Source organism: Bradyrhizobium sp. MI1.10 (assembly GCF_055811035.1).
In genome coordinates this window covers 1-56,430 of record NZ_JBVVPN010000002.1, presented here as the reverse complement: position 1 = coordinate 56,430, position 56,430 = coordinate 1, and the positions used below count along the sequence as shown (strand labels likewise).

Below are 56,430 nucleotides of genomic sequence, written 5' to 3'. Positions count from 1 at the left end.
TGGCTGATCTCCTTCTACGCCGGCTCGCTGAAGCCGAAGAAGGCGCCGGACGCGAGTCCGCCCGCCGTGACCGCACCGCGCAGCTAGGCCGGCTTGGTTTCACTGGTCGCGATCCAGATGCCGGCGAACACGGCGACCAGCCCGATCAGGAGATTTGGCGTGATCGGCTCGCCGATCAGCAGCGCGGCGAGCAAGGTGGCGGCGATCGGGTTGACCGTCATCGTATTGGCGACCCGGGTCGGTGTCGCGCGCGCCAGCGCCATGACCCAGAGGATGAAGGCGAGCGCGCCGCCGCCGATGCCGAGATAGATGCCGGCAATCCACTGCCCCGTCGTGAACTGCCCGAGCGCTGCGAAACTCCCCTTCACCAGACCCGCCAGCACCAGCACGGCGGCGCCCGCGCCCATGCCGACCGTGAGAAAGCCGAGCGGACTGGAGCGCTGCATCAGCGGCCGCGACAGCACGTTGTAGAACGCCATGCAGAACACGGCACCGGTCATGATCAGCTCGCCACGCCAGGCCTCGGGCGGGCTTTGCGCCAGGCCCGCGGCCAGCGCCGCCGCCACGCCGAGCACCGCGATGCCGACACCGATGATCTTGCGCGCCGTCAGCCGCTCGACGCCGAGGATGGCGCCGACCACCATGGTGTGGAGCGGCAGCGTCGCCAGCGCGAGACTGGCGCGCGCGGCGGTCGTGTAGGACACCGCGATGTTGTAGAGGATGAAGAACACGCCGAAAAAGCAGATGCCGAGCAGCGCCACGGCCGGCCAGTCGGACCGCTGCGGCCAGCGCACGCCGAGCAGAAGCGCGCACGGCAGGAGGCAGAGAAAGCCGATCCCCCAACGCAGGATCGCGAGCAGGATCGGATCGGCGCCGCCGACCAGATAGCGGGTGATCGCCGCGGCCGTGCCGCCAAGGCTGCTCGACGCCAGCGCGATCGCAACCCCGGCCCACTCACCCACAATCGTCTCCCGTTGCGGAGCTTGTCGAGGGCGCTAGCACGCCCCTGCTGCCACCGTAGTGGCAACAGGGGCGTCTCGGGAAGCTAGTCGTAAAACTCCGGCGACATCTTCTGGCTGTCGCGCTGGATCTTGTCGTGGTTGATCCAGAGCTGCGCCTTCTCCTTGCCGAGCGTGTCGGCAATCTTCTGCATTGAGGCCGCGCTCTGGTCCTTGTTGGCGTTCATGCTGGGCACACGGCGGTTGTCCCAGTTGTCTTTGAAGTGCACCGCATCGCCCGACAGCACCACGGCGCCGGTCTTCGGCAGCTTCACCAGCAGCGACTGGTGTCCCGGCGTATGGCCGGGCGTCGACAGGATGGTCACGCTGCCGTCGCCGAATACGTCCTTGTCGCCCGCAAGCAGCTCGACCGGATGCGACGGCTTGAATCGCGGCTCGTTGTTGGCACCGGGCCAGTCATACTCGGCCTTCTGCACGTAGAGCGTGGCTTGAGGGAATAGCTCGACATTGCCGGTGTGGTCGGGATGGGTGTGCGAGACGGCCATCATCTTGACGTCACCGGGCTTGAGGCCGAGCTGTTCGAGCTGGGCGGCAAGCGTCTTCGGCCGCCGCCAGGTCACCGCCTTGGGATCCGCGGGCGCAAGACCATTCGGCATCGCGGCGACTGCGTCGGCGATGCCGGTGTCCCACAGGAACCAGCCCTTGGCGTGCTTGACGAGATAGCAGCTGTCGACGAAGTCCATCGTCTTGCCTTCGTTGAGGCCGGGCGTCCACCGCGAGATGTCGCCGGCGGTGCCCTCCCCGCAATTGAGCACGTAGAGCTTTTCGACACCGGTCTTTTCCGATTGCGCCAGCGCCGCATGGCCGGACAGAGCGAACGCGGCGACGGCGAGAGCGAGCGTGATCCTTGACGTCATTGGTTCCTCCCTTGCAGCCATTGTCGGCTGTGACCGAGGATCAACCCCGGCCGGTTCGGCAGAATTCCCGCAGACCGCTTCAATGCGGGCAGGTCTCGACCTCGACGGTGACATGGCTGAGGCCCTTCAGCCCGGCGAGCCGCTTCTTGTAGACCGCCGGCTGCTTCGGCTTGTCCGAGACCACCGACACCAGCACGGCGCAATGGCCGGGACCGACCTGCCACAGATGCAGATCGGTGACGCGGTCGTCCCCGATCTCCATGCGCGCCCGGATCACACGCTCGAGCTTCTCGTCGGCGCGCACATCGAGCAGCACCGCGCCCGATGTCTTGATCAGGCCGAACGCCCAGCTTGCGATCACGGCACTGCCGATCAGGCCGACCGCCGGATCGGCCCAGGCCCAACCCGAATACATGGCGACCACGAGCGCGGCGATCGCCAGCACCGAGGTCGCTGCGTCCGCCATTACGTGGACATAGGCGGCGCGGAGATTGTTGTCGTGGTGGTGATGATGATGATCGTGGTCATGATCATCGTGATCATCATGCGCATGGCCATGATGGTGGTGATCGTGGCTGTCGCGGAGCAGCCAGGCACTGGCGAGGTTGACGCACAGGCCGAGGGCAGCGACCGCGATGGCCTCGCCATAGACGATCGACACCGGCGTGAACAGCCGCAGCACGCTCTCATAGGCGATCTCGACCGCGATCAGGCCGAGGATGACCGCGCTGGCGAAGGCGGCGAGATCGCCGAATTTGCCGGTGCCAAAGCTGAAATGCGAGCTCCCCAGGTGCCGCCGCGCAAAGCGATACGCGAATGCGGCAATCCCCAGCGCCGCTGCATGCGTGCCCATGTGCCAGCCGTCGGCGAGCAGCGCCATCGAGCCGAACAGCGAGCCGGCGACGATCTCGCCGACCATCATGACCAGCGTCAGCACGACCACGAGCCAGGTGCGCCGCTCGTTCTCGTCGTGCTTGTCGCCCAGAAAGGCGTGGTCATGGGTCCATTGTTCGATGGAATGGGAATGCATCGCAAAGTCTCCGAAAGGTCCGGGCCGTTGACCCCTAATATAGACCTGCGAGTCTTCTGGGCAAAATCGCCGGAATGAGCCGATTGACAGGTAGGTGCCGTTTCGGTGTAATGAAGGCCATGGGGATTTGAGCGATCTCCCCACGAGGCGACATGCCCAAGTATCGCGTCCCGTTTCTTCTTACGAGGGCGCATCATGTCTTCCTACACGACGATATCATCTGAAAAAATGGCACGGCTGATCGGCACGGCGAATGCGCCTGTCCTGATCGATGTGCGCACCGACGAGGATTTTGCCGCCGACCGGCGGCTGATCCCGGGTTCGATCAAGCTCAGCCACGAAAATGTTCCCGACTGGGGCGCCAACTTCGCCGGCCGTTCCGTGATCGTCTCGTGCCTGCGCGGCGAAAAGCTCGCGCAGGGCACGGCGGCCTGGCTCAGGCAGCTCGGCGTGCAAGCCGAGACGCTGGAGGGCGGCTTCGAAGGCTGGAAGGCGGCAAAACTGCCGCTGGTCGACACCCGCAAGCTGCCGCCGCGCGACGCCAAGGGGCGAACCGTCTGGGTCACGCGGGCGCGGCCCAAGGTCGACCGCATTGCCTGCCCCTGGCTGATCCGCCGCTTCGTCGACCCTACGGCCGTGTTCCTGTTCGTGGCGCCTTCGGAAGTAGCGGCCGTCGGGCAACGCTTCAACGCAGCCCCCTTTGACATCGAGAACGTGTTTTGGAGCCACCGTGGCGAGCTCTGCACCTTCGACGTGATGATCGAGGAGTTCGGGATTGCCGCGCCGGCGCTGCTCCGGCTGGCAACGCTGGTGCGCGGCGCCGACACCGGGCGGCCCGACCTTGCGCCGGAGGCGCCCGGCCTGCTCGCAGCTTCGCTCGGGCTGTCGCGGATGTATGATGACGACCTCGAACAGCTCGAAGCCGGCATGCTGCTCTACGACGCCTTCTATCGCTGGTGCCGTGACGCTACGTCTGAGACCCACAACTGGCCGACCAACAAGGCGAAGGCTTGATGGATACGCGTACGATCGAAGCAGGAGCTGATGCCGGTCACGGCGTCAGCTTCAGTGAAGCGTTTCGCGTCTGGCTCCGTGTCGCCTGCCTGAGTTTTGGCGGGCCCGCGGGCCAGATCGCGGTCATGCACCGCATCCTGGTCGAGGAGAAGAACTGGATCTCGGAAGCCCGTTTCCTCCACGCGCTCAATTACTGCATGCTGCTGCCGGGCCCGGAGGCGCAGCAGCTCGCGACCTATGTCGGCTGGCTGATGCATCGCACCGCCGGCGGGCTGATGGCTGGCGGTCTGTTCATTCTGCCCGGCATCATCGCCATCATGGGCCTGAGCTACGTCTACGCCGCCTACGGCAATGTCAGCTTCGTGGAGGCGCTGTTCTTCGGCTTGAAAGCCGCCGTGCTCGCCATCGTCGTCGAGGCCGTGGTGCGGGTCGGCAAGCGCGCATTGAAGAACCGCATCATGATCGCGCTCGCCGCGATCGCCTTCGTCGCGATTTTCTTCTTCGCGATCCCCTTCCCGGTCATCATCATCGCCGCCGGCATCATCGGATATATCGGCGCCAAACAGGGCCGTCCGGAATTCGCGCCGGCCGGTCACGGCTCTGCCGGCAGCAGCGCCGTGATCGACAGCATGCTCGGCGACGCTGTGCCCGAACATGTACGCCCCAACACCGCGCGCGCGATTCGCGTCGGCGCGCTCTGGCTTGCGCTCTGGCTGGTGCCGGTGATCGCGCTGTTGCTCGCTGTAGGACAAGACAATGTCTTCAGTCACATCGCGCTGTTCTTCTCGAAGATGGCGCTGGTCACCTTCGGCGGCGCCTACGCAGTGCTGGCCTATGTCGCCCAGCAGGCGGTCGAGCATTATCACTGGCTCAAGCCGCACGAGATGCTCGACGGTCTCGGCATGGCCGAGACCACGCCGGGCCCGCTGATCATGGTGCTTCAGTTCGTGGGCTTCATGGCCGCCTACCGCGACGCCAGCGGCCTGTCGCCGATGCTCGCGGCCACGCTCGGCGGATTGCTCGCGACCTGGGTCACCTTCACGCCCTGCTTCCTCTGGATTTTCGTAGGCGCCCCTTACGTCGAACGGCTGCGCGGCAACAAGGGCCTCGGCGGTGCGCTCAGTGCCATCACCGCTGCCGTCGTCGGCGTGATCCTCAACCTCTCGATCTGGTTCGCGCTGCACACGCTGTTCCGCGACACCGTGCCGGTGCACACCCTCCCGTTTGCCTTCGACATGCCGGTCCTGACCAGCGTCGATATCCCTGCGCTCGTGCTGTCGATCGCGGCCGCAACCGCGATCTTCCGATTCAAGCTGGGGATGTTGACGGTGCTGGCCGGCAGCTGCGCGGCTGGTGTGGCGCTGCGGCTGGCGGGGGTGATTTAGGACGCGGAGTCATTGGTTCGTCGCGTCCGGTTTGCCAATGGAAGGCGTCACTAAGCCGTCAGAGTTGCATGGCGGCTGCTATCGACCACAAGCCGGCATCGCTGCCGCTAACTCCGTGGCCCCGGCTGCGGTGGCGACGGTTTCGTTTCCGGCTGCTGCGATGACGTAGCGGGGGGTTGCTGCTGCTGAGCATTGACCGGCTGCTGATCGCCGCCACCATGCGGGACACACGTCCCAACGTTGCTCAGCAGTCGTTTGGCTTCGACATCGCGAGCTTTCTTGTAGTCCCTGCGCCGGTCGATCCTTGCCGCAGCCATGCGATCCCACGCCTCGAAGGCATCAGCGTAGTGCTGTCGCATTTGCTCTTCTGCGGCGAGACAATCACTGAACTTGTCGAACACAAGATCGGTGTTGACGGGCGAGACGCCGCTTACCAAAACCACCAGCATCCATTTCATAGCTTCTGCCTGCGTTCGCCCCGCTCACGGGAACGACGAGGCCTTGGCAAAGTTCCCAGCGGCTTTGCAAGCCCGCCGGCTGATCCATCGAGGTGGGCAGATGGATCTAGCTACAAACTTCAACACTTTCGTTGACCGAGCCGAACGACTTCCGCTCTGCCCTCAAAAGCTAGCGTCTCTCGGCACGCGCCTCGGGCGAAAGCCGTCACCCTCGCCTCCGCATGCCCGTCGGGCAAAACAGCCGACCACTTCCGCCACACTTCCTGTCAAGCCCACCTCGCAAAATATTCCGCTTACCGAAATTCGGATTTGACGTACAAGCGACACACCCTGGCCCGAGACGAGGGGCGGATCGCGATCGTCACGAACCGCGGGTTGGGTAGCGATGGACGCGACGGCGTCGAGTACGATCGGCATTGCAGGGCGGCTTCGGCTGTGAGCAATGGCTTTCGTGCCTACGACACGACGCCGAAAGCGTTTTCGCATGGCCTCGGGTGTGAGCACACGCCAGCACTCGAAGTTCCAGCGAAGACGTGCGCGGACGAACAAGTCGTGTGGTCCTGACGCCCGGGGTCTGTGCGTCAAGTCCTGCGGTGATGTGGCGGCCCGACCGGGCGCGCGCATCAGTCATCTGCATGGCGACGGGGGCAATAGTGCATCGCTCCCCGGGGAGAGCACGAAGGACACGTTAAAACCATCGCGCAGGGAAGGCCGGGCGATCCGGCGAACCTGTGATCCACCCCGTGTGCATTTCTATCGCCCACGGATCTGCGGGTGCCAGCCGGCGCCCGGCCTTCCCTGCGCCCTTGTCTCCACGAGGGGCAATGCGCCGACGCAAGACTCGGGCGGAACGCGCCGCGAGATCGCGAACTCTCGTCCGTTGTTTGAAACGTGTATCGGCGCGACGACTAGTCTAGCCCACTCTCCGTGTCATCGTCCGCGAAGGCGGGCGATCCAGTATTCAACGGCGGCATTGTGCGAACCCAGCGGCGCCTCGGAGTACTGGATGCCCGCCTTCGCGGAGCATGACACTGTCGTTTTCGCTCTACCGCATCATCATCCGCGCAATCGCTTCCCCGATCACCACCGTCGTGAAGTGGGTGTTGGCCCGGCAATCCGACGGCATGATCGAGGCGTCGGCGACGCGCAGGCCCGTAATACCCTTCACCGTACCATCAGGATTGACCACACCGTCGGCGTCGTTGACACCAGTCATCCGGCAACTGCCGGCAGCGTGCTGGATATCGCCGGTCTCACGGCGCAGCAGCGTGTCGAGTTCGTGATCGGGCAAGGCCGCAGCCTGGGGCAAGCTCAAATCCGTGTCGGCGAGCCGGATCCAGTCCGCGATGCCTGATAGCGCCGGGTGGGTGGTGATCACGGCCAGCCGCTTCACCGCATCCTTCATGCGCAGCATGTCGCGGGGATCGGCCAGCATGTTTTCCTCGACGACAGGATCGATCGCAGGATCGGTCGAGGCCAGCTTGAGCGTTCCACGCGAATACGCGTTGAACAGCCCGGCGCCGATGGCCCCCGGCACGCCGATGCCGCGATGATTGAAAGCGATCATGATCATGTCGCGCTTGCCGCCGTCGGCGAGGCCCGACGAATAAGTCACGCAGCAATTGGTATGGCGGGTGTCCGGATCGGTCGGCCGCAGGTTTTCGTGGAGCTGGATCGTGGCGCGAAACAGCGGGTGGTCGAAGAAGTGCCGGCCGACCGGCAGGTCGCGCTCGACCGCGATCCCCATCGCCTTCAGCTCATGCGCGGGTCCAATGCCCGAGCGCAGCAGGATCGCCGGACTGTGGATGGCGCCGGCGCACAGCACGATCTGGCGCGCGCTGATCTCGCTGGTGCCCTGCCCCTCGATGTGAACGCGGAGGCCGGTCGCCCTTCCGTCGCTGATCAGGACCCGGTCGACCAGTGCATGCCCGCGAATCTCGAGATTGGCGCGGCCGCGCGCGGGCTCCAGATAACCCTCATTAGTCGTGATGCGGCGGCTGTCGCGGCTATTTATGGGATAGCAGGCGACGCCCTCGCCGTCCGGGCCGTTGACGTCGGCGCACCAGGGATGGCCGCTCGCCAGCGCCGCATCGCGCAAGCCGCGATCGATCGGTCCCCATTTGTCCGGCAGCGCGCGATAGACCGGCAGCGGTCCGCCGCGTCCGTGGCCGGCGGCGTCGCCGAATTCCAGGTCATCCTCGATCACCGAGAACAACGGCATCACGTCCTTCGCCGACCAGCCGGTGCAGCCATTGGCGGCCCATTCGTCGAACGCAGCGGCGACGCCGCGGATGGCGATCTGGCCGTTCATCATCGACGAGCCGCCGAGCCCCTTGCCGCGCCAGTAGAAGCGCGGCTCCTGGCCGGCCACACGGCGCGTCAGAAGATCCGGCCATTGCCATTTCTCCTGGTACTCGCGCTTGTGGATGATCGGGATGGGATTTGGCGTCATCACTTCCCAGGGCGCCTCGTCGGCGCGCCAGTCCAGACCCGCCTCGAGCAGCAGGACGCGCCGCGCGGGATCTTCCGAGAGCCGCGCCGCAACGGCGGCGCCGGCGGAGCCGCCGCCGACAACAATGACATCGTACATCGGGCTACTTCTCAACGTTCCAGAACACCGGGATGGCTGACGGTATCAGACCGCGCAAACTGGCGCGAGAGGCGGCAGGCTGGGCGAATTGGCCCCACGGTATTGCGGGTGCCTGATCGTACATGACGGCCTGGATCTCGCCTGCGATCTTCTTGCGATCCTCCTCGGCGGGCGCCTTGGCAAAGGCCTCCATCAGCGGCGTGATGCGCGCGTCACACTGCCAGCCGGTGAAGTCGGCGCAGTTGAAGGCGACCATGACGTTGGTCAAGGGCGAGCCGAGATCGAAACCGCCGGCGTGGACGCCATAGACGCTCCAGCCCTCCTTCTTGGCGCGGCGTGCCAGCACGCTCGCCCAGTCCATCACTTGGAGATCGACGGTGAAACCGGCCTGCTTCAGCCGCTCGGCCAGCACCTGCGCCGAGACGCGCGGGGCTTCGAGATCGTTCGCCTCCATCACGATAACAGGCTCGCCGGCATATTTCGTCGCCTTCAGTGCCGCCCTCGCCGCCTCGATCGACGGGCTCACCGCGGCCTCGGTGCCGGCCTTGCTGTCATAGGTGGTGCCGCAGGTGAAGTATGTCGCGCAAGGGGCCGCGTATTTGGCGTCCAGGCCGAGTGCGTCCAGCACCTCGCGCTGATCGACCAGCTTCCACAGCACGCGCCTGATGGCGGGATCGTCGAACGGCTTCGATGCGGCGTTGAGGCGATAGGCGCCCGCGAACATGTTGCCGCCGGTGAAATTGACGAGTTTCACGCGAGAGTTCTTCTCAAGCGTCGGCAGCAGATCGAACGGCGCATACTGCATGAAATCGACTTCGCCGGCCTGCAGCGCGGAGGCTGCGGTCGCACCATCTGGAATGACGCGGATCTCGAGCGTGTCGATGTTGACGCGCTTGCCGCCGGCGAGGAAGTCGGCAGGCTCGGGACGCGGCACATAGTCGGCGAATTTCTTCAGGACCATGCGGTCGCCGGTGCGGTGATCGGCCTTGCTGTAGACGAACGGGCCAGAGCCGACGATCTCGGTGATGCGCTGGTCGCCGGGCGTTTTGGCAATGCGCTCGGGCATCATGAAGGCGACCGGACTGACGGGATTGCCGAGCGCGTCGATGACGAGACCAGATGGCTCCTTCAGCGTCAGCACGAAGGTTTTTGCGTCGGTGGGCTCGAGCGAGGTCGTGATCGCGAAGATGCGGCGGCCGAGCGCACTGCGGGTGCCCCAGCGGCGTAGCGAAGCGACGCAATCGGCGGCCGTGACCGGCTGGCCGTCATGCCATTTCAGGCCGTCGCGCAGCGTGAAACTGTAGGTCAGGCCATCGGCCGAGACATTCCAGTCCTGCACCATCTGCGGCTTGATCTCGCCTTTGGAATCCTTCGCAAACAGCGTGTCGAACACCATGTAGCCGAAAGTGCGCGTAATGTAGGCCGTGGAGAAATGCGGATCGAGCGTGACGATCTCCGCCTCGAGCACCGCGACGAGATTACCCGCCGCATGCGCCGGCGGCGCGGTCAGCGCCAACGCGAACAGCGCTGGAATGAAAGCCTTCAGTTTGGACATTGGTGCCTTTTGCCTTTTGACCAGCTGTTTGCTGTCGCCAGGAAAAGGCAATGTTCGTGCCCGTTCGAGGAAGGCACTCATGCGCTCACGGCTATCTGCCGCGCGTTTGCGCGCTACACCCTGGCTGTCATCGCCCGGCTTGACCGGGCGATCCAGTATTCCAGAGAAAGCTATGATTGAGCCGAGAGGTCGCGGCGTACTGGATGCCCCGCCTGCGCGGGGCATGACACTGTCGATATGGCGACGGCGAGCCCTACCCGATCACCCTGCCGAACTTGTTCGACTTCGGGAATCCCTTCGGCGCGAGGCGGCCAGCGTCACCGCGGTTGCCTTTCCACTCGGCGAGCTCCTTCATGGTCGCGGAGAATTCGCGGCCTGCGGAGTCTTTCCAGGTCAGGCCCGCCTTGGCGTCGAACACGGCGACGTCGGAAAGACCGCCGTCCTTGTATTTCTGCAGGCGCGCACCGCGGCCACGCGGCATCTCCTGCACCTGGTCGAGCGGGAAAAGCAGCATCTTGCGGTTCTCGCCGATGACGGCGACGGTATCGCCGAGCACCTCGGTAACCGTGCGCGCCTCGTTCGGCATGTCGACGTTGAGGACCTGCTTGCCCTTCTTGGTGGTGCCGACGCAGTCGTCCTCGTTGACGACGAAGCCCTGGCCCTCGTGGCTCGCGACCAGGAATTTGCGTCCGCCCTTGTTGACGAACAGTGTGACCGGCGCGGCCTCCGGCTCCAGATCGATGAACTGGCGGATCGGCTCGCCGTGACCGCGGCCGCCCGGAAGTTTTGCGACATCGAGCGAGTAGAATTTGCCGTTGGTGGCGAACAGCAGCAGCTTCGAGGTCGTTTCCGCGAAGAACGCGAACCCGAGCTTGTCGTCCTGCTTGAAGGCAAGCCCCGAGAGATCCTCGACATGGCCCTTCAAGGTGCGGATCCAGCCCTTGTCCGAGACGACGACGGTCACCGGCTCGCGCTCGACCAAGGCCTCCTCGATGGCGGCGAGATCGTGCTCGGGCGCATCGGCAAAAGTGGTGCGGCGCTTGCCGAGCGGCGTCTTCGGCCCGAACATGTCGCGGACCTTGGCGACCTGCTCACTGACCTTCTTCCACTGCTCGGGCTCGGACGCCAGCAGTCCCTCGATCCCCTTCAGCTCCTTGCGCAGATCCTTGTCCTCGGTGCGGATCTCCATCTCCTCGAGCTTGCGCAGGCTGCGCAGCCGCATGTTGAGGATGGCTTCGGCCTGCACCTCGGTGAGCTTGAACGCCTTGATCAGCGCCGGCTTCGGCTCGTCTTCGTTGCGGATGATCCTGATCACCTCGTCGATGTTCAGATAGGCAATCAGCAGGCCGCCAAGAATCTCCAGCCGGCGCTCGATCTCGGCCTTGCGATGGTTGGTGCGGCGGATCAGCACGTCGCGCAGATGGTCAAGCCATTCGCGCAGGCACTCAGCGAGCCCCACCACCTTGGGGACGCGGCCCTTGATCAGCACGTTCAGGTTCAGCGGAATCTTGTTTTCGAGCTCGGTCAGCCGGAACAGCGATTCCATCATCAGCGCGGGATCGACGTTCTTCGACTTCGGCTCGATCACGATGCGGACGTCTTCGGCCGACTCGTCCCTGATGTCGCCGACCAGCGGCAGCTTCTTCTGGTCGAGCAGCTCGGCGATCTTCTCGATCAACCGCGACTTCTGCACCAGAAAGGGAATCTCGGTGACGACGACGACCCAGGTGCCGCGCGCGCCCTCTTCCTGCTCCCATCGGGAGCGGACGCGGAACGAGCCGCGGCCGGTGGTGTAGGCTTCAGCGATCGCCTGCTTGGAATCGACGCAGATGCCGCCGGTCGGGAAATCCGGACCCTTGACCCATTTCAGCAGCGCTTTGGATTTCGCGTCCGGTTTCTCGATCAGATGCAGCGCGGCGTCGCAGAGCTCGGCGGCGTTGTGCGGCGGGATCGAGGTCGCCATGCCGACCGCGATACCCTGCGCACCGTTGGCGAGCAGGTTCGGGAAGCCGCCGGGCAGCACGATCGGCTCTTTCGACTGGCCATCGTAATTGGGACGGAATTCGACCCCGTCCTCATCGATGCCGTCGAGCAGAAGCCGCGCGACGTCGGTCATGCGCGCTTCGGTGTAGCGATAGGCGGCGGGATTATCGCCGTCGATATTGCCGAAATTGCCCTGGCCGTCGACGAGCGGGTAGCGCGAGGAGAAATCCTGAGCGAGACGCACCATGGCGTCGTAGATCGCCTGGTCGCCGTGCGGATGGAACGAGCCCATCACGTCGCCGACGATTTTGGCGGACTTCTTGAAAGCCGTGCCCGGATCGAGCCGGAGCAGGCGCATGCCATAGAGGATGCGCCTATGCACCGGCTTCAGGCCGTCGCGGGCATCGGGCAGTGCGCGGTGCATAATGGTGGAGAGCGCGTACGCGAGATAGCGCTCTTCCAGCGCCTCACGCAGCGGCACCTCGTGAATTTCGGCCGGTTCCTCCGGCGGAATCAATCGTTTTCCCATGCCGCCCGGTTAAACCGTGGAAGCGAATCGGGCAAGGATCGATTGGTTCCCTGTGGGCGGCCTACTGGCCGGCCCAGCCTGCGGTGAAGGTCTGGGTGGGTTGGGCGTTTTTGGCCTGCGTGGTGGCCGGGGCATTGGTCAGGCACCGCCGGGCCGTCTCGATCTCGGCCTCCGTCGCGCCCTTGGACCGCGCCCATGCCTCTGCTGCCACAGCAGAATATTTGGCCACATAGAATCTGACGACGGTACAGGAGGCACGGCGAAAGACGCCCGGCTGCTCACCCGCGAGGGCGTCCGGCGCCAGCGCCATCAGCGCTGCCGATATCACAAGTCCCTTGATCAGCATCAGGATATCCCCGGTTGGAACCCCGGGGGCAAGTCAGGGAAACCCGATTTCGTTCCACGGCGGGCAGACATATTGCGACAATGCAGAGCCGCGTTTGGCTCATGGCGCGGGAATCGCGGCCTTTGCCTGCTGCCGCGTCAACGCGCTGATGAAGCCTGCCCGCGCGTCGGAATGGCCTTGCCCGCGCGGCTCCAGCACATGGCGCAACAGGAAAAGGCCGGTCAGTCGAAAGCCGTCCTGAAGATCCTCGTCGGTGAGGTCGCCCTGCACCTCGCCCTGGCGCAGGAACGGCGGCAGCCGCAATAGCCGGTCGCGCCACGGTTCGCCCGCCCCGCGCGACACCGCGCCGCCGGATTTGGGCGAGACGTAGATCAGGTCGGTGGTCTCTCCGGTTACGGCGCAGTTTTCCAGCGCCAGCCCGAAGCCGAGCTCGGTGAGCATTGCCAGTTCGAAATGGATCACGTGTACGGCGGCGCTGCCGATGTCGTCGAAATCGTCCAGCGAATGTTCGAGCAGCGCCAGGAGGTTTTCGTGCGGATCGCGCTCCGGCAGCAACCGTGCGATCGAAGCGAGGTGGGTGATGCCGTAGACTCCGTGGGATGATCCCAGCAGCGTCGCCGCCCGCAGCTTGAGGCCCTCGATGGCATAGGTGCCGAGATGCTCGTCGAGCCGCGCCCGCCACACCACGCTGAGGCTGTTGCCGGGCTGCAGCAGCGGCCGCATCCGCGAGCCGGTGCCGCCGCGGACGAGACCGAGATGGCGGCCGTGCGCACGGGTCAGCAGCTCGACGATGGCGCTGCTCTCGCCATGCCGCCGCACCCCCAGCACGATGCCTTCGTCGGTCCATTCCATCGGTGAAGTCTAGCGGATTCCGGTCTTCAATCGTAGGGCGGATTGGCGGGAGGCCGGAAAGTGAAGCGCCGCCAATCCACCCGACGCGGCCTCACGCGTTGAACCAGCCCTGCGCGTCGCCGCGGAACGAGAAATACAATCCCATCGCCGTCAGCACGCAGGAGACGATCTCGATGGCGCTGTCGAGTTCCATGCCCTTCTCGCCGATGATCTGGCCGAGCGAGATCACCGACAGTACGAGTGCTGCCGCCAGCACCCAGCGCGGCCAGTTCTTGCGCCCGCGCGCGGCCAGCCGGACGAAATAAACCAGCAGCAGGATCATGCCGCCGGCAAGCAGCGACGACGTCATGATCATCTGTTCGGTCATCTCGGCAGTCGGCGTGCGGTCCTGCACCGCCACCGACAAGGCATCCAGCATCAACGATGCATAGAGCAACGCTTCGAAGCGCCGTACGTTGCTGGGTACGCTCATCGCCGACCGATCTTTTCTTGGTTATTCTTTGGGAAATTCCAGGCCCATCTCGCGGTAGCGATCGGGATCGTCGCTCCAGTTCTCGCGCACCTTGACGAACAGGAACAGGTGCACCGGCACGCCCAGGATCTCGCCGATCTCCTTGCGCGAGTCCGCGCCGATCGACTTGATGGTGGCGCCGCCCGCGCCGAGCACGATCTTGCGCTGGCTTTCGCGCTCGACGAAGATCGTCTGCTCGATGCGCACCGACTTGTCCTTGCGCTCCTCCCACTTGTCGGTCTCGACGGTGGACTGGTAGGGCAATTCCTGGTGCAGCTTGCGAAAGATCTTCTCGCGGGTGATCTCGGCCGCAAGCTGCCGCATCGGCGCGTCCGACATCTGGTCTTCGGGATAGAGGAACGGCCCCGGCGGCACGATCTCGGCCAGTGTATGCCTGAGGTCGTCGACACCGTCGCCGGAGATCGCCGCGATCATAAACGTCTGTGCGAAGGCCATGCGCTCGTTGGCGGCCTGCGCCAGCGCCAGCAGCTTCTCGCGCTGGACCAGGTCGACCTTGTTGATGACCAAAATCTTCTCGTGCTTGACGCTGGCGACCTTGGTGAGGATCGCCTCGGCTTCCTCGTCGATGCCGGCCTTGGCATCCAGCAGCACGCACACGAGGTCGGCGTCATGCGCGCCGCTCCAGGCGGTCGAGACCATGGCGCGGTCGAGCCGGCGCTTGGGCAGGAAGATGCCGGGCGTATCGACCAGGATGATCTGCGAATTGTTCTCGATCACGATGCCGCGGATCAGCGCGCGCGTGGTCTGCACCTTGCGCGAGACGATCGTGACCTTGGCCCCGACCAGCGCATTGACCAGCGTGGATTTGCCGACGTTCGGCGCGCCGATCAGCGCGACGAAGCCGCAGCGCGTCGCGGTGGGTGCCTCGCCGCTTGCTTCAACCGTCATTGCCGCCGCCAACGCCTTCACGTTCGATCATCACTGAAGCTGCCACTTTCTCTGCCGCACGCTTGCTGCCGCCGATGCCTTCCGCCGGAGCGAGTCCCGGAAGATCGACCGCGACGCGGAATTGCGGATCATGATGCGGGCCGGTGCGCTCGACCTCGCGATAAACAGGCGTCGGCAATCCCTTGCCCTGCGCCCATTCCTGGAGAACGGTCTTGGGATCGCGCAACGGACGCCGCGGCTTGTGCATGCGCTCGGTCCAGTTGCGCTTGACGAAATCGGCCGCCGCCGCGTAGCCGCCGTCGAGGAAGACGGCGCCGATCACGGCCTCGCAGATGTCGCCGAGCACGCTCTTGCGCAGGCGCGCGTCGGCGCTGGAGCCGACCGAGCCGAGCTTGATGTCGTCCAGCAGACCGAGCGACTTGGCGACATCGGCGCAGCTCTCCTTGCGCACAAGTTCGGCAAGTCGCTTGGACATCTCGCCTTCGTCAGCGTTCGGGAAGGCGTGATAGAGCATGTCGGAGACGACGAGCCCGAGCACGTGGTCGCCGAGGAATTCCAGGCGCTGATAGCTGTCGCCGCGCTTGCGCCCGGACTTCAACGCGGAGACATGCGTGATGCCTTGCATCAAAAGGTTCGGATCGGCAAAGCTGTAGCCGATGCGTGCCTCGAGCCCCGCGTTCGCATCCGAGCCCCTGGCCTTGCTGCTCCGCACCCGCTTCTTCTTTGCGGGCGTCTTGTTTTCAGGCGTCTTGCCCTCAAGGCTCTTGGTCGCAGCTTCGCCGTCGGGGCCCGCTTGCGCCTCGGTCGGCAGGGTCGCGATGTCCTTGGCTTCGTCTTTCATCGGACGATTTTGAAGAAGCGATTCCAGCGCACCGCCCACGGCCAGCGCCAGAACATCCATGCATGCTCGCCTTCGGCGATCGAGAAGAAGATCATCTGGGCGCGCCCGATCAAATTCTCCTGCGGCACGTAGCCGACCTGGCCGAGAAAGCGGCTGTCGGTGGAGTTGTCGCGGTTGTCGCCCATCATGAAGAAGTGGCCGGTCGGCACGGTGTAGACGTTGGTGTTGTCGACGTAGCCGTTGTCGGCGCAGTCCAGCGTCTCGTAGGACACGCCGTTCGGCAGCGTTTCCTTCCAGCGCTTCACCCGGGAGACGCCGCTGCCTTCGGCGCCGCAGGGATCCTCGCCGACAAATTCGCTCATGCGCTGCCGCTCGACCGGCGTGTCGTTGATGTAGAGCAGCCCGTCCCGCATCTGGATGCGGTCGCCGGGCAGGCCGATCACGCGCTTGATGTAGTCGGTGGAATCGTCCTTCGGCAGGCGGAATACGACGATGTCGCCGCGGTTCGGGTCCGAGCCCCAGATCCGCCCCGAGAACAACGGCGGTGAGAACGGGATCGAATAGTGGCTGTAGCCGTAGGAATATTTCGAGACGAACAGATAGTCGCCGACCAGCAACGTGGCCTTCATCGAGCCGGATGGGATGTTGAACGGCTGAAACAGGAAGGTGCGGATCACCAGCGCGATCAGGAGAGCGTGGATCACGACCCGGATCGTTTCGCCGACGCCGCTCTCAGTTTTCGTTCCTGAAGTCACGCTCATTGCTCTCTCAATTCCGGCGGGCGGTCACAGCGCGCCCTCCTCCCGCGAACAGCCCATCGCTCGCGGCCCAAGGAGATTGTCCTGATTCTGATAATGAGGGCCAATTCCGGCGTAAAGCCGAATTCGCCCAGCCTGATTTGCGTCCGCGGACTTTTAGACGGTTGTCGGAGGCCACGCAATCAAGGATCGCATCAAAACTGCATAAGCATTTGATTTTGAATGCGAATTATAAAATGATCGGTGCCCAATCAGGGTTTGTCCAGCGGCACGGCGGAAATGATGACCAAGGCCTGTGCCAACGGCCAGTCATCGGTGATCGACAGGTCGATCTGCGCCGTGAACCCCTCCGGCGTCAGGGCCTGGAGCCGGGCCAGCGCCCCGCCCGTCAATTGCATGGTTGGCCGCCCTCCCGGCAGGTTGACCACCCCCATGTCGCGCCACCAGACGCCGCGCCTGATGCCGGTGCCGAGCGCCTTGGAACAGGCCTCCTTGGCGGCGAAGCGTTTGGCGTAGGTTGCCACCACCATCTTCTCGTTCTTGGCGCGCCGTTCCGCCTTGGCCCGCTCGGCCGCGGTGAAGATGCGGTCGAGGAAGCGCTCGCCATGGCGGTCGATCACCTTGCCGACACGGGTGATGTCGATCAGATCGGAGCCGATGCCGATGATCATGCCCGGCTCCGGCCGCGGTCCATCGCCGCGCGCATGCTGCGCACCGTCTCGGCGAGACCGACGAACAGGGCTTCGCCGATCATGTAGTAGCCGATGTTGAGCTCCATGATCTCAGGCAAGCCGGCGATCGTCTCCGCCGTCGCGTAGTCCAGCCCGTGTCCGGCGTGAACCTCCAGCCCTGCTTCCTTCGCCAGCTTCGCCCCCGCCACGATTCGCCGCCATTCGGCCTCGGCCTTATCAGTGTGACCATCGACGACGGCGTCGCACCAGGCGCCGGTGTGGATCTCGATCACGGGCGCGCGCAGCCGCGCCGCCATCTCGATCTGGGCAGGATCGGCCGCGATGAACAGCGACACCCGGATGCCGGCATCGTTCAGCCGCGCGATAGAAGGCGCCAGCGCATTGTGCTGTCCGACGACGTCGAGCCCGCCTTCGGTCGTCACCTCCTGGCGCCGCTCCGGCACGAGGCACACCGCGTGCGGCCTGGTGGCGAGCGAAATGCGCATCATGTCGTCGGTGGCCGCCATCTCGAAATTGAGCGGCTTGGAGATCTCGGCTTTCAGCCGCGCCATGTCCTCGTCGCGGATGTGCCGGCGATCCTCGCGCAAATGAGCGGTGATGCCGTCGGCGCCGGCCTCGATCGCCAGCAGCGCCGCGCGCACCGGATCGGGATTGCGGCCGCCGCGCGCGTTACGCAGGGTCGCGACATGATCGACATTGACGCCGAGGCGGAGCGGAGGTGCAGGCATTTCAGGACTCACGGAATCATAGGGACAGACCAGGACGGAAGGCGTCTATCCATTAACACGTTCGGCGCGGGCGACGACCGCCTTCGCGCGCAGCTGGGCCAGGATCGCGCTCAAATGCTTGAGATCGTAGACTTCGAGATCGATCGTCGTCTCCGTGAAGTCCGGTGAGCGGCGCTGCATGCTGATGTTGTCGATGTTGCCGTCGTGCTCGGCGATCACGGTCGCGATCTGCGCCAGCGCGCCGGGCTCGTTGACGTTCTCGACCTTGATGCGGGCCGGGAAGCGCTGCGGCGCGGAGTCCTCGATGTCCCAGCGCACGTCAAGCCAGCGCTCCGGCTCCTCTTCGAAATCCTTCAGGGCCGGCGCCTGGATCGGGTAGATGGTGATGCCCTCGCCCGGCGTGACGATGCCGATGATGCGATCACCGGGCACCGCGCCGCCGTTCGGCGCGAACTTCACCGGCAGGTCGGAATTGATGCCGCGGATCGGGATCGCGACCGGGCTGCGCGGCGGTTCGGACGACTTCTCCTTGAGCTTGCCGGGAAGCCCCTTCTTGACGCCGTAGCGCGCGATGCGCTCCTCCTTGTAGTCGGGATACATCGCACGCGCGACGTGGGAGGCCTTGATCTCGCCGCGTCCCACAGCCGCCATGACGTCCTCGATCGAGGTTCGTGCCAGTCGCGGCAGCGCGCCCTTGAGCTTGTCGTCGGCGTATTCGATCTTGGCGCGCTCGAACAGGCGCTCGACGATGCGCCGGCCGAGACCGACATATTGATCGCGCACCGCAGTCCTGGTGGCGCGGCGGATCGCAGCGCGTGCCTTGCCGGTGACCGCGAGCGTTTCCCAGGCCGACGGCGGCGCCGCTTGCGCTTCCGAGGTCAGCACCTCGACCTCGTCGCCGTTCTGGAGCTCCGAGGACAGCGGCGCAAACTGGCCGTTGATCTTGCAGCCCACTGCGCTGTTGCCGACGTCGGTGTGTACGGCATAAGCGAAGTCGATCACGTTGGCATGGCGCGGCAGCGCGATCAGCTTGCCCTTCGGGGTGAAGCAGAACACCTGGTCGTGGAACAGCTCGAGCTTGGTGTGCTCGAGGAATTCCTCGGGGTTGGCGCTCTCCGAGAGAATGCCGATGGTGTGGCGCAACCAGGCGAACGCATTGGACTCGCGCTTGAGGAATTCGGTCGGCGAGCCCACGCCTTCCTTGTAGAACACGTGCGCGGCGATGCCGCGCTCGGCGATTTGGTCCATCGCCTCGGTGCGGATCTGCAACTCGACGCGCTGGTTGCCGGGGCCGATCACGGTGGTGTGGATCGAGCGGTAGTCGTTCTGCTTCGGCGTCGAGATGTAGTCCTTGAACCGGCCGGGCACGACCGGCCAGTTGGTGTGGACGATGCCGAGCGCGCGGTAGCAGGCCTCGATGTCGTTGACGACGACGCGGAAACCGAAGATGTCGGACAATTGCTCGAAGCCGACCGACTTGCGCTCCATCTTGGTCCAGATCGAGAATGGCTTCTTCCGGCGGCCATAGACCCGCGCCCCCAGGCCCCGGTGGCGCAGATTGTTCGAGAGCTGGTCCTCGATTTCGCCGATCAGATTGCGGTTGCGCTCGGCCAGCGCATCGAGCCGCTGCATCACCACCGAATAGGCTTCCGGGTCGAGGGTCCGGAACGACAGGTCCTCCAGCTCCTCGCGCATCTCCTGCATGCCCATGCGTCCGGCCAGCGGCGCATAGATGTCGAGCGTCTCCTCGGCAATGCGCCGTCGCGATTCCGTCGGCACGAAGTCCAGCGTGCGCATGTTGTGCAGGCGATCGGCGAGCTTCACCAGGAGCACGCGGACATCGTCGGCAATGGCCAGCAACAATTTGCGCAGATTCTCGGCCTGCTTGGCCTCCCGCGATACCAGTTCCAGCCGCTTCAGCTTGGTCAGGCCCTCGACCAGCGCGCCGATCTCGGGCCCGAAGATCTGGTCGATCTCGGCCCGCGTCGCTTCGGTGTCCTCGATCGTGTCGTGGAGCAGCGCAGCCACGATGGTGGCGTCGTCGAGCTTCAGGTCGGTGAGAATCGCCGCCACTTCGAGCGGATGGGAGAAGTACGGGTCGCCCGAGGCGCGGGTCTGCGAGCCATGCGCCTTCATGGCGTAAACATAGGCGCGGTTCAGCAGATCTTCGTCGGTGTTGGGATTGTAGGACCTGACGCGCTCGACGAGGTCATATTGACGCATCATGCGTGCGCGAGGCTTCGCCGGGCGCGCCACCGGCGCAGTCGGGGCCACAGCAACCGATTCGGTTGCGGCCTGCATCTGCGTTGGTGTGCGGCGTCGATATACCATGCCGTCCTGCCTTCAAACGGACCACGACAGAGCCCGTTGTATACATCTTAGCTCCGATCGCGCGCGTGTCCGATCAATTCAGTGACAGGGGCAGGCGCTAACCGACGACGCTATGGTAACCACGAAAACGCAAACAAAAGCAAAGGCCCGAACAACGGTTCGGGCCTTTGATCAGATCACAAAGAAGTCGATGAGCGCGACGGGACGATTTACTCGTCCTCCTCGGGCTGCTCCTCGGGAGGCGCGAGGCCTTCGAGACCCTTCAGGAGCTCTTCTTCGGTCATGCGCTCAACCGCGACTTCGGTATCGTCTGCATCCACGCTTGCACCGGCGGAACCGATCAGCGGCACAGTGTCCGGCTCGGGCTCGTCGACCTCGACGAACTTCTGCAGCGAGTGCACCAGTTCCTCGCGGAGGTCCTCCGGCGAAATGGTGGTCTCTGCAATTTCGCGCAAAGACACAACAGGGTTCTTGTCGTTATCGCGGTCAACCGTTAGTTGTGAACCAGACGAAATCATGCGGGCACGGTGGGCGGCCAGCAGGACCAGGTCAAACCGGTTGTCGACCTTGTCGATACAATCTTCTACGGTGACGCGAGCCATCGACTGTCGCTCCGTTGTGGGTGGGACGAAATATGTGGATGAATGCCGGTAGTTATAGGTGCCGGGAGGGTTTCGCAAGGCCAATTTGTGATTTGGCCTCGCCAAACGGCTCTGCTACCCCCACATTGGGGCTGGGATGGGTGGTTTCCCGGGCTGCCGGCGACGGCGGCGCCGGGAGTGTGCGAGTTGGCCATAACTATACCTTGATTGCACCGACTTCTCCGGATTTGCGGTTTCGACGGGTTTCGGCGGGACTTTAGAAGTGCGCGGCTTGCTGTCGCCGCGCCAACAAAAAACGATCAATCACGAACTCTACGCGAGCAAACTGAATGTCACCTTCCTCTACCGACAAGATCGCGCTCTTCATCGATGGAGCCAATCTCTACGCGACGGCGAAAACTCTGGGCTTCGACATCGATTACAAGCGTCTGCTGAAGGAGTTTCAGAGCCGCGGGACGCTACTTAGAGCGTTCTACTACACCGCGATCATCGAGGATCAGGAATACTCCTCGATCCGGCCGCTGATCGACTGGCTCGACTACAACGGCTACACCGTGGTCACCAAGGCGACCAAGGAGTTCATCGACGCCTCCGGCCGCCGCAAGGTCAAGGGCAACATGGACATCGAGCTCGCCGTGAACGCCATGGAGCTCGCCGAGCACATCGACCAGATGGTGCTGTTCTCGGGCGACGGCGACTTCCGCTCCCTGGTCGAGGCCGTTCAGCGCCGCGGCGTGCGGGTCACCGTGATTTCCACGATCGCCAGCCAGCCGCCGATGATCGCCGACGAGCTGCGCCGCCAGGCGGACGTCTTCACCGACCTCGTCGAGCTGCAGTCCAAGCTCGGCCGCGACCCGTCCGAACGCCCCGCACCGCGTGACCGCGGCGACCGCGAGGCGCGCCACCACGCTCCGCAGTTCCTCCAGCGCGCAACCACGATGGCGCCGGCGAGGGGCGATGACGACTTCGAGGAGTGAGGCGGCCCGGTCAAGCCGCCAGCCTCTCAGCCTCGTCCCCGACCGTGACTGTCCGCTCTGTCCGCGCCTGGTCGCCTTTCGCGAGGCGAACCGCGCGCGCGAGCCATTGTGGCACAATGCACCGGTTGCGCCTTTCGGCGACATCAAGGCGCGCCTGCTGATCGTCGGCCTCGCGCCGGGGATGCAGGGCGCCAACCGCACCGGCCGTCCCTTCACCGGCGATTATGCCGGCGATCTGCTCTACGCCACGCTGCTCGAATACGGCTTCGCCAAGGGCCAATATCAGGCGCGTCCCGACGACGGCCTGAAGCTGGTCGACTGTCGGATCGCCAATGCGGTGCATTGCGTGCCGCCGCAGAACAAGCCGCTGCCGGTCGAGATCAACACCTGCCGGCAGTTCCTCGCGGCTAATCTCGCAACGATGCCGAACCTGCGCGCGATCGTCGCCCTCGGGCGTATTGCGCACGACACCGTGCTCAAGCCGCTGAACCTGAAGGGATCGCAAGCTCCCTTCGGCCACGGCGCCGTGCATCAGGCTGGCGCTTTCAGGCTCTACGACAGCTATCACTGCTCCCGCTACAATACGAACACCCGCGTGCTGACGCCGGACATGTTCCGCTCCGTGTTCGCGAAGGTGAAGAGCGACCTCGATTAATCCTTAGACGAACCCTTGGCCGGGTTGGCCTTCAGCCAGTCCAGGACATCGCCGGCGTTCCGGTCGGGCGGAAACACCGGATAGAACACATGCGTGATCCTGGCGTCGTCGACGATCAGCGCAAGGCGCTTGATCAGCGTCAGGCCCGCGACCTCCATGGTCGGCAAATTCAGGGCGCGCGTAAGCGCCAGCTTGTCGTCCGAGAGCACCGGGAACGGCAGATGCAGCCGCGAGGCCATCTCGGTCTGGTACGCGTTGCTTTGCGTCGAGAGACCGTACACCTGCGCGGCACCGGCGGCCTTCAGCTCGGCGAACAGATCGCGAAACGCGCAGGTCTGCGGCGTGCAGCCGCGCGCGCCCGGGATCATGTCCCAATCGTCGACCAGCGCGATCTTGCCGGGCTCGCCGGTGCGCGGATAGGCGAACACCACGGTCCGGCCACGCAGCGCCGACAGCGCGACTGACGTGTCGTCAGTGGCGAGCAGACTGACCGGCGGCAGCGTCATGCCTTGCAGGTGCGCGGCGCCGCCGTCATCCGCCGGGGCGGGAATCCGGGTCCAATCGACCTCGAGCAGGTTTCTCTGAGTCATCCCGCTATCCCCTCGCCCGCATCAGGCGGCCCTTCTCCCGGCTCCAGTCGCGCTTCTTCTCGGACTCGCGCTTGTCGTGCAGCTTCTTGCCCTTTGCAACCGCGAGCTGTAATTTGGCGCGACCCCGCTCGTTGAAGTAAAGCTTGAGCGGGATCAGCGTCATGCCTTCGCGGTCGACCGCGCCCATCAACTTGTTGATCTGCTTGCGATGCAGCAGCAGTTTTCGCGGCCGCTTGGGCTCGTGATTGAAGCGGTTGCCCTGGAGATATTCCGGAATGGTGGCGTTGATCAGCCAGATCTCGCCGTCCTTGGAATCGGCGTAGGATTCCGCGATCGTGCTCTTGCCGTTGCGGATCGACTTGACCTCGGTGCCGGTCAACGCAATGCCGACCTCGATCGTATCCTCGATCGCATAGTTGAAGCGGGCCTTGCGGTTTTCCGCCATGACCTTGATCGGACGTTCGTTCTTGTCGGCCATGGAAGACAAACCTGATCGAGATGCGCGAGGACGCTAACAGTTTGGATGAAGCGAGCGCGTCAAGACTTCTTGAGGAGATCGCGGATCTCGGTCAGCAGCTCGACCTCGGCCGACGGCTTTGGTGGAGCGGCAGGCTGCGCCTCGTCCTTGCGCTTCAACTTGTTCATGGCACGGATCACCAGGAACAGCACGAAGGCAATGATGATGAAGTTGATCGTCAGCGTGAGGAAGTTGCCCCAAGCCAAGACGGCGCCCTGCTTTTTCGCGTCCGCGAGATTTGCGGCGGTGACCTTGCTCGAAAGCGGCGTGAAGTAGTTCGAGAAGTCGAGGCCGCCGGTGGCCGCACCGATGATCGGCATGATCACGTCGCCGACCAGCGATGTGACGATGGCGCCGAAGGCCGCGCCGATGATGACGCCGACCGCGAGATCGACGACGTTGCCCTTCATGGCGAACTCGCGGAACTCCCTGAGCATCCGCGTGCCTCTTTCGTCGATCGCCATGAAAGCTCCCCGATCGGCTAGCGCGTCAGTTGATGAGGCCGGCATGAACCATCGCGCTGCGCACCGCAACGCGGGTCGGCTCGGTGACCGGCACCATCGGCAGCCGCAGCGTCTCGTCCAGCTTGCCGAGCAGCGACAGCGCGTACTTGATCGGCGCCGGATTGCTCTCGATGAAGAGGTTGTTGTGCAGCGGCATCAGCTTGTCGTGCAGCTTCAGTGCGGTGGCATGGTCGCCTTTCGCCCAGGCGGCCTGGAACTCCGAGCACAGCCGCGGCGCGACGTTCGAGGTCACCGAGATGCAGCCATGGCCGCCATGGGCCATGTAACCGAGGATGGTCGCATCCTCGCCCGAGAGCTGGTTGAAGTCCTCGCCCATCGCCGCGCGCTGCTGTGAGACGCGGACCATGCTGGCGGTGGCGTCCTTGACGCCGGCGATGTTCTTCAGCTCCCACAGCCGCGCCATGGTGTCGACCGACATGTCGATCACCGAGCGCGGCGGGATGTTGTAGATAATGATCGGAATCCCGATCGCGTCGTTGATCGCCTTGAAGTGCTGGTACATTCCTTCCTGGGTCGGCTTGTTATAGTAGGGCGTCACGACCAGAACCGCGTTCGCCCCCGCCTTCTCGGCGTGCTGGGCGAGCTCGATCGCCTCTTTTGTCGAGTTGGACCCGGCGCCGGCGACCACGGGCACGCGGCCTTTTGCTTCCTCGATGCACCATTCAACGACCTTCTTGTGCTCGTCATGGCTCAGCGTCGGGCTCTCGCCGGTGGTGCCGACCGGGACCAGGCCGTTGGTGCCCTCTGAAATCTGCCAGTTGACCAGGGAGCGGAACGCCGCCTCGTCCAGCGAGCCGTTCTTGAACGGCGTGACCAAGGCGGTGAACGATCCCCGGAATTTCGTCTTGGCTGCCATGGACTTCCTCCGTACGCGGCGATCTCGAGCGAGCCGCATTCATATCGGGTCTATCCCGCCGGTAAAAGACCCGCCTCGGCGTGACGCACCGTTTAGGCCGCGATTTTGCCGTGGTGGTGGTGCAAACCCGGCGAAGGTAAGCGGCTGTTGGTATTTTGTCCGCATATTCAATCAAATACAGCCAGATCTTGTACAGCTGGGTCTTGAGCCAATTGACTGATTCGGGGCGACGAAACGCCGTGATCTCCTTTCCGCGCGCCGCATGGCGATCCACCGGTCTGATCGTGTGCCTGATGGCAGGGCTGTCCGCGGGCTGCGCCGCCTGGGCCAAATCCAATGAGACAACCGCGGAGACCGCCAAGGAAACCGCTAAGGAAACCGCGAAGCCCGCCGCCAAGCCAGCCGCCAAGGACACTTCGAAGGGAGCGTCCAAGGGAACCGGTAAGGAACCTTCGAAGGACGCCGCCAAGGGGGCAAGTAAGGGCGCAAGCAAGGGCGCGACCAGTCCCCCCGCCAAGGATGCCGCGAAGAAGCCTGGCAGGGATGCTGGCAAGAACGCAGGCAAGGAACCTGCGAAGGACAAGCTGAAGCCTGCGGCTGCCGCGCCAAAGTCAACGCCGACCGCTGGCGCCTTTGTCCCGAAAACCGCACCCGCGCCGGCTGCGACGGCCACCGTCAGACCCACCGCTCCGGCCCCCGCCAAGCCCGTCGCGGCTCCTGTCCTGGCTCCGGCGACCCGCCAGCATGCCGCCCCGCGCAAGCCGGTCACACCGGCTGCGGTTGCCGCGACCTCCTCGACGTCGCAAGCCGACAAGGACACGCTGGAGGCCGTGATCGAGCTCGTGCGCAAGCGCAAGGCGGGCGACGCCACCAATGCCGCGGGCACGATCTCAGATCCCGTGGCGCGAAAGCTCGCGGAATGGATCATCCTTCGCAGCGAGGACAATGGCGCGACTGTCGAGCGCTACCGCGCCTTCCTCTCCGCCAATCCGAGCTGGCCGTCGCAGACCTTCCTGCGCCGGCGCCTGGAGGCCGCGATGTGGGACGACAGGCGCGACGACCAGGTTGCGTGGTCGTGGTTCGAGAACGAATCCCCCGTGTCCGCCAAGGGCCGCTTCACGCTCGCCAAGGCGATGCTGGCGCGCGGCGACCGCGCCAACGCCGAACGTCTGGTGCGCGACGCCTGGCGCAGCGACCCGATGTCGGAAGAGACCGAGAACAACGCACTCGACCAGTTCGGCGCGCTGCTGACGCCCGGCGATCAAAAGGCGCGGATGGACACGCTGCTCTATGGCAGCGAGAACGAGGCTGCATTGCGTGCCGCGAAGCGCCTCGGGGCCGGCTATGTCGCACTCGCCAAGGCCCGAATCGCCTCCCTCAAGAAAGCCCCGAACGCACGTGCGTTGCTCGAAGCCGTGCCGCGCGAGCTGCACGGCGATCCCGGCTTCGTCTTTAGCAAGATCCAGCTGCTGCGCCGCGAGGAGAAATTTGCGGAGGCCGCCCAGCTCATGCTGTCGGCACCGAAGGATCCGGGCCGGCTCTACAATCTCGACGAATGGTGGATCGAGCGGCGCCTCCTGGCGCGCAAGATGATCGATACCGAGGAATTCCGCAGCGCCTATCTGATCGCGCGCGATGCCGCCCTGCCCTCGCGCGACATCTACAAGACCGAGCAGGAGTTCACCGCCGGCTGGATCGCGCTGCGCTTCCTCAACGATCCCGCGGCCGCGACTCAGCATTTTGCCCGCATCGGGATCGGCAGCGTCAATCCGACCACGCTGGCGCGCGCCGGCTATTGGCAGGGCCGCGCCGCCGAAGCTGCAGGCCGCCAGCAGGAGGCGCGCAACGCCTACGCGCGGGCCGCCGAGCAATCCACCAGCTATTACGGCCAGCTCGCACGTGCCAAGCTCGGCCTGCCGCAGATCGAGCTCAACGCTCAGCCGCGCAGCCGCGGTGCCGAACGGCTGGAGATCGTGCGCGCCGCGCAGCTGCTCTACGAGCTCGACGAGCGCGAGATGGCGATACCGATGCTCGCCGACATGGGTGAGAACGGCGATCCTGAAGCGCTAGCCGGCCTTGGCGAGCTCACCCAGCGCCACAGCGACGCCCGCGGCATGCTGCTGCTTGGCAAGGCCGCGCTCAATCGCGGGCTGCCGTTCGATTTCTACGCCTATCCCGTCAACGGTATTCCGCAGTTCACGCCGATCGGCCCCGAGGTCGAGCGCAGCATCATCTACGCCATCGCGCGGCAGGAGAGCGCCTTCAACCCCTCGGTCGTCTCGCCGGCGCAGGCCTATGGGCTGATGCAGGTGACGCCGGACGCCGCGCGCTATGTCTGCAAGCGGCACGGCGGGACCTACGATCTGGGACGTCTGAAGAACGATTCGGCCTACAACGCCACGCTCGGCTCGGCCGAGCTCGGTGGGCTGCTCGAGGACTATCGCGGCTCCTACATCATGACTTTTGCCGCCTACAATGCCGGCCGCGGCAGTGTGAAGAAGTGGATCGATCGCTACGGCGATCCGCGCGACCCCAAGGTCGATGCGGTCGATTGGGTCGAGCTGATCCCGTTCTCCGAGACGCGCAACTACGTGCAGCGGATCATGGAGAACCTTCAGGTCTACCGCGCCCGCTTCGGCGGCGGCACGCGGTTGCAGATCGAGGCCGATTTGCGCCGCGGCGCCGGCAGCGTGGAGTAACTGCGTGCCCCTAACGACTCCGATGACAAAGCATCCACGCATGCAGCGCAGATAGGGCGCGCAATAATAAGAGACGAAAATGGATCAGATAATGTTGAGCGTCGTCCGTGCGGTACAGGCAGGCGCGACGACGATGAAGGGCGTGATCGACGCCACCGGACTATCTCGTCTCAAAATCGAACGTGCGTTGAATGCCCTAGAGAAGCAGCAGCTCCTGGTTCGAGACGGCCAGGGGTTTAGATCGACCAGTCTGCCGAAGGCAGCCCGGCAGTGCGGATCGTGCAATGCCTGCTGCGATATCCTCGAGGTGGCCGCCGTCGACAAGCCCGTGAACCAGCTGTGCAGGCATTGGCAGACGGGCGCGGGATGCACCATCTACGACCGCCGTCCGCAGATGTGCCGGTCCTTTGTCTGCGCCTGGTTGCAAGGTCACCTCGACGACGACTGGTTTCCAGCGAAATCGGGCATCATCGTGCATTTCAGCCAGGATGCGGTCAACGTCACCGTCGATGACCATTGCCCCGATCGCTGGCGCGAGGAGCCTTATTTCAGCAAGCTCGCCGAATGGTCGCTGAACGGCATCAAGAGAATCGGAAACCGCGGTTACGCGACCCTCGTTGTGTCCGGTGCCGATAAGTTCCTGCTGCTGGGACGGACCATCGTTCCCGAACCGACGCTGTTCGGAACAGCGTTCCTGCCGCTTACGGCCGACACTTTCCGGTTCTGGCGGGCGAAATCGCAGGAGCATTTGCAGCGGCTGCACGAGCGCATCGCCGAGATCGAGCGGATCAGACAGGAATTCGGCTCCTGCGCGATTCCCGACGAACTGGATGACGACCCCTACCCGCCCTATCGGTCGGCTCTTCTGCGCTGGTCGAATCACGCCTGAACTCCCACGCGGTCCACGCGGAGTAATTCGCCGTATGCCGCTCGATGCGCGCCGGTCGCGATCGAAACGTGGCGGCGGGCACGCGCGAAAGACGCCGCCCCGGGAGTTCGGGACGACGTCTTGAGGCTGGAAGCTACGCTACTTGGCGATTGCAGCTTGCGCGGCTGCGATCTTCGCCTTCACGGCATCGAGATTGAAGCTCGCGCCCTTCTGCATGGGCGGAAATTCGATCGCCGTCATCGCCAGCTTCTCAACCTGCTGCTGGACAAAGACAAAGCGCCAGAATTCGTATTTGAACCAGTCGAAGTATTGCTGGGCCCCGTATTTGGTCCCGCTATCGGGCCAGCCCGTGCGCTCGAAAGGATCGAGGCGAAGGTTGGTCAAATAGGGCACGTCAACCTTGCTTTTATCACCCAGCCAGCCTCCGGGCTGGTCGATGAAACGATACTTGTAGTCGTCGATGCGCACGGCCCCCAGCTCGCTTTCGCCGAAATAAAAGATTTCATGCCGATTTGACGGCCCCTTGCCAGTGATCATGTCCAGCTGATTGTAACCATCCAGATGGCACTTGTAGGTGCGGTCACCGATGTGTTTACCCTTTTTGAGCTCGTCGACGATGTTGGGATTGCCTGCAGCGGCCAGGAAGGTCGGGAACCAGTCCAGTCCGGACATGATGCCGTTCTCGACCTTGCCGGCCGGCACCTTGCCCGGCCAGCGGATCATCGCCGGCGCGCGGAAGCCGCCCTCCATGATCGTGCCTTTGCTCTGCGCGAATGGCGTCTGTCCGCCATCGGGCCAGGTGAAGACCTCGGTGCCGTTGTCGGTCGTGAATACCACAATGGTGTTGTCATCGACGCCCATATCCTTCAGCTTCTGCATCACGACGCCAACGTCGTCGTCGAGCTGCGCCATGCCGGCTTCATGGATGGACCAACCATTCTTGGAGTTGCGCATCGCCTGGTACTTCGGCGACAGGTGCGTAACGATGTGCATGCGGGTCGGATTGAGCCACAGGAAGAATGGCTTGTTGTCGGCCTTGGCCCTGTCGATGAAATTGAGCGCGAGGTCGCGGATTTCATCATCCACGGTTTCCATCCGCTTGGGATAGAGCGTTCCGGCGTCCTCGATCCTCTGCTTGCCGACCTTGCCCCAGCGCGGATCCACGGTGGCGTCGTCCACATTGGTCGCCCACGAGTGGACCATGTTGCGCGGACCGACTGTGTTCAACAGCTCCTGCGGATAAGCGGGGTGGGCCGGATCTTCCATCGCGTCGAGGTGATACAGGTAGCCAAAGAACTCGTCGAAGCCATGCACCGTCGGTAGAAACTCGTTTTTGTCGCCAAGGTGGTTCTTGCCGAATTGGCCGGTGGCGTAGCCCATACCTTTCAGCGCCGCAGCAATGGTCACGGCCTCCGCCGGCAAGCCGGTGGGAGCGCCGGCCTGGCCGACTGTGGTCATGCCGGTGCGGATCGGCAGCTCGCCGGTGATGAAGTTGGCGCGGCCCGCCGTGCAACTCGCCTCGGCATAGTAATCGGTGAACAGCATGCCTTCGGCGGCGATCTTGTCGAGGTTTGGCGTCCGCCCGGCCATCATCCCGCGGTGGTAGGCGCCGATATTCCAGATGCCGATGTCGTCACCCATGATGACGACGATGTTCGGCCGTTGCCCGGGCGCAGCGGGCGCCGGCGCCGCGGCTGGTTGCTGCGCTTGTGCAGGGCTCGTCAATCCGATGGCCGAAAGCGCCGAAGCGGCGGCGAGAGAACTACCACTTAACAAGAGATCGCGGCGTTTCATTCCGCCGCCGTTTGGTCCCGCGCTCATCTCAGGCTTTTCCGGAATCCTATCGTTACTCATGACGCGATCCTCTTCCTGGTGATGCACCTGAAGCCGACATGGCTTGCTGAGGTGTCGATCGGCTCGGCATGACGCGCTGCCGGACGATAGCGGCGGCAATAGTTAGGCGCGCAAAGATGCGAGCCGCCCTTAAGCACCTTGCGCGGAATTCTTATCTTCGGATTTCGGGCGTCGTAGCTCGCATTTTCGGGCCCACCCCGCGGATTTTGCGGAATGCAACACGCCTTCGGCGAATCGGCTTCGTGCACCGGCGAATACCAATCGGCCGTCCATTCCCAGACATTGCCGATCATGTCATGCAGCCCGTAACCGTTGGCCGGGAACGCTGTGACCGGCGAGGTGCGCTCGAAGCCATCGGTCGCCAGATTCTCGTGGGGGAAATTACCCTGCCAAATGTTCGCCATATGTTGGCCGCCGGGTAACAGCTCGTTACCCCATGCGAATTCGGCACCGTCTCGTCCGCCGCGTGCAGCGAACTCCCATTCAGCCTCGGTCGGTAATTCCTTGCCGGCCCATTTGGCATAGGCTTCGACATCTCGGTAGGCGACGTGCACGACGGGATGGTTCTCGAGCCCGCGCAAGTTACTGTGCGGCCCGTAAGGACGACGCCAATTGGCTCCGAACTTGAACGTCCACCATTCGCTCCAATGGTGCACGTCCACCGCTTGCTGCGGGGGTGTGAAGACGAGAGAGCCGGCTTTGAGCATGCGCGGCAATGCGCCAGGATAGTCCTTCGCATGGGGTGTCAGTTCAGCGAGGGTGACGTAGCCAGTCGCGTTGATAAAATCGCGAAATTGGCGATTGGTGACAGGCGTTCGGTCTATCCAAAATCCGTCCACAGTGACCCGGTGGACCGGCGCCTCCTCAGGATAGTGAGTCTCGGAACCCATCCGAAAAGTTCCGCCGGGGATATAAACCATCTCCTGGTTTGCTTGCCCCTCAACCGCTGGCCCGGAAAAACATTCCCCACCGGTGAAATTCATTTCATCTTGCCCCTCAACTAACCTTATGGCGGTGTCACGGACATCCGATGGTTCGCGTTCTCACTCGAAGGCGAATATCCGCTTCCAGTCATTCTTCATGTCGACCACCGTCCATCGATTCACCGCTGCGGCGTCCAGGGCCTTGTCCAATTTCCCGAAGTGGGATTGGCGGTCGTAGGCATATTCGCGCTCGGCGTCAGTATGGTGGACGAGCAAACCGAACCGCGCGCCGGGGGCGAGCGTCGCCCATTGGAGCATTTCAAGGTCTCCATCCGAGTTGCCAAACGCCGCGATGGGGCGGCGGCCGATATGTTCATTGATTCCGATTGGCTTACCGCCCTTGTCATCGATGAAATTGACCTCGGGCAACCGGAACAGGACCGGGGTGCTGTCGCGCATCTCAAACCGGGTCTTGATCGAGGATCCGACCACCTGCTCTGGAGGGACGCCGTAGATGGCATCCGTCCACGGCCGCATGAACTCAACACCGCCGCCTGAAACGATGACAGTCTTGAAACCGTTCGCCCTAAGGTAGGCGAGCAATTCCAACATCGGTTGGTACACCAACTCGGTGTAGGGTCGTTTGAAGCGTCTGTCGCGCGCCGTCGCAAGCCAGTCCGCGACGATCGTCTCAAACTCTGCCGTCGTCATACCGGCGTGGGTGACCGCGACCAGTTCGGCAACGCCCTTTTCGCCGGAAGCTGCGAGCGCGTTCATCTCGCCGTCCAGCACCGCCGTGAAGGGCTGTTTGCCCTTCCATTCCGGGTGCATCGGAGCCATGCCCTTCACGCGATCGAGCACAAAGGCAAGCTGCACATACATGGGTTGTTCGATCCACAGCGTGCCGTCATTGTCGAAGGTTGCGATCCGCTGTTGGGGCGGCACGAAATATGGGCCGCCCTGGTCCGTGACGCGCCTAACGAAGTCGACGATAGATGTCTTCGCCGAACCGTCATTCCAGGAAGGCAACGGATCGCGCTGGGATTGTGCCAGCGCCGACCTGGAGTAAAGCGAGGCTGAAAGCAGCGGAAGCACCGCCAGGGAAGAAAGAAGAGCGCGCCGATCCAGAGATTCAATGATTGGCGTCATACCCATCTCCAATTGCTCTGCAAAAGGGGTCGCAACATGCGATCATTCGCCGCGGGCAGCATCTCGTAGTGTTGAAGGATGCTCGAACGATTTTCTGTGGTCAGACGACGATCTCGTCTCCGTCAGCTATTTTCCGGTAGTAGGTCTTTTGAGGGCAAGTAAGGCTTACAGAAACGGAGCGGCGCACTTCGGGGTTGATCTAGATCAAGCGATAGTCGCTGTAGGCGAAGGTGCAGGATCATGATCCCAGTCGCGCACGGCGGAATATCGAGAGGCGTCTCTCGCACGCCCTTGCTAAAGCTTTTGGAGGCGATCGATGTTCGAGAGCCGGTAATCCGGCGGTTAGCTGGTCTTAGTATTTTCTAACGATGGGCTTTGTCGTCGCAGGCGTTCCAGGCGCGGGCGGCGAGATTGAGAAGGTGACCCAAGTGTTCCAGCCGGATGGCCGATTTTCCGCGGCGAACTCTCCGTAAGCCTTCAGATTGAGATAGCCCTGCATGTCGCCGACCGGAAACAGAAAACCGATCTGGGGACCGACACCAGCTACCTGGGACTGGAAGCAACCGACGCGGTCACCTGCACCGCTATCGCAGCCCAGTCCCTTGTAGACATAGCCCACGAGGCCGACCATGACCTGCTTCGACAAGAACTGCGATGCACCCCAGTCGAAGTGCATGTCGACACCATTCTGATACTGCGTCGCCGTATTCTTGAAGTTGTAGGTGAAGCCGAGCACCCCGGAAAATTCGTGACCGGTCTGCGGATTGAAATAGGTGTAGCCGCCGCCGGCGTCGATCGCTCCGTGTCCGATGCCCAGGTTCGACAAACGATCGGATTGGTAAGCGCCGACAGGGATGTCACCGGTGATATAGGTCATGTAGTTGTGGACGCCGGCGTTCCAGCGCAATGCGAATTGCGGCGCCAGATCCCCAAAGCCCCACGTCGTGTCGCTGATCGTGTCGGACCGCGCGAAGGGAACATTGCCGAACGGCGTCGTGATCACGCCGGACAAGGTCCCCGCCAAGCTGGTGCCGACGACTCCATAGGCTGCGAGGAGCGAAACTGACGCCTGGCCGCCGAGCACCGGCGTTGCAAATACATAGCTCGGAAGCACAAGGCCGAGATCGCCGGTGGCGTTCACATTCAGATTCAGATTTGCGTTCACGGCAAAGTTGGCCGGGACCCTGCCGAGCGTAAATTCACGCGCCCGCGCGACGTCGGCGCCGGCGGATACGGAGGTGTGGTAGTAGATGGTCGCCAAGGACCAGCCCGGCTGCTGCGGCGTGGCCGCGAGGCTTCCGAAGAGGCCGGGGATCCAGAAACTGATGCCGTTTTCGTCGGCGACGGCAGACTGCGCAAAAAGCAACAGAGTGGACGTCAGGAGGGCTGCAGAAATAACTCTGCGTCGATGTGCTGGGACTGAGCGCTCGCTTTTCGCAGCAGCAAGCGCGGCTCTCACCGTCACATTGTGGCTCCAAAACTGGTCGCCTGAGAGTAGAACTGTACGCCATTGTGCGGCTTAGGCAAGTAGCAAGTTCAGCCATGACCCGATGGCCGAAAATAGATGAATGGATTGAGGGAAGCCACAGCGCAAATTGGATATGGCAGAGTCCGCGTGCGGCCCTGTGACAGACGGCTAGCTCCCGCGCACCACCCAGCCAAGGATCATCTCAAACAAAAGCCCCGGCGGTTTCCCGCCGGGGCTTTCCGTTAGGTCGTTAGACCGAACTTACCAGTTGCGCTGAGCGCGGAGGAGCAGAACGACCGAGTTCTGATCCTTGAGTTTGTAGGTCGCAGCCGGCTTGGCCGGGATCGCCGTCACAGCGGCCGGGGTGACGATACCGGCATACTTCTGGTCGAGATGGGTCCTCAGCCGAGAACGTCAGGTTCTTGACCGGGGTCCAGCGGGTGATGACACCCACCTGGCCGACGGCGAGGTCCGGGTTGCACGAGGTCACGCCCGCAAACCCAAGACCGATCACACCACCACCAGCACCACCGGCGCCGCAGAGCGTGGTCTTAGCCAAGGTGCCGAACTGCGCCTGAGCGTAGGCACCGTAGATCGCCGTGTTCCAGTAGGGATCCCAGTCCGCCTCTTCTGCAACGGCCTCGGCTGAAGCGTAGCGTGCGACCGGTCACGGAAGCGCCGCGGTGCCGGCAGCGTGGAATAGCGGTGGCTTCTTCAGAAGCGAAACCCTCCGCCTCGATTACCACGATGGCGTGGATTGAGTGAGACGCTCTACGCCAGTTGTGGTAGCATCTGTCCGGGAACAGGCATCTGCTGTCCCAGATCAACAAAAACGAGGAAAGCCATGAAGACGTTGGCCATGTCCGCTTTTGCTCTTGTCGCCATGTCGAATACGCCGGTGAATGCAGAGCCCATCAAAGTCGCAGCCGAAACGAGCAATGGCGCTAGGGTCCAATGCTCCCTGTCCAGTGGTGTGGGTCACAATTGCAGAAACGTTCTCAACTTCAAAACTTTCTACGAGTGCCAAGCCAACAGGATGGAGAGGGGCTGGACCAGCATTGAGAGCTCCAACTACTGCCGAACCCTCGACGTGAAATAACGACGGTTTCTGTTTGGACTCCAGGAGGCCGCCTCTGTTGGCGGCCTTTTTCGTACCAAGAGCCCGGCACCGAGACCGCCTCTGCGCCTCAGAGGCGCGATGACGATTGATCCCAATCTCATCGCGCTTGACCGACCATCGCTTGCTCTTCGACCGCGAGGGACAAGGCCAGCAAAAAAAAAGCCCCGGCGGTTTCCCGCCGGGGCCCTCTGTCAGGTCGTTAGACCGAACTTACCAGTTGCGCTGAGCGCGGAGGAGCATAACGACCGAGTCTTGGTCCCTCAGCTCATAGGTCGCGGCCGGCTTGGCCGCGGGACCGTTGATAGCCGTGGTGGTCACGACGCCAGCATACTTCTGGTCAAGGCGGGTCCAGGAGACGTCCGCCGAGAACGTCAGGTTCTTGACCGGGGTCCAGCGGGTGATGAGACCCACCGTGCCAAGCGCGAAGTCCGGATTGCAGGACGTCACGCCGGCAACACCCGAGATGATGCCCGCGGGTCCGCAGAGGAAGCCCTTCGCACCGCTGCCGAACTGAGCCTGAGCGTACGAACCGTAGATCGCCGTGTTCCAATACGCATCCCAGTTATGGGTGTACGCACCGCGGAAGCCCCAAGTCTTGATGGTTTCCTGCTGACCGCCCGTGACGAACACGGTGTCCGGAGCATTCGCCGCGGCCACGCTGGCGTAGGCAACGTTTGAGCTACCGTAAAGCGCGAACGAGCTACCCGCGAGGTTCTGGAAGTTGTAGCGGGTCGCACCATCGGTGTAGACGCCCTGGATGTTGATCACGTCACCCGCACCGGTCGGGATGTTCTTGATCGACAGAGCAAGCTGAACCGCCCAACCCCACTTGTCGTCGGGATGGCCCGTCGCCTCGGTTGCGCCGTAGTAGGCAACGTGGTTGTCATGCGCAGCCACCGACGCCTGGAAGAGACCCCAAGCCTGGTCGACACGGACCATACCCACGAGGTTCGGCGAACGCGAGCCACCGATGGCATTCGAACCATAAGCGGCGCCAGTCACGCCGCTGAGGCCCGCTGCACCGCTCAGGTTGAGGTTGCCGGCTTGCATGTAAGCCGTCGGATCTTCCGCCGAGAACGCCGCCGTGACGCCCTGGCCGAAGTCAGCAGTGTAGCTGAACTGGTTGATACCGGTGACCGTGCCGCTACCGCCGGCGAGACCGTCGAAGTTGTTGCCGGGATAGTTGGTCCAGGGCGCGTCGAACTGCGACACGGCCTTACCCATCGTGAAGCCAGCGAACTGGATGAAGGCGTAGTACACGCCGAGCGAACCGCCCGAGGTGCCGCCGTCGGTCGGGTTGATCGACGAGCCAACGAGGGCCGGCGCTGCACCCGAGGTGTTGAGGGCCAGCGTGCTGCTGTAGGCGGTCGTGCCAGTCGCGCTGCCGGTGCCGTTGTAGTTACCGGTCGTCCACGAGAACACGCCGTCGAAGAAGGTACGGACAACGCCGTATTCAGTCGCGGTGCGGGTGTCGATGTTCAGGTCTTCACGAGCGCGCGCCGTGTAGTAGTTCGTCAGGCGGTTGCGCCCGCCGTTGTTACCGCTGGACTGCCAGTTGATGTCGCTGTTCGTGTTCAGCGCGACTTCAGCGCGCAAATAACCACCCAGCTTGATGCAGGTGTCGGTGCCGGGGATGTAGTAGAAACCCGCACCGTACAGGGAGCAGATCTTCACGTATTCGACCGCTTTGGCCTTCACGGGGAGATCGGCTGCCTGCGCTCCGCCAACAGCGATCAGACCCGCTGCGGAACCGAGCAAAAGGCTCTTAACCAACTTCATGTTAAACCTCCAAGTTTGCCATAGGGAAGGTTCCGGATCCGCTGGGTGAAGACACCCTAAGGTTGGTTCCCTTGTCCCTTAAATTCACCGCTTAGTCGCTTCGCGCCTTCGGACACACCCGCTGAACGCGAGGGACTTAAGCGAACCACCTAAGACGGGACGACCTCGGGATGCCCCCCTCCGTCGCTCAGTCACAATTACCGAACGCCCTTGCACACACAACAACAGAACGCTTCAGAACGGGCCGATGGAGCGTGTTTTCCGGCGGGTGTTGCACAAATAACACGCAGATGTGATCAGAACGACTTTGTACCTCATTGAATCTACAGCGTTTTTTCGACGGGTTTCATTTGCCGTCCAAAGTTCCGGCACGGGCCCCCCACGCGCAGAGACGCTCTGTTGTGGGGCAGAGGCGTCCGAATCGTGGAATCAACCAAGGACCCGGCAGGGACCAAACCTTCGGGAACTCGCTGGCCTGATCAGCAAGCGGCCGCGACGGCCGTCCTCATCCGCGCGCTTGAACATCGATATGATCCGGCGGCAAGCCGGCCTGATGTCGTAGATACATAGCCTCGTAAGCCGTCTCGAGCCGCCTGGCGTAGAGCGCCGCATCAAACAGTGATGCGGTCAGGTGGTTCCCTTGCAGCCGTCCGCGAATATCCGCCAGCTTCTGCTTATCGAGCGCCAGCTCGATCGCGAGTGCTTCATAATCCGCACGCGTTCGCGTGATCAGCTCAGGCAGACCGACAGCGCTCAGCAAGCTCGCGGCCACGCGGCCGGCGAAACTATTCCCGCTATGGGTCACCACCGGCAGACCAGCCCACAACGCATCGCTGGCCGTCGTATGTGCGTTGTAGGGCAGCGTGTCGAGGAAGAGGTCGGCGAGGCGATGACGCGCCAGATGTTCCGATGAAGACGCAACGCGCCTTGCAAACACCAGGCGATCCGGATCGACGCCCCGGCCCTTGGCTTCCTTCCGCAGATTCGATTTTGCGATCTCGCCCACGTCGGACAGCCACAACACCGACTGATCCACGCTCTTCAAGATATTCATCCAGGAGCCAAAGACAGCCGGATTGATCTTGTAGGCATTGTTGAAGCAGCAAAACACAGTCCATTCCTGCCGCAAATCGTGATCGGCCCGATTGGGTGCAGCATCGTCGATCGTCGCGACGTGATTATCACGCGGCATGAAGCTGCCGGGCAGACGAACGACCTTCTCGTCGAAGAATTGGCTGTTTTGATCTGACAGCACGATGTGATCGGCAATGATGTAGTGGAAGAGCTCCCTGCTCCCCAGCGTTCCTGCAAAGCCAAGATAGTTGACGACGATCGGAGCCGGGCTGGACGCAAACAACGACAGCCTGGCATTGTGCGTATGGCCAGCAAGATCGACAAGAATATCGATCTGCGCATCGTCGATTGCTTTCAGGACTTCGCCGTCGAGCTTGTGCTCGCAATCGACAAAGCGATGAAACGACTTTTCGAGCCGCCTGCGCAGATCGCTGTTGTCGTCAGGACCGATCGAAAACGCATATGTCTCGAAGCGGTCGGGATCGTGACTCTCGAAAATCTCGGCAGTGAGATACCCGACCGGATGCTTGCGAAAATCAGGTGAAACATATCCGACCCGGATCTTGTCGTGGCGACGGATTTCACCCCCTGACCTCGTTTCGGAGAGATGCGGGAGCTTTGCCCTCACCCACGTCCTGGCGCAGCTGAGCTGATCATCGGGAGAATCTGTCAGAGACAGCAAAGCAAAGGGAGAACTATTGGCCTTCCCGAGCCGTACTGTTGCCGTCAACTGGCCGATCTCTTCGTCCAGATTGTCCCAATTGCACAGGTTCATCTTCGCAAGAAGACGCAAACCCTCGATGCCCTCGAGGTCAGGCCTGATCGACACCGCCTTGTCGAAGGCGATGAAGGCTTCGTCATGGCGCCCGAGCTCGGTAAAGACGTTGCCACGGCCAATCCAGGCCCCCTCGATGTCGGCCTTGATCGCGAGCGCCTTGTCATACGCGGCAAGAGCCTCTTCGTAGCGCTTCAGCCCCCACGCGACATTGCCACGACCGAGCCACGCCTCGGCGAGATCAGGCTTGATCGACAGCACCCGCCCATACGCCGCGAGCGCATCGTCACGGCGCTTGAGCTCAGTGAGAACATTGCCACGACCAAGCCAGGCTTCCGCCAGATCAGGGCGGATCGATAACGCCCTGTCATAGGCAGCCATTCCTCCCTCAGGATGTCGGTCAATCATACCATCGGTCCCGACATTGCAAGATGAGACCGTAGCGGCGTCGCGCGGCCGTCGAGGGACGAGCGAGCGTTTCAGCCCGGCAGCCTTCGCTGATTACGGCGACGCCTGGCGCGGCGGAGCGGCTCCTGGGCCGGCGAGCGAGTTATCCCGACTAAACTAATAAGAGCGCCTGTCCCGCAGTCTGACACGGGACCCCGTCGGCCAATCGGAGAGCGATCACCGCTCCATAGCTTGGGGCGAATCGCGGAAAGATTCAACCAAATCAACTGCTTGCAGGTCGATCACTTGAGAGAATCGGTCGGTGACAAAGGCAATTGTCCCCCGCTCAAGCCCACCCGCCGCTTGGTTTCGCAATTCGCTGGGAATATTCGAGCAAAAACACACGCTTCCAAATTGACCAGCCCAAGTAATTAGATGCATAAGGCTCGCACCGGAGAGGTGGCCGAGTGGCTGAAGGCAACGCTTTGCTAAAGCGTCATACGGTCTCAAGCTGTATCGAGGGTTCGAATCCCTCCCTCTCCGCCACCCCGCAGCAGAATCCGAGATCTGTGCGTTCCTTCACCTGACACGCGACGGTGGCCTCATGCCGCCCCGAATCCGGTTGGCGGAGCACGAGGGAACCTGATTCAGCGAAAATCAGCTTTCACCTGCGAAACGACGGCCAGGACGTGATCTCCGCTCAGTGGGCGGAAACCCATGCCCTCGCCTCGCGCTGGGCGGCCGAGATATCGGCGTCCGACATCTGCCCGGCGACTTCCCGGCGCAGCGTCACGGCGTCCTTGCGACCCTTGAGCGCGGCGAGGTTGAACCATTTGTGCGCGGCGACGAGATCGACGAGACCGGAGCGTCCGCTCGCCCAATAGAGGCCGCGCTCGAACAGCACGTCCGACAGCGCGTCTGCGTCGATCGGCGTCGCGGTCTCCAGATCGAAAGTACCCTGAAACATAACGCATCCCCTTTTTTTGTGCCGTCCCGTCCCCCGAGCCCGGCTCCCGTCCAATCAACTGTTCAACTCATCCCCGAGGCTTCTTGCCCGTGCCGTTTGCCGGCTTGTTGGAGGTAATGATGGCGGGCAAATTTGAATGGCAGTTTAAGTATCGCGATGAAGCAGACGTAAACGCGCCCGCGCCAGGCGCGTGCGACAAATGCAAGAAGTCCCTGTTTTGCAGGCACTTCTGCAATTCGTCAGATTCGGTTTACCTTGGGATTTTGGGAGAACGATAACCATCGCGCACGGAGACGCGCGTCCTGTGGTGATCCCGCCCGCTATCGTCACCGGATTCCTGAGACGACAATGGTCCCACGGGAAGCTGCGGCGTCCTGGATCGCCCGATCGGAGCCGGGCGATGACGCCGCGAATGGACCAGCGGCGCGCGAACAGCGAGCAATTGCGCCGCAGCCTTCCTGCTCGAGCAGGGCGCGCATATGGAGAAACATATGGCTGGAAGCTCGACTGCGGCCATCCTTCGAGACGCCCGCCTGCGGCGGACCCTCAGGATGAGGGATGAGGATGCGGCAGCAGCAACGCAGATGGGTGCAGCTGAGCCTCATCCTGAGGAGGCCGCGAAGCGGTCGTCTCGAAGGACGAGGCGCTCGCTCAGGCGCCGCTGAGACCTCATATGCGAACCCGCCTGCTCAACGGCAGAACGGCCATGCCGCGGTCAGATCAACAATGTGGGGATATGGGAATGCCGGCAATACCCCGGCCTCATGAGAACGAGGGCGTCGGCGAACACGTCAGGACCAGCTTCCACGTTGGCCCGAAGGCCACTTGTGAAATTGCGGAGCCCCTTACGGAGAACCGCACGAACGAAGAAAACTTGTTTCTTCTGCCGGACCGGCCTTTGGCGAGCGAACCCGCGAAAGAGAACGATCCGACCGTTGACCTGATGTCTCGCCGACACCCTCTATCGTCGACCAGAACCTTTTGAGAGGCGCTGATGACGTGCCGGCTCTCTAGGAGCCGGCAACTTCAAAAAGCGAAGTTACTTCTTCTTGGCGACCTTGCGGGTCTTCTTCGCAGTCTTCTTCACTGCGCTCTTCGCCTTCTTCGCCTTCTTTGCCTTCTTAGCTTTCTTGGCCATGTTGCCCTCCGATGTGTGAGATGGCTTAATCGCTGCATGCAGTCGGGGATCGAGTGCACACTCATCCCGAATACACCAACACAACGAAAAAAACAGCGTCTCGCTTAAAGAAGTGTTGACGACGCAACGCGCCTGCGCTTGGCGAACGCGATGCAAGCGGTCTGCATGACGTGTGCTTGCGATCGCGGAGAGTGCCCGCAGCATCGACCTTTGCGAGAGATGCGATTGCAGAAAAACGCTATGCAGAAAGTATTTTTTTGCGCGCGCGCATCGCGCGCGATCGTTGCAATGATGCATCCTGCCGATCGCGCGAGCGCCTCGCGAAGGCGTTTCGCGGACTCTGAGTCGCGACTTTTGGCAACGAAAATATTTTCATGATTAACGGCGCGAACGCTCGTCAGAGCGCGTGCAAGTCGCCGTTTTGCGCGAATCGCGTGACGGCGATTCGGTCGGCGTATCGCGTTCGATCGGGATGAAGTTCGTCGCCGAGGATGCGCGCGAGCGTCGCATCGCGAACCGAAGCGAGGTGACGACGCCCGTCCGTCACCTCGTTCGAACGCGCGAGGTCAGATGCCGAGCTTGGACTTGAGCAGCTCGTTGACGCTCTGCGGGTTGGCCTTGCCGCCGGATGCCTTCATCACCTGGCCGACGAACCAGCCGAGTGACTGCGGCTTGTCCTTGACCTGCGCCGCCTTGTCGGGATTGGCCGCGATGATGTCGTCGACAACCTTTTCGATCGCCGAAAGATCCGTGACCTGCTTCATGCCGCGGCTTTCGACCAGCGCGCGGGGATCGCCGCCCTCCTGCCAGACGATCTCGAACAGATCCTTGGCGATCTTGCCGGAGATCGTGCCCTCGCCGATCAGGTCGATGATCCCGGAGAGCTGTGCGGCATCGACCGGAGAGTCCGTAATATCCCGGCCTTCCTTGTTGAGACGACCGAACAGCTCGTTGATCACCCAGTTCGCGGCGACCTTGCCATCGCGCGCGCGGTTGGCGAGCTTCTCCAGCACGGTCTCGTAGAACACCGCGCTCTCGCGCTCGGCGACCAGCACGCTGGCGTCGTAGGCCGACAGGCCGAGATCCGCGACGAAGCGCGTCTTCTTCTGGTCTGGCAGCTCGGGCAGCTCAGCCTTCAGCTCGTCGACGAAGCTTTGCGAAAACTCCAGCGGCAGCAGGTCGGGATCGGGGAAGTAGCGATAGTCGTGCGCCTCTTCCTTGGACCGCATCGACCGCGTCTCGCCCTTGTTGGGGTCGTAGAGCCGGGTCTCCTGGTCGATCGCGCCGCCGTCCTCGAGGATTTCGATCTGGCGCCTGGCCTCGTACTCGATCGCCTGGCCGATGAAGGTGATCGAGTTCATGTTCTTGATCTCGCAGCGGGTGCCGAGCGGCGCGCCCGGCTTGCGCACGGAGACGTTGACGTCGGCGCGCAAGGATCCTTTCTCCATGTCGCCGTCGCAGGTGCCGAGATAGCGCAGGATCGAGCGCAGCTTGGTCACATAGGCCTTGGCCTGCTCGGCGTCGCGGATGTCGGGCTTCGAGACGATCTCCATCAGCGCCACGCCGCAGCGGTTGAGATCGACATAGGACATGGTCGGCGACTGATCGTGCAGCAATTTGCCGGCGTCCTGCTCCAGATGCAGCCGCTCGATGCCGATCGTGGCGGTCTTGCCTCCGTCCAGTTCGACCACGACCTCGCCTTCGCCGACGATCGGCGACTTGTACTGGCTGATCTGGTAGCCCTGCGGCGAGTCCGGATAGAAATAGTTCTTGCGGTCAAACACCGAGCGCAGATTGATCTGCGCGTTCAGCCCGAGGCCGGTCCGGACAGCCTGTCTGACGCATTCCTCGTTGATGACGGGCAGCATGCCCGGCATCGCCGCGTCGACCAGCGACACATGCGAGTTCGGTTCGCCGCCGAACGCGGTGGAGGCGCCGGAGAACAGCTTCGCGTTCGACGTCACCTGAGCGTGGACCTCCAGGCCGATGACCATCTCCCAGTCACCGGTTGAGCCCTTGAGAAGCTTGTGGGGTGCGGCAGGTGCGTTCATGGCTTGACTGGTTCCTTTACTGGTCCCTTGACCGCTCGCGCTTCACCGGCTTCGAGAAGCCCGTTGAGCGACCGAAGCACATCGGCCGGCTGGCGCAACGCGATCTCGCGGCGGCCCATCACCTCAATCTCTCCGAACAGCGCGTCGACCTCCGGCGAGGAGGCGAACACGAAGCCGTCGAACGACGTGCTCTGCTCCTCGAAATCGCTGGAGATCTCAACGCGGTAGCCGTGCGCCTTGAGACGATCGACGACCTCGTCATGGAGGGCCTGCGAATGGGTTGCGATGAAGAGATAATCGACGCGGCGCTTGGCGAGCACGCTCTCCGCGCCTTGCAGCATCTCGACCTCGAAGGCCTGGATATCGGCATGCAAGATGTCGAGATGCTTGATCTTCCTGTCCCTGAAGAAGGCGTCGACCTCGAATTTGCCCTTGCCGACGAAGGCCTTGACGAATTCGGCCCGCAGTCCGTTGCGCGCGAAATTATCCTGACCGGTCTTCAGGCAAGCGGGATCCGGCTCGACCAGGATGACCTCTGCCTTGGGCCGCGCCTTCTTGAGCCACATCGAATAGTGGCCCCAATAGGCGCCGAGCTCGATCATCGAGGGCGCCTCGCCCAGCCGCTTCAGCAATTCCTGGAAGACATATTCTTCCAGCGGCTCGTGGACGCCGCGATTGATGATGAGCACACTGCTGAAAGGTCCGTAATAGGCTCCGGGCCCGATGCCCGGAACCTTCAGGCCGTTATGCAGATAGACCTGGTCGCCTTCGACGAGGCCGGCCATCGGGACGCGCTCGATCAGGAGGTTGAGCGGATCGGAAACGATCTCGCGAAAACGGCCGAATAAATCCTCCGGCTTCGCTTTCGGACCCGTGAAACCAGGCTCGCTCATGCGGATGCACTCCCACCCAGCGTATCGGCGATGCGCTGCCATTCTGCTTCAAGCGAATCCGTGGCCACGGGCTGGCCAGCCTGGCGGTACCAATAGCCGGCATTGCCGAGGTCGCCCTCGACCCGGTGCAGATAGGCGTGCACCCAGGCGGCCTCGCGGCTGCTCTCGTCCTGGACGATTCTGTGCGCCTGGTCCCAGTCGCCTTTGGCGGCCCACCACAGTGCGGCGAGCGGCGCGCTGAGATCCGGCGGCGGCGCGGCGCCGTCGAGGCTGCCGATAAACGCCGCCATGTTCACCACCATTTCACTGGCGTGAAGCGGCCGGCGGCCTGCTCGATCACCTCGCCGAGCGAGAACAGCGTCTCCTCGTCGAAGGGACGGCCGATCAACTGCAGGCCGAGCGGCAGGCCCTGCGCGTCCGTGCCGGCGGGCACCGCGATGCCCGGCAGGCCCGCCATGTTCACCGTCACCGTGAAGATGTCGTTGAGGTACATCTCGACAGGGTCCGCGCCGCCCTTCTCGCCGATGCCGAAGGCCGCCGACGGCGTCGCCGGCGTCAGGATCGCGTCGACGCCCTTGGCGAAGCAATCCTCAAAGTCCTTCTTGATCAGCGTGCGCACCTTCTGGGCGCGCAAATAATAGGCGTCGTAGTAGCCGGCCGAGAGCACGTAGCTGCCGATCATGACGCGGCGCTTCACCTCGGCGCCAAAACCTTCGGCGCGGGTGTTCTCGTAGAGCTCGTTGATGTTGCGGCCCTGCTCGCGCAGGCCGTAGCGCACGCCGTCATAGCGCGCGAGGTTGGAGGACGCCTCCGCCGGCGCCACGATGTAATAGGCCGGCAACGCGTATTTGGTGTGTGGCAGTGACACTTCGACGAGTTCGGCTCCTGCCGCTTTCAGCCAGGCCGCGCCCGCTTCCCAAAGCTTTTCGATCTCGGCCGGCATGCCGTCGAGCCGGTATTCCTTGGGAATGCCGATCTTCATGCCCTTCACGGACTTGCCGATCGCGGCCTCGTAGTCCGGCACAGCCATGTCGACCGAGGTCGTGTCCTTCGGATCGTGGCCGGCCATCGAGCGCAACAGCATCGCGGCATCGCGCGTGCTGCGCGCGATCGGACCGGCCTGGTCGAGCGAGGAGGCAAAGGCGACGATGCCCCAGCGCGAGCAGCGGCCATAGGTCGGCTTGATGCCGACCGTTGCGGTGAACGCCGCCGGCTGGCGGATCGAACCGCCGGTGTCGGTCGCGGTGGCGCCCATGCAGAGCAACGCGGCCACGGCGGAGGCCGAGCCGCCAGACGAGCCGCCCGGCACCAGCGTCGCGTTGCTTCCGTCGCGCCGCCAGGGATTGCCGACCGGGCCGAAGCACGAGGTCTCGTTCGACGAGCCCATCGCGAACTCGTCATTGTTGAGCTTGCCCAGCATCACCGCGCCGTCGCGCCACAGCTGCGAGGTGATGGTGGACTCGTAAGTCGGCACGAAATTGCCGAGGATTTTCGAGCACGCCGTGGTGCGCACGCCCTTCGTCGCGAACAGGTCCTTGATGCCGAGCGGAATGCCGGCGAGCGGCCCCGCGTCGCCCTTCCCGATCCTGGCGTCCGCCTCGCGCGCCATGGTCCGCGCCTGGTCCGGCGTCTCCATGACGAAAGCATTGAGCACACGCGCGGCTTCGATCGCGTTCAGATGCGCGTCGGTCAGCTCGAGGGACGTGAAAGTCTTGGCCGCAAGGCCCTTGCGGGCCTCGGCGAGCGTCAGCGATGTCAAATCGGTCATTTATTGATCGGGCTGCAGAAGAACGGAGACAGGGACTTGTCGTTGGCCGGGTCGTCTTTTTTGGCGGACGCTTTGGCCGCCGCCTCGATCTCGTCGAGCACGGCATTGACGGCGACATTGGGGTCGGCGGCCTTGCCCTGCCGCTCCATCTTGTCGAGATAGTTCATATAGGCCTGATAGGCCTTCTCGTCGTCGCAAAGCATGCACATCGGACCACGTCCTAAGACTCTTTAGTTTGACGCGTATTCTTTACGCGAACCGGCTTCCACTTCGCTCGAAAACGCTATGCAAGTTACTCGACGACCTTCGGCACCAGAAAGAAGTGACCTTCGGTCGCGGGCGCGTTGGCAACGATATCGTCGGCGATCTCGCCGTCATTGACCAAATCCTGCCGCTTCTTCATCTGCATCGGGGTGACCGAGGTCATGGGCTCCACACCCTCGACATTGACCTCCGAGAGCTGCTCGACAAAGGCGAGCATGGCGTTGAGCTCGCCCTGCAGATGCGGAACCTCGCCCTCGGAAACCGCAATGCGCGCCAGATGCGCGATGCGGCGGACGGTAGCGGCGTCGACGGACATTATATAAGGCCTCTCACGGCAAAACCTAAGTGCCGTATAGCAGAGGCCGCTTTTGCGCCGCAACCGGCGGCGGGGACCTATCCGGCGAGAGCTTTCAGGCGAGCCAGGGCCGTTTTGGCGAGATCCCGGGTCAATTCGGCTGCCGGGACCTCGCGGCCGAGGGCGATCGCCTGTCCGGCCCAGAGATTGGTGAAATCTACCCTGCCCTGCTTTTCGGCAGCCGCCTTCAGCGGTCCCAGCGCCGTTGCGGCATGGGGAAATGGCGGCGCGTCCGGCGAAATCGGGCCGGCCTCGCGCATCAGGCGGTTCTGGACGCCGCGCGCCGGCCGCCCGGTCATGACATTGGTGATAACGGTGGAATCATCCCGCCCCTCGGCGAGCGCCGCGCGTGCCGCTGCACTGACTTTGGATTCCGGACAGCGCAGATAGGCACTCCCGATCTGCACGCCGGCCGCGCCGAGCGCGAAGGCGGCTGCAATGCCGCGGCCATCCGCAACGCCGCCGGCCGCAATCACCGGGACCTTCACCGCGTCGACCACCTGCGGCACCAGCGCGAAGGTGCCGGGCTGTTCCGAGATCTTGTCGGTCAGGAACATGCCACGATGACCGCCGGCCTCCGCGCCTTGTGCGATCACCGCGTCAGCGCCGTGCTGCTCGAGCCAGACCGCTTCCCTCACCGTGGTCGCCGAGGAGATGACGAGACATCCGGCCGCCTTGACCCGCTTGAGCAGCGCGGCCTCCGGCAGGCCGAAGTGGAAGCTGACGATCTCGGGCTTCAGCTCCTCCACGACCTCGCAGAAGCCGGCGTCGAACGGCGCGCGGTTCGCGGCATTGATGGGTGCGGCGGGATCGAGGCCATGCTCATTGTAGTAGCCCGCGAGGCGCTGCTTCCAGCGCGCCTCCGCCTCGGCTGTGAGCTCGACCGGTGTGTGGCAGAAGAAATTCATGTTCACCGGCGCGGAGACGCGCTGCCGGATGATGTTGACCTGCTCGCGTGCCTTGTCCGGCGACAGCATCGCGCTCGGTAGCGAGCCGAGCCCCCCGCCTTGCGCAACGGCGATCACCAGCTCCGCGTCCATCACGCCAGCCATCGGCGCCAGCACGATCGGGAATTCGGTCTTGAAGAGATCGATCAGTCGACGGTTCGGCCACATGGTTGTTCTCTCGCAGTTTAGGCGGACACGCTGGAATTTCGCCGGCCGGTTAGCAGTTGCTCGGCCTCGGTCGCAATCCGTTCGACGATTTCGGCGGCGGACGGAATATCATGGATCAGGCCGACAGCCTCGCCGGCAAAGACCGCGGCGACCTCGAAATTGCCCGCGGCCTTTGCCGCGGCATATTCGACGGTCACCTCGGCGGCGCGCTGCATCAGCTCGATCTCGCGGCCCGTCCAGCGCCTGATATGATCGTTGACCAGCGTTCGCGCGGTGAACGGGGCCGGCCAGAACAGGCTGCGCGACCAGTCGACGATGACGCCGCGCACCGTGTCATTGGGATCAGCGTCGCGAATGCGCTGCTTGGCTTCCTCCGCGCCATTGGCCTCCACGCTGGCATAGAAGCGCGTGCCGATCAGCACGCCGGAGGCGCCCAGCATCATCATTGCGGCCAGCCCGCGACCATCGGCAATTCCGCCGGCGGCAACCACCGGCACCCGCCCGGCCGCGAGATCGACGATCGCAGGTACGATATCGACGGTGGTGCGCGATGCGCCGTGGCCGCCGGCTTCGGTACCCTGCGCGATCAGGATGTCCGCACCGGCGTCGAGCGCCTGCTTCGCCATGTCCTCGCTCTGCACCTGGCAGATCAAGCGCACCCCGCACGTCCTGATGCGCGCTGCAAATGGCGCGGGATCGCCGAATGACAGCATGATCGCTTGCGGATTGGCGTCGAGTGCGATGTCGAGAAGTCTTGGTTTTTTTGCGAGGCTCCAGGTGATGAAGCCGATACCGAACGAAGCAGAGCCGCTCAGTTGCCTGGTCTCGGCCTCGAGCCGCTCCTGATCGCCGTAGCCACCACCCAGGATCCCGAAGCCGCCGGCCTCGCTGACCGCCCGCGTCAGCCGGCTGCCGGCGATCGTGTCCATTGGAGCCAGCAGGATCGGATGTTTGATCCCCAGGAGCTGGGTCAGCGGCGTGATGATCGGCATGGCTCCTCCGCTCTCGACACGAACATTAGTCCAGAATACCATTCTCTAAAATTGAATTCTAACGAACGCTACCATCTCAAAAGAGAAACGATATTATGGAACTCAGCGACATCCAGACCTTCGCTGCCGTCGCCCGCACCGGCGGCATCACCCGCGCGGCCGAAGAGCTCAACACGGTGCAGTCGAACGTGACCCAGCGCGTGAAGGCGCTGGAGGCGGAGATCGGTACACCGCTGTTCGAACGCCATAGCCGCGGCATGACCCTGACGGGCGCGGGCAAAAGGCTGTTGCCTTACGCGCAACGGATGTCCGCGCTCGCGCGCGAGGCCGTGCTCGCGGCCTGCGACGACGGCGAGCCCAAGGGACCGCTCGCGATCGGCTCGATGGAAACGACCGCGGCGGTGCGGCTGCCGCCGCTGCTGGCCGATTTTCATCGCCGCTTTCCCGCCGTCCGGCTGAGCCTGCGCACCGCGCCCACCGCCGACCTCGTAGCGTGCGTGCTCGAAGGCACGCTCGACGGCGCCTTCGTCGCAGGTCCGATCGCGCATGCCGATCTCACCGCGACAAGCGCGTTCCGCGAAGAGCTGGTGCTGGTCAGTGCGCGGCGCTGGGCCACGCTCGCCGAGTTGCGTGCCGGCACGCCGGAATCCGGCCCGACCGCGCTGACGTTCCGCACTGGCTGCACCTACCGGCAGCGGCTGGAACAGATCTTTGTCGAGTTCGGCTGGCCGTCAGCCGCACGCTTCGAGCTCGGCACGCTCGACGGCATGATCGGCTGTGTCGCCGCCGATATGGGTGTGACGCTGCTGCCGCGCGCCGTGGTCGAACGCAGCGCGATCAATGGCAGCGTGTCGATGCACGCGCTGAGCCATTCGCACGCGCAGGTCGAGACGCTCTTCATCCAGCGTCGTGCCGGACATCAAACCAGCGCGCTGAACGGGTTTTCCGCCTGCCTGAAGCAGGACGACGAATTCATCGCGGCCTGAGACCCCAGCGCCGCAGTGGCCCAGATCGCCTCGACCACGTCGAACGGCTAGGCCCCTTGCAGGAAGCCTTAAGCCGAACCGGGCACGCAGGACATGGCGAACAGCACCACGAACCATTGGCTGCGGTGTTCCAGGGACCAGCATCGCCGTCACGGCGAACATGCGATCCCGGCAGCCCCCGCAACTCGGTCTCCTCGACAATTCGTTCGACCCATAGTAGGGCAAGGCCATGGATTGGCGGCTTAAAGCACTTGCGTTCCGTGCGCTCGATCTCCCCGGCGGGGCTCAGGCGCACTACTTCTTGCAGCGCCACCTGGCCTCGCCGAGATGCTACGCTTGATGCTCTTGCCGGAATCGCCCGGCGCGTTGTAGCGGACTACAGTGCCGTGAGCGATGCGCTTCCTGGATCGGTCTTGGAAATCGGCGCCGGACGCGATCTGGCCGTTCCTATCGCCCTCAGGGCGCTTGGCGTGCCGAAGATCATCGCATGCGACGTCGAGCGGCTGGCGAAGCTAGATCTGATCCGGCATGCAGGAAGCAGGCTCGGCGGCAAGTTCGAGACTTGGGATGACCTTGCGCGGTCGGGGATTGAGTATCGGGCCCCTTACTATGTGAACGATGACGGAACGAAAGTGGATTGCTCCTGCTCGAACGAGGTTCTGGAGCACGTGCCGGCAGACCAGCTTGTAACCCTTCTCAAGGGATTGCGCGCCGTCACCAATGGCCTCACGACGCATTCAATCGACTATAGCGACCATTATGCCAGGTCGGACAAGTCAGTTTCGAGACTGAACTTCCTCCGCTATTCGGATGAACAGTGGCGACCGTTCAACAGTGGCAAGCAGTACGTCAATCGGCTGCGCCACAGCGACTACTTGCGACTATTCCGCGAGGCAGGATTCCAGATACGGGAAGAGAGCTCGGTGATTGGTGAGCCGCCACCGGGCTTGGAGGTTGCAGAGCAATTCAGGCGCTATGAGCCGCCCGATCTATTCGCAATTAAGGGGCGCATCGTCGCCGTCTGAGCCGCCTTTCGTGCGGCTTTTCCATTTTGTAGCACCGCAGCGCGACGCGTGATATGCGCTAGTCCCATGCCGGCTCTTATCCTGCCTCTCGTCGATGCTGCAACCCACTGGCCGGAACGCGGCGGCTTGGTCGGCCTTGATCTGGGTACCAAGACCATTGGCGTTGCCGTGTCCAATCCGGACCGCCGGTTGGCGACCGGCGTCGAGACCATCCAGCGCAAGGCGTTCAAGCAGGATGCCGCCCGGCTGCTCGCGATTGCCAGTGAACGCAAGGCCGTCGGCTTCGTGCTCGGCCTGCCCATCAACATGGACGGCAGCGAGGGCCCGCGCGCGCAATCGACCCGGGCGTTTGCCCGCAACCTCGCTGGCCTGACCGCGCTGCCGATCGGCCTCTGGGATGAGCGTCTATCGACTGCCGCGGTCGAGCGCGAATTGATCGGCATGGACGTCAGCCGCGCCAAGCGCGCCGAAGTGATCGACGAGCACGCCGCGATCTTCATCCTGCAAGGCGCGCTCGACCGCCTCGCCAATCTGCGCGCAGCCCCGGGGCCTGACTGATCCATGGCCGTCGTGATCGCGGCGCTCCTCCCCGTCTTTATCCTGATCGTGCTCGGCGTGGTGCTAAAGCGCACGCTGATGCGGCTCGATACGCAATGGAACGGGCTGGAGCGGCTGACCTATTTCGTGCTGTTTCCGATGCTGCTGATCCAGACGCTGGTGAAGGCCGACCTGTCCAAGGTCCCGGTCGCAGGCGTCGGCGGCGCGCTGCTGCTCTCGGCGCTCGCGATGTCGCTGCTCTGCCTCGCGCTCCGCCCGGCCCTGTCGCGGCTCGATATCGACGGCCCCGCCTTCACCTCGATCTTCCAGGGCGCGATCCGCTGGCAGACCTATGTGGCGCTGTCCGTCTCCGCCAATATGTTCGGCGAGGTCGGGCTGGCGCTCGCCTCCGTCGCGATGGTGGCGATCATTCCGCTGGTCAACGTCCTCAGCGTCGCGGTGCTCGCCCACTACGCAGCGCCGAAGAAGCAATCCGCGCGCACCGTTGTCATGACGGTTGTTCGCAATCCCCTGATTTGGGCCTGCGTGATCGGCCTCGTCATCAACGTCGTCCATCTGCCGTTGCCGAAGATCTGGCATGAGGTGGCAGATGCACTTGGCCGCTCCTCGCTCGCCATCGGCCTGCTCGTCACCGGCGCCGGCCTGCATCTTGAAGGCCTGCTCCGCCCCAGCACGGGCGCCGCTATCGGCGTGGTGTTCAAGCTGGTGCTGATGCCCGTGATCGCGCTGGGGCTCGCCGTCTGGTTCGGACTGTCCGGCGACAGTCTCGCGATCGTCGCGATCTGCGCCGCGGTGCCGACCTCGACCAGCGCCTATGTGCTGGCCCGCCAGATGGGCGGCGATGCCCCGCTACTGGCGCAGATCATCACGCTGCAGACGATTTTGGCGGCGATCACGATGCCGATCGCGATCGCGCTGGTGGCCTAACTCCCCAACCACATCGTCAGCACCACCGCCGTCAGATTGTTCAGCGCATGCAGCACGATCGTGAGCCACAGTGAGTTGCTGCGATAGCGCATGTAGCCGAACCAGAGGCCGATGGAGAAGACCTCGGCGAGGAAGTACAGGTCGTATTGCAGGTGCACGACGGTCCACAGCAGCGACGACAGGATGATCGCGCCGGGGACGCGCAGGAAGCTCGCCGACCAGCCGCGGTAGAGGAAGCCGCGCGCCAAAACCTCTTCGGACATCGGCGCCGCCACGCTGAAGGCGAACAGCAGCATCACGGCGGCGTCCTTGTCACGGCCGGATTTCAACAGATCGGTCATGAAGCCCGGCGTCGCCTCGCGGCCGAGACTCCGCGACATCGTCTCCCAGGCCACCACGATCAGAATCAGCCCGACGGCGCCGAACAGGAGTTGCTTCCATGACGGCCAATACAACGCGAGATAGTCGACGAAGGACGCCTTCTTGATGCGGATGGCCAGCCACACGGCGGCCAGCGTCGCCGGCAGGCCCATCGTGACCGAAAACGCGAGCGACGCCGGCTCGCCACCGACGTGCTGCAGTGATGCGAGGTCGATAGGGTCGCGGGCGACCCAGACCAGATAGACGATGGCCCCGATCTGCCCGACGAACATGGCTGCGAAGATAGCGATGCCCCACAGCGCCGTGCCCCAGAATTTCCAGACCCGCGGCGCCGGCGTCTCGATGAGCGGAGGATGATCGGGATTGAGGGAGTCCATTAAAGCGCTTTCGTTTGAGAGGCTCACGGCAGCGCCCGCTCCAGCAGCGCGCGCACATCGCCGCTCTCGAGCTCGACCGCGCCGTACATGCTGGCGTGATTGGCGGCGAGGCGTGTGGCGGAGAACAGTTCGGCTTGGCGCGGCGACACGCCGTTGAGCGCGGCGGCGGCCGCAAGCAGCGCCAGCTTCTCGACCGCAAGGCGGGCAACGCGCTCGCCGTCCGCGCGCCGGAAGGTCTTGCCGATGAACGAGACGGCCTCGCCTGCCCCTGGCAGACCGTTCGTTTCGGCAGCAAGCGCTTGCAGCACCGCCATCGCCGCCTCCGGCTCGCGCGACAGCGCGCGCAGCACGTCGAGGCACATCACGTTGCCCGAGCCCTCCCAGATGGCGTTGACGGGAGCCTCCCGGTAGTGGCGCGCCAGAATGCCGTCCTCGACATAGCCGTTGCCGCCGAGGCATTCCATGGCTTCGTAGAGGAACGGCGGCGCGCTCTTGCAGGTCCAGTATTTGATCGCAGGCGTCAGCAGCGGCATGTAGGCGGCCTCCGCCGGATCGTACGGCGTCCGATCGAAGGCGCGACAGAGCCGCATCACCAACGCCGTGCTCGCCTCCACATGGAGCGCCATGTCCGAGAGTACGGCTTGCATCAGCGGCTGATCGGCCAGACGTTTCTGAAACACGCTGCGGTGCCGGGCGTGATGCAGCGCGTGGGCGAGCCCCGAGCGCATCAAGCCGACCGAGGCGATCGCGCAATCCTGCCGCGTCAGTTGCACCATCTGGATGATGGTGCGGATGCCCTTGCCCTCGTCGCCGACGGCTTCCGCATAGGCACCGACGAACTCGACTTCGGACGACGCATTGGAGCGGTTGCCGAGCTTGTCCTTCAGCCGCTGGAACTGGATCGCGTTCACCGACCCATCCGGCGCGAAGCGCGGCATGAAGAAACAGGTCAGTCCCTGGTCTGCCTGGGCCAGCACCAGGAAGGCGTCGCACATCGGCGCCGACATGAACCATTTGTGGCCGGTGATGCGGTAGGCGCCTCCGTCGCGCACCGCGCGCGTCATGTTGGCGCGCACGTCGGTGCCGCCCTGCTTCTCGGTCATGCCCATGCCGAGCGTCATACCGCGCTTCTCCCACCACGGCGCAAAGCTGGGATCGTAGCTTTTCGTCGACAGCACCGGCATCACCTTGGCGAGCAGATCAGGCTGCATCGCCAGCGCCGCCACGGAGGCGCGCGTCATCGTGATCGGGCAGAGATGGCCGGTCTCGACCTGCGCGGCCATGTAGAATTTTGCCGCGCGGATGACCTCCGCGGCATCGCCCGCGGGTCTTCCATCCGCGGTCCAAGTCGAATTGTGCACGCCGGCACGGGCGCTGTGGGCCATCAGTTCATGATAGGCCGGATGAAACTCGACCTGGTCGCGCCGATTGCCCTTGGCATCGAAGGTGCGCAGCTTCGGCGTGTTCTCGTTCGCGACGCGCCCCCGATCGGCCATCGCTGCCGAGCCCCAATGCTTGCCGAACTCCGAGAGCTCCGGTTCCGCGGCCGCAGCGCCATTGGTCCTGACCGCCGCGACCAGCGGCTGGTCCGCGGCGAACAGATCGACGTCCTCGAACGGCGGTGACTGGTTGAAGACCTCGTGGGTCGCGAAGCTGGGCTGGGTCATCTCGTGTCCTCGGCGCGGAATCAGTTCCGCCGCGGCTGGATCGGGAAATCATAGGCCGCCCCTCCCGCCCCCGGCAGTGAAAAGTGCCACCACTCCTTCGCATAGTTCACAAAGCCTTGCCTCGCCATCGCAGCCACCAGCCGCTTGCGCCAGGCGCGCTGATCCGGACTGATCGTCGGTCCGGCGGTGTGCCCTTTCACGTCGGTGCAGTCATAGCCGGTGCCCATGTCGACGCTGCCCTCCGGCAGTCGCGCCTCGACCGGCGCCGTGCAATCAGCGTAGGCCTTTGACGGGTCGTATTTGCCTGAATTGTCCGCCTTGAGATCGACCAGCGTGAGATCGAGCGCCGCCCCCGTCGAATGCTGCGAGCGGCTTGCGATGTAGCCGAGGCGGAACAGCTCGGTCTTGGGAATTTTGGGATTGTAGCGCCGCTCGGCGGCCGTCTCGTGGCCGTTCTGCGACCACCTGACCATGTCGAGCGAGGCCCGCGCCGGCCGGTAGCAGTCGAACATCTTCAGCGAGAGATTTTGCGCCGCCAGTTCCTGCTGCACCGCTTTCAGCCGCAGCCCAACCTCCCGCTTCACCACGCACTCGCCGGCCCCGTAGCCGGCGAGCGGACGGCCGACGAAATTGTTCGAGGTGGCGTAGCGAATGTCCTGGATGATGCTGGGATCGATGTCGTGCAAATAGACGAAACCGCCCGGGAGCGATTGGGCGTGAACGTATGAGGTCGACAGAATTGCAACAAGCGCAGTCAGAATCGATTTGGCCAAAAGCGTTCGAACTCCCCCAGTCTCGGACGCGAGCACAAGAGCGAACTCGAAGTCACGTGGCTCGATCGCGCGAACGCTGGCGTCATTGAACCGATGAAACTTGACCAATTCGGCGAACCACGCTGCGTTTCGCTCGATCTGGCCTACGGCTGCGGCGAGAGATGCCTCGGTAGAGGTTCTGAAGCCTTTACCCGCATGCCTTTCTCGGCTTTCTGGATCGCACGCTCCGCCTCGCCCAGGGCCGAGAGAATGTCCTCGTCAACGTGGGTTGAACCGACGATCTCCGGCTTGCGATCCACCCAGAGTTTCTTCGCCAGCCATCCCGTAAGCACGGCACCTACCGTGACCCCTACCGGGAAAAGCAAGGCGATCACTTGGTTGGTGGTCATCGGAGACCTCCCAGGAAAACGTGTCCAGCCAAGTGTACGGCGAAACCGAACACGACGCAAACCGTACCGATCCCAATCAATAGACCGGTGTCCGTGCCTGGCGGCAGAATGTTGAAGATGAACTGAGCCGCGGGCACGAAGGTTCCGGCCGTCATGATGGCTGCAGCCAATGTATTGAGCCAGTTGGCAATGAGATTGAGGTGTTCGTTGCGGGATATCGTCGGACGTCATTGATTGCGTATCCAGCTCGCTTTTGGATTGCTGAACATATCCGAGAAACCCAAAAGATGTAGGGCCTCAGGATCGAAATACAGGGCCATCCTGCTTGGGCCATAACTGCCTCGGCAGGTCACCGGCGTGCGATGGCGCTCCGGATTTGCCGATTGCGCTGCTCTTGCTTCGCCTCGCCTTGGACTGACGACGAGGTACAGATCGGGGGATAACTCCCCGCCCCGGCATTGGCCCGTTCCCCCCCCGCCCTCCCCCCCGATAGCTCGCGCGTTAATGACCTCGCAATCGACCGTCGTCCACGGTCCCCGGCAATTGCTGGGCCTCGAGGGCCGTTGCGCGGCCGCCCG

At 63.6% G+C, this 56,430-nt stretch carries 52 protein-coding genes, 1 tRNA gene and 1 pseudogene (1 of these 54 only partly in view); 12 read left to right on the top strand and 42 right to left on the bottom strand.

Annotated features, from left to right (window positions below):
* On the top strand, positions 1–87 hold the final stretch of the coding sequence (locus tag AC0L3K_RS02350) for a hypothetical protein (RefSeq protein WP_354128887.1). 105 nt of this gene lie to the left of the window's left edge; only the last 87 of its 192 coding nucleotides appear in the window; the start codon falls outside the window, past its left edge; the stop codon is at positions 85–87.
* Here AC0L3K_RS02350 and AC0L3K_RS02345 read toward each other — a convergent pair.
* The 3 genes from AC0L3K_RS02345 to dmeF form a co-directional block, all read right to left on the bottom strand.
* Entirely contained in the window at positions 84–962 is an 879-nt protein-coding gene (locus AC0L3K_RS02345; RefSeq protein WP_354128886.1) for a DMT family transporter, read from the bottom strand. The two genes, AC0L3K_RS02350 and AC0L3K_RS02345, sit on opposite strands and share 4 nt — an antisense overlap.
* 83 nt (positions 963–1,045) lie before the next feature.
* The gene (locus AC0L3K_RS02340; RefSeq protein ID WP_473365451.1) at positions 1,046–1,876 is read right to left on the bottom strand and encodes an N-acyl homoserine lactonase family protein; all 831 of its coding nucleotides are present in this window, start codon (positions 1,874–1,876) and stop codon (positions 1,046–1,048) included.
* A gap of 79 nt (positions 1,877–1,955) precedes the next feature.
* Positions 1,956–2,906: a CDF family Co(II)/Ni(II) efflux transporter DmeF gene (gene dmeF, locus AC0L3K_RS02335; RefSeq protein ID WP_354128884.1), complete on the bottom strand. Its 951-nt coding sequence runs from the start codon at positions 2,904–2,906 to the stop codon at positions 1,956–1,958.
* 195 nt (positions 2,907–3,101) lie between these two features.
* Between dmeF and AC0L3K_RS02330 the strand changes: the two genes are divergently transcribed.
* Positions 3,102–3,920, top strand: coding sequence for a chromate resistance protein ChrB domain-containing protein (locus tag AC0L3K_RS02330; RefSeq protein WP_473365450.1), 819 nt, complete (start codon positions 3,102–3,104; stop codon positions 3,918–3,920).
* On the top strand, positions 3,920–5,305 hold the full coding sequence (chrA, locus tag AC0L3K_RS02325; RefSeq protein WP_473365449.1) for a chromate efflux transporter: 1,386 nt from the start codon (positions 3,920–3,922) through the stop codon (positions 5,303–5,305). The genes AC0L3K_RS02330 and chrA overlap by 1 nt, the downstream gene beginning before the upstream one ends.
* A 107-nt stretch (positions 5,306–5,412) precedes the next feature.
* Here the strand turns inward: chrA and AC0L3K_RS02320 are convergent, their stop codons facing one another.
* From AC0L3K_RS02320 to rpoZ, 14 genes are all read right to left on the bottom strand, one after another.
* Positions 5,413–5,763 carry a hypothetical protein gene (locus tag AC0L3K_RS02320; RefSeq protein WP_007603407.1) on the bottom strand — a complete coding sequence of 117 codons (351 nt, stop codon included), beginning with the start codon at positions 5,761–5,763 and terminating at the stop codon, positions 5,413–5,415.
* A gap of 1,045 nt (positions 5,764–6,808) precedes the next feature.
* Positions 6,809–8,353, bottom strand: coding sequence for a GMC family oxidoreductase (locus AC0L3K_RS02315; RefSeq protein ID WP_007603405.1), 1,545 nt, complete (start codon positions 8,351–8,353; stop codon positions 6,809–6,811).
* Positions 8,354–8,357: 4 nt separating this feature from the next.
* Positions 8,358–9,908 carry an ABC transporter substrate-binding protein gene (locus AC0L3K_RS02310; protein ID WP_473365448.1) on the bottom strand — a complete coding sequence of 517 codons (1,551 nt, stop codon included), beginning with the start codon at positions 9,906–9,908 and terminating at the stop codon, positions 8,358–8,360.
* 253 nt (positions 9,909–10,161) lie between these two features.
* The gene (parC, locus tag AC0L3K_RS02305) at positions 10,162–12,420 is read right to left on the bottom strand and encodes a DNA topoisomerase IV subunit A (protein WP_473365447.1); all 2,259 of its coding nucleotides are present in this window, start codon (positions 12,418–12,420) and stop codon (positions 10,162–10,164) included.
* Positions 12,421–12,481: 61 nt separating this feature from the next.
* Positions 12,482–12,766: a hypothetical protein gene (locus tag AC0L3K_RS02300; protein WP_473365446.1), complete on the bottom strand. Its 285-nt coding sequence runs from the start codon at positions 12,764–12,766 to the stop codon at positions 12,482–12,484.
* 99 nt (positions 12,767–12,865) lie between these two features.
* A complete protein-coding gene (gene recO, locus AC0L3K_RS02295) occupies positions 12,866–13,618 on the bottom strand; it encodes a DNA repair protein RecO (RefSeq protein WP_473365445.1) in 753 nt (250 codons plus the stop codon).
* Positions 13,619–13,709: 91 nt separating this feature from the next.
* The gene (locus AC0L3K_RS02290) at positions 13,710–14,090 is read right to left on the bottom strand and encodes a hypothetical protein (RefSeq protein WP_007603399.1); all 381 of its coding nucleotides are present in this window, start codon (positions 14,088–14,090) and stop codon (positions 13,710–13,712) included.
* Positions 14,091–14,111: 21 nt separating this feature from the next.
* Positions 14,112–15,038, bottom strand: coding sequence for a GTPase Era (era, locus tag AC0L3K_RS02285; RefSeq protein ID WP_219684708.1), 927 nt, complete (start codon positions 15,036–15,038; stop codon positions 14,112–14,114).
* The gene (gene rnc / locus AC0L3K_RS02280; RefSeq protein WP_007603396.1) at positions 15,028–15,879 is read right to left on the bottom strand and encodes a ribonuclease III; all 852 of its coding nucleotides are present in this window, start codon (positions 15,877–15,879) and stop codon (positions 15,028–15,030) included. Before rnc ends, era begins: the two co-directional genes overlap by 11 nt.
* Complete coding sequence (gene lepB / locus AC0L3K_RS02275) at positions 15,876–16,640, bottom strand: signal peptidase I (RefSeq protein ID WP_007603395.1); 765 nt, start codon at positions 16,638–16,640, stop codon at positions 15,876–15,878. Before lepB ends, rnc begins: the two co-directional genes overlap by 4 nt.
* Before the next feature lie 248 nt (positions 16,641–16,888).
* Entirely contained in the window at positions 16,889–17,308 is a 420-nt protein-coding gene (acpS, locus tag AC0L3K_RS02270; protein ID WP_473365444.1) for a holo-ACP synthase, read from the bottom strand.
* Positions 17,305–18,057 carry a pyridoxine 5'-phosphate synthase gene (locus AC0L3K_RS02265; RefSeq protein WP_473365443.1) on the bottom strand — a complete coding sequence of 251 codons (753 nt, stop codon included), beginning with the start codon at positions 18,055–18,057 and terminating at the stop codon, positions 17,305–17,307. The genes acpS and AC0L3K_RS02265 overlap by 4 nt, the downstream gene beginning before the upstream one ends.
* 45 nt (positions 18,058–18,102) lie before the next feature.
* Positions 18,103–20,388, bottom strand: coding sequence for a RelA/SpoT family protein (locus AC0L3K_RS02260; RefSeq protein WP_473365442.1), 2,286 nt, complete (start codon positions 20,386–20,388; stop codon positions 18,103–18,105).
* A gap of 209 nt (positions 20,389–20,597) precedes the next feature.
* A complete protein-coding gene (gene rpoZ, locus AC0L3K_RS02255) occupies positions 20,598–20,990 on the bottom strand; it encodes a DNA-directed RNA polymerase subunit omega (RefSeq protein WP_007603391.1) in 393 nt (130 codons plus the stop codon).
* Positions 20,991–21,319: 329 nt separating this feature from the next.
* Here rpoZ and AC0L3K_RS02250 point away from each other — a divergent pair, with 329 nt between their 5' ends.
* Entirely contained in the window at positions 21,320–21,967 is a 648-nt protein-coding gene (locus AC0L3K_RS02250; protein ID WP_007603390.1) for a LabA-like NYN domain-containing protein, read from the top strand.
* Positions 21,948–22,622 carry a uracil-DNA glycosylase gene (locus tag AC0L3K_RS02245; RefSeq protein ID WP_007603389.1) on the top strand — a complete coding sequence of 225 codons (675 nt, stop codon included), beginning with the start codon at positions 21,948–21,950 and terminating at the stop codon, positions 22,620–22,622. The genes AC0L3K_RS02250 and AC0L3K_RS02245 overlap by 20 nt, the downstream gene beginning before the upstream one ends.
* Here AC0L3K_RS02245 and AC0L3K_RS02240 read toward each other — a convergent pair.
* Genes AC0L3K_RS02240 through dapA form a run of 4 tightly spaced genes read right to left on the bottom strand, consistent with a single transcriptional unit; the run spans position 22,619 to position 25,109 of the window.
* Positions 22,619–23,212 (bottom strand): peroxiredoxin, encoded by a 594-nt coding sequence (locus tag AC0L3K_RS02240; protein WP_007603388.1) that lies wholly within the window; start codon positions 23,210–23,212, stop codon positions 22,619–22,621. The two genes, AC0L3K_RS02245 and AC0L3K_RS02240, sit on opposite strands and share 4 nt — an antisense overlap.
* Positions 23,213–23,216: 4 nt before the next feature.
* A complete protein-coding gene (gene smpB / locus AC0L3K_RS02235; RefSeq protein ID WP_007603387.1) occupies positions 23,217–23,690 on the bottom strand; it encodes an SsrA-binding protein SmpB in 474 nt (157 codons plus the stop codon).
* A 59-nt stretch (positions 23,691–23,749) separates the two neighbouring features.
* Positions 23,750–24,193 (bottom strand): large conductance mechanosensitive channel protein MscL, encoded by a 444-nt coding sequence (gene mscL / locus AC0L3K_RS02230; protein WP_219684713.1) that lies wholly within the window; start codon positions 24,191–24,193, stop codon positions 23,750–23,752.
* 25 nt (positions 24,194–24,218) lie between these two features.
* The gene (dapA, locus tag AC0L3K_RS02225) at positions 24,219–25,109 is read right to left on the bottom strand and encodes a 4-hydroxy-tetrahydrodipicolinate synthase (RefSeq protein WP_007603384.1); all 891 of its coding nucleotides are present in this window, start codon (positions 25,107–25,109) and stop codon (positions 24,219–24,221) included.
* Positions 25,110–25,402: 293 nt separating this feature from the next.
* On the opposite strand from dapA, the gene AC0L3K_RS02220 reads away from it, so the two are divergent.
* A complete protein-coding gene (locus tag AC0L3K_RS02220) occupies positions 25,403–27,808 on the top strand; it encodes a lytic transglycosylase domain-containing protein (RefSeq protein WP_473365487.1) in 2,406 nt (801 codons plus the stop codon).
* Positions 27,809–27,887: 79 nt separating this feature from the next.
* Entirely contained in the window at positions 27,888–28,697 is an 810-nt protein-coding gene (locus AC0L3K_RS02215; RefSeq protein WP_354128876.1) for a YkgJ family cysteine cluster protein, read from the top strand.
* A 138-nt stretch (positions 28,698–28,835) separates the two neighbouring features.
* Here the strand turns inward: AC0L3K_RS02215 and AC0L3K_RS02210 are convergent, their stop codons facing one another.
* The 8 genes and pseudogenes from AC0L3K_RS02210 to AC0L3K_RS02175 form a co-directional block, all read right to left on the bottom strand.
* A complete protein-coding gene (locus AC0L3K_RS02210) occupies positions 28,836–30,491 on the bottom strand; it encodes an arylsulfatase (protein ID WP_354128875.1) in 1,656 nt (551 codons plus the stop codon).
* 56 nt (positions 30,492–30,547) lie between these two features.
* Complete coding sequence (locus tag AC0L3K_RS02205; protein ID WP_219684716.1) at positions 30,548–31,534, bottom strand: formylglycine-generating enzyme family protein; 987 nt, start codon at positions 31,532–31,534, stop codon at positions 30,548–30,550.
* Positions 31,535–31,594: 60 nt separating this feature from the next.
* A complete protein-coding gene (locus AC0L3K_RS02200) occupies positions 31,595–32,623 on the bottom strand; it encodes an HAD family hydrolase (protein WP_354128874.1) in 1,029 nt (342 codons plus the stop codon).
* Positions 32,624–32,975: 352 nt separating this feature from the next.
* Positions 32,976–34,088 (bottom strand): SphA family protein, encoded by a 1,113-nt coding sequence (locus AC0L3K_RS02195; protein ID WP_376707528.1) that lies wholly within the window; start codon positions 34,086–34,088, stop codon positions 32,976–32,978.
* Between the two features lie 264 nt (positions 34,089–34,352).
* Positions 34,353–34,713 (bottom strand): annotated as a pseudogene (locus tag AC0L3K_RS02190) (porin); the annotation flags it as partial.
* 149 nt (positions 34,714–34,862) lie between these two features.
* Positions 34,863–35,006, bottom strand: coding sequence for a hypothetical protein (locus tag AC0L3K_RS02185; protein ID WP_473365441.1), 144 nt, complete (start codon positions 35,004–35,006; stop codon positions 34,863–34,865).
* 415 nt (positions 35,007–35,421) lie between these two features.
* Entirely contained in the window at positions 35,422–36,990 is a 1,569-nt protein-coding gene (locus AC0L3K_RS02180) for a porin (RefSeq protein ID WP_473365440.1), read from the bottom strand.
* A gap of 505 nt (positions 36,991–37,495) precedes the next feature.
* The gene (locus tag AC0L3K_RS02175) at positions 37,496–39,220 is read right to left on the bottom strand and encodes an O-linked N-acetylglucosamine transferase, SPINDLY family protein (RefSeq protein WP_473365439.1); all 1,725 of its coding nucleotides are present in this window, start codon (positions 39,218–39,220) and stop codon (positions 37,496–37,498) included.
* A gap of 459 nt (positions 39,221–39,679) precedes the next feature.
* Between AC0L3K_RS02175 and AC0L3K_RS02170 the strand changes: the two genes are divergently transcribed.
* Positions 39,680–39,772 (top strand) — tRNA-Ser (locus AC0L3K_RS02170).
* A gap of 154 nt (positions 39,773–39,926) precedes the next feature.
* On the opposite strand, the gene AC0L3K_RS02165 is transcribed toward AC0L3K_RS02170, so the two are convergent.
* The 9 genes from AC0L3K_RS02165 to AC0L3K_RS02125 form a co-directional block, all read right to left on the bottom strand.
* Positions 39,927–40,193 (bottom strand): hypothetical protein, encoded by a 267-nt coding sequence (locus AC0L3K_RS02165; protein WP_219684721.1) that lies wholly within the window; start codon positions 40,191–40,193, stop codon positions 39,927–39,929.
* A 1,704-nt stretch (positions 40,194–41,897) separates the two neighbouring features.
* Positions 41,898–43,382 carry an Asp-tRNA(Asn)/Glu-tRNA(Gln) amidotransferase subunit GatB gene (gatB, locus tag AC0L3K_RS02160; protein ID WP_007603352.1) on the bottom strand — a complete coding sequence of 495 codons (1,485 nt, stop codon included), beginning with the start codon at positions 43,380–43,382 and terminating at the stop codon, positions 41,898–41,900.
* Positions 43,379–44,275: a class I SAM-dependent methyltransferase gene (locus tag AC0L3K_RS02155; RefSeq protein ID WP_219684731.1), complete on the bottom strand. Its 897-nt coding sequence runs from the start codon at positions 44,273–44,275 to the stop codon at positions 43,379–43,381. The genes gatB and AC0L3K_RS02155 overlap by 4 nt, the downstream gene beginning before the upstream one ends.
* The gene (locus tag AC0L3K_RS02150; RefSeq protein ID WP_219684732.1) at positions 44,272–44,577 is read right to left on the bottom strand and encodes a hypothetical protein; all 306 of its coding nucleotides are present in this window, start codon (positions 44,575–44,577) and stop codon (positions 44,272–44,274) included. The genes AC0L3K_RS02155 and AC0L3K_RS02150 overlap by 4 nt, the downstream gene beginning before the upstream one ends.
* A complete protein-coding gene (gene gatA, locus AC0L3K_RS02145) occupies positions 44,568–46,043 on the bottom strand; it encodes an Asp-tRNA(Asn)/Glu-tRNA(Gln) amidotransferase subunit GatA (protein ID WP_219684733.1) in 1,476 nt (491 codons plus the stop codon). The genes AC0L3K_RS02150 and gatA overlap by 10 nt, the downstream gene beginning before the upstream one ends.
* Positions 46,040–46,252 (bottom strand): hypothetical protein, encoded by a 213-nt coding sequence (locus AC0L3K_RS02140; RefSeq protein ID WP_007603337.1) that lies wholly within the window; start codon positions 46,250–46,252, stop codon positions 46,040–46,042. Before AC0L3K_RS02140 ends, gatA begins: the two co-directional genes overlap by 4 nt.
* Positions 46,253–46,335: 83 nt before the next feature.
* Entirely contained in the window at positions 46,336–46,623 is a 288-nt protein-coding gene (gene gatC, locus AC0L3K_RS02135; RefSeq protein ID WP_007603335.1) for an Asp-tRNA(Asn)/Glu-tRNA(Gln) amidotransferase subunit GatC, read from the bottom strand.
* Positions 46,624–46,700: 77 nt separating this feature from the next.
* Positions 46,701–47,777, bottom strand: a complete 1,077-nt coding sequence (locus tag AC0L3K_RS02130; RefSeq protein ID WP_219684734.1) for an NAD(P)H-dependent flavin oxidoreductase — start codon at positions 47,775–47,777, stop codon at positions 46,701–46,703.
* A 17-nt stretch (positions 47,778–47,794) separates the two neighbouring features.
* Positions 47,795–48,769 (bottom strand): NAD(P)H-dependent flavin oxidoreductase, encoded by a 975-nt coding sequence (locus AC0L3K_RS02125; RefSeq protein WP_219684735.1) that lies wholly within the window; start codon positions 48,767–48,769, stop codon positions 47,795–47,797.
* Positions 48,770–48,864: 95 nt separating this feature from the next.
* On the opposite strand from AC0L3K_RS02125, the gene AC0L3K_RS02120 reads away from it, so the two are divergent.
* The 4 genes from AC0L3K_RS02120 (at position 48,865) to AC0L3K_RS02105 (ending at position 52,265) form a co-directional block, all read left to right on the top strand.
* Entirely contained in the window at positions 48,865–49,755 is an 891-nt protein-coding gene (locus AC0L3K_RS02120) for a LysR family transcriptional regulator (RefSeq protein ID WP_219684736.1), read from the top strand.
* Between the two features lie 386 nt (positions 49,756–50,141).
* Positions 50,142–50,780 carry a hypothetical protein gene (locus AC0L3K_RS02115; protein ID WP_219684737.1) on the top strand — a complete coding sequence of 213 codons (639 nt, stop codon included), beginning with the start codon at positions 50,142–50,144 and terminating at the stop codon, positions 50,778–50,780.
* 66 nt (positions 50,781–50,846) lie between these two features.
* Positions 50,847–51,338, top strand: coding sequence for a Holliday junction resolvase RuvX (ruvX, locus tag AC0L3K_RS02110; RefSeq protein WP_007603328.1), 492 nt, complete (start codon positions 50,847–50,849; stop codon positions 51,336–51,338).
* Positions 51,339–51,341: 3 nt separating this feature from the next.
* Positions 51,342–52,265, top strand: coding sequence for an AEC family transporter (locus tag AC0L3K_RS02105; RefSeq protein WP_007603326.1), 924 nt, complete (start codon positions 51,342–51,344; stop codon positions 52,263–52,265).
* Here AC0L3K_RS02105 and AC0L3K_RS02100 read toward each other — a convergent pair.
* From AC0L3K_RS02100 to AC0L3K_RS02085, 4 genes are all read right to left on the bottom strand, one after another.
* Complete coding sequence (locus AC0L3K_RS02100; protein WP_354128567.1) at positions 52,262–53,023, bottom strand: CPBP family intramembrane glutamic endopeptidase; 762 nt, start codon at positions 53,021–53,023, stop codon at positions 52,262–52,264. The genes AC0L3K_RS02105 and AC0L3K_RS02100 overlap by 4 nt on opposite strands.
* A gap of 23 nt (positions 53,024–53,046) precedes the next feature.
* Positions 53,047–54,690 (bottom strand): acyl-CoA dehydrogenase family protein, encoded by a 1,644-nt coding sequence (locus AC0L3K_RS02095; RefSeq protein ID WP_219684740.1) that lies wholly within the window; start codon positions 54,688–54,690, stop codon positions 53,047–53,049.
* A gap of 20 nt (positions 54,691–54,710) precedes the next feature.
* Positions 54,711–55,463: a M15 family metallopeptidase gene (locus tag AC0L3K_RS02090; RefSeq protein ID WP_051058558.1), complete on the bottom strand. Its 753-nt coding sequence runs from the start codon at positions 55,461–55,463 to the stop codon at positions 54,711–54,713.
* A gap of 143 nt (positions 55,464–55,606) precedes the next feature.
* The gene (locus AC0L3K_RS02085; protein WP_007603317.1) at positions 55,607–55,852 is read right to left on the bottom strand and encodes a hypothetical protein; all 246 of its coding nucleotides are present in this window, start codon (positions 55,850–55,852) and stop codon (positions 55,607–55,609) included.
* Positions 55,853–56,430 lie beyond the last annotated feature (578 nt).

Excerpts from the sequence above, each read along its gene's own strand:
- AC0L3K_RS02340 (WP_473365451.1), bottom strand. The coding sequence starts at position 1,876 with ATGACGTCAAGGATCACGCTCGCTCTCGCCGTCGCCGCGTTCGCTCTG.
- dmeF (WP_354128884.1), bottom strand. The coding sequence starts at position 2,906 with ATGCATTCCCATTCCATCGAACAATGGACCCATGACCACGCCTTTCTG.
- AC0L3K_RS02330 (WP_473365450.1), top strand. The coding sequence starts at position 3,102 with ATGTCTTCCTACACGACGATATCATCTGAAAAAATGGCACGGCTGATC.
- chrA (WP_473365449.1), top strand. The coding sequence starts at position 3,920 with ATGGATACGCGTACGATCGAAGCAGGAGCTGATGCCGGTCACGGCGTC.
- AC0L3K_RS02320 (WP_007603407.1), bottom strand. The coding sequence starts at position 5,763 with ATGAAATGGATGCTGGTGGTTTTGGTAAGCGGCGTCTCGCCCGTCAAC.
- AC0L3K_RS02315 (WP_007603405.1), bottom strand. The coding sequence starts at position 8,353 with ATGTACGATGTCATTGTTGTCGGCGGCGGCTCCGCCGGCGCCGCCGTT.
- AC0L3K_RS02310 (WP_473365448.1), bottom strand. The coding sequence starts at position 9,908 with ATGTCCAAACTGAAGGCTTTCATTCCAGCGCTGTTCGCGTTGGCGCTG.
- parC (WP_473365447.1), bottom strand. The coding sequence starts at position 12,420 with ATGGGAAAACGATTGATTCCGCCGGAGGAACCGGCCGAAATTCACGAG.
- AC0L3K_RS02300 (WP_473365446.1), bottom strand. The coding sequence starts at position 12,766 with ATGCTGATCAAGGGACTTGTGATATCGGCAGCGCTGATGGCGCTGGCG.
- recO (WP_473365445.1), bottom strand. The coding sequence starts at position 13,618 with ATGGAATGGACCGACGAAGGCATCGTGCTGGGGGTGCGGCGGCATGGC.
- AC0L3K_RS02290 (WP_007603399.1), bottom strand. The coding sequence starts at position 14,090 with ATGAGCGTACCCAGCAACGTACGGCGCTTCGAAGCGTTGCTCTATGCA.
- era (WP_219684708.1), bottom strand. The coding sequence starts at position 15,038 with ATGACGGTTGAAGCAAGCGGCGAGGCACCCACCGCGACGCGCTGCGGC.
- rnc (WP_007603396.1), bottom strand. The coding sequence starts at position 15,879 with ATGAAAGACGAAGCCAAGGACATCGCGACCCTGCCGACCGAGGCGCAA.
- lepB (WP_007603395.1), bottom strand. The coding sequence starts at position 16,640 with ATGAGCGTGACTTCAGGAACGAAAACTGAGAGCGGCGTCGGCGAAACG.
- acpS (WP_473365444.1), bottom strand. The coding sequence starts at position 17,308 with ATGATCATCGGCATCGGCTCCGATCTGATCGACATCACCCGTGTCGGC.
- AC0L3K_RS02265 (WP_473365443.1), bottom strand. The coding sequence starts at position 18,057 with ATGCCTGCACCTCCGCTCCGCCTCGGCGTCAATGTCGATCATGTCGCG.
- AC0L3K_RS02260 (WP_473365442.1), bottom strand. The coding sequence starts at position 20,388 with ATGGTATATCGACGCCGCACACCAACGCAGATGCAGGCCGCAACCGAA.
- rpoZ (WP_007603391.1), bottom strand. The coding sequence starts at position 20,990 with ATGGCTCGCGTCACCGTAGAAGATTGTATCGACAAGGTCGACAACCGG.
- AC0L3K_RS02250 (WP_007603390.1), top strand. The coding sequence starts at position 21,320 with ATGTCACCTTCCTCTACCGACAAGATCGCGCTCTTCATCGATGGAGCC.
- AC0L3K_RS02245 (WP_007603389.1), top strand. The coding sequence starts at position 21,948 with ATGACGACTTCGAGGAGTGAGGCGGCCCGGTCAAGCCGCCAGCCTCTC.
- AC0L3K_RS02240 (WP_007603388.1), bottom strand. The coding sequence starts at position 23,212 with ATGACTCAGAGAAACCTGCTCGAGGTCGATTGGACCCGGATTCCCGCC.
- smpB (WP_007603387.1), bottom strand. The coding sequence starts at position 23,690 with ATGGCCGACAAGAACGAACGTCCGATCAAGGTCATGGCGGAAAACCGC.
- mscL (WP_219684713.1), bottom strand. The coding sequence starts at position 24,193 with ATGGCGATCGACGAAAGAGGCACGCGGATGCTCAGGGAGTTCCGCGAG.
- dapA (WP_007603384.1), bottom strand. The coding sequence starts at position 25,109 with ATGGCAGCCAAGACGAAATTCCGGGGATCGTTCACCGCCTTGGTCACG.
- AC0L3K_RS02220 (WP_473365487.1), top strand. The coding sequence starts at position 25,403 with ATGGCAGGGCTGTCCGCGGGCTGCGCCGCCTGGGCCAAATCCAATGAG.
- AC0L3K_RS02215 (WP_354128876.1), top strand. The coding sequence starts at position 27,888 with ATGGATCAGATAATGTTGAGCGTCGTCCGTGCGGTACAGGCAGGCGCG.
- AC0L3K_RS02210 (WP_354128875.1), bottom strand. The coding sequence starts at position 30,491 with ATGAAACGCCGCGATCTCTTGTTAAGTGGTAGTTCTCTCGCCGCCGCT.
- AC0L3K_RS02205 (WP_219684716.1), bottom strand. The coding sequence starts at position 31,534 with ATGAATTTCACCGGTGGGGAATGTTTTTCCGGGCCAGCGGTTGAGGGG.
- AC0L3K_RS02200 (WP_354128874.1), bottom strand. The coding sequence starts at position 32,623 with ATGACGCCAATCATTGAATCTCTGGATCGGCGCGCTCTTCTTTCTTCC.
- AC0L3K_RS02185 (WP_473365441.1), bottom strand. The coding sequence starts at position 35,006 with ATGGGCTCTGCATTCACCGGCGTATTCGACATGGCGACAAGAGCAAAA.
- AC0L3K_RS02180 (WP_473365440.1), bottom strand. The coding sequence starts at position 36,990 with ATGAAGTTGGTTAAGAGCCTTTTGCTCGGTTCCGCAGCGGGTCTGATC.
- AC0L3K_RS02175 (WP_473365439.1), bottom strand. The coding sequence starts at position 39,220 with ATGGCTGCCTATGACAGGGCGTTATCGATCCGCCCTGATCTGGCGGAA.
- AC0L3K_RS02165 (WP_219684721.1), bottom strand. The coding sequence starts at position 40,193 with ATGTTTCAGGGTACTTTCGATCTGGAGACCGCGACGCCGATCGACGCA.
- gatB (WP_007603352.1), bottom strand. The coding sequence starts at position 43,382 with ATGAACGCACCTGCCGCACCCCACAAGCTTCTCAAGGGCTCAACCGGT.
- AC0L3K_RS02155 (WP_219684731.1), bottom strand. The coding sequence starts at position 44,275 with ATGAGCGAGCCTGGTTTCACGGGTCCGAAAGCGAAGCCGGAGGATTTA.
- AC0L3K_RS02150 (WP_219684732.1), bottom strand. The coding sequence starts at position 44,577 with ATGGTGGTGAACATGGCGGCGTTTATCGGCAGCCTCGACGGCGCCGCG.
- gatA (WP_219684733.1), bottom strand. The coding sequence starts at position 46,043 with ATGACCGATTTGACATCGCTGACGCTCGCCGAGGCCCGCAAGGGCCTT.
- AC0L3K_RS02140 (WP_007603337.1), bottom strand. The coding sequence starts at position 46,252 with ATGTGCATGCTTTGCGACGACGAGAAGGCCTATCAGGCCTATATGAAC.
- gatC (WP_007603335.1), bottom strand. The coding sequence starts at position 46,623 with ATGTCCGTCGACGCCGCTACCGTCCGCCGCATCGCGCATCTGGCGCGC.
- AC0L3K_RS02130 (WP_219684734.1), bottom strand. The coding sequence starts at position 47,777 with ATGTGGCCGAACCGTCGACTGATCGATCTCTTCAAGACCGAATTCCCG.
- AC0L3K_RS02125 (WP_219684735.1), bottom strand. The coding sequence starts at position 48,769 with ATGCCGATCATCACGCCGCTGACCCAGCTCCTGGGGATCAAACATCCG.
- AC0L3K_RS02120 (WP_219684736.1), top strand. The coding sequence starts at position 48,865 with ATGGAACTCAGCGACATCCAGACCTTCGCTGCCGTCGCCCGCACCGGC.
- ruvX (WP_007603328.1), top strand. The coding sequence starts at position 50,847 with ATGCCGGCTCTTATCCTGCCTCTCGTCGATGCTGCAACCCACTGGCCG.
- AC0L3K_RS02105 (WP_007603326.1), top strand. The coding sequence starts at position 51,342 with ATGGCCGTCGTGATCGCGGCGCTCCTCCCCGTCTTTATCCTGATCGTG.
- AC0L3K_RS02100 (WP_354128567.1), bottom strand. The coding sequence starts at position 53,023 with ATGGACTCCCTCAATCCCGATCATCCTCCGCTCATCGAGACGCCGGCG.
- AC0L3K_RS02095 (WP_219684740.1), bottom strand. The coding sequence starts at position 54,690 with ATGACCCAGCCCAGCTTCGCGACCCACGAGGTCTTCAACCAGTCACCG.
- AC0L3K_RS02085 (WP_007603317.1), bottom strand. The coding sequence starts at position 55,852 with ATGACCACCAACCAAGTGATCGCCTTGCTTTTCCCGGTAGGGGTCACG.